Origin of the sequence: Pseudomonas sp. NFACC04-2, from assembly GCF_900119265.1 — a bacterium.
Classification (GTDB): domain Bacteria; phylum Pseudomonadota; class Gammaproteobacteria; order Pseudomonadales; family Pseudomonadaceae; genus Aquipseudomonas; species Aquipseudomonas fluorescens_AA.
Genome location: NZ_FPJC01000026.1, coordinates 1 through 56089 on the forward strand (window position 1 = coordinate 1; position 56089 = coordinate 56089).

54 protein-coding genes (1 of these 54 cut by a window edge) are annotated in these 56089 nt (G+C 62.2%); 23 read left to right on the forward strand and 31 right to left on the reverse strand.

The window, feature by feature from the left end:
- Window positions 1-523: carbon starvation CstA family protein (locus BT125_RS24935; RefSeq protein ID WP_305882492.1), on the reverse strand; the 523-nt coding region annotated here is incomplete at its 3' end.
- 158 nt (window positions 524-681) lie between these two features.
- On the opposite strand from BT125_RS24935, the gene BT125_RS24940 reads away from it, so the two are divergent.
- On the forward strand, window positions 682-1038 hold the full coding sequence (locus BT125_RS24940) for a PilZ domain-containing protein (protein WP_025215579.1): 357 nt from the start codon (window positions 682-684) through the stop codon (window positions 1036-1038).
- A gap of 9 nt (window positions 1039-1047) precedes the next feature.
- On the opposite strand, the gene radA is transcribed toward BT125_RS24940, so the two are convergent.
- The 3 genes from radA to katB are packed head-to-tail and all read right to left on the reverse strand — an operon-like array spanning window position 1048 to window position 4609.
- Window positions 1048-2415 (reverse strand): DNA repair protein RadA, encoded by a 1368-nt coding sequence (gene radA / locus BT125_RS24945; protein ID WP_072411353.1) that lies wholly within the window; start codon window positions 2413-2415, stop codon window positions 1048-1050.
- Window positions 2416-2458: 43 nt separating this feature from the next.
- On the reverse strand, window positions 2459-3007 hold the full coding sequence (locus tag BT125_RS24950) for an ankyrin repeat domain-containing protein (RefSeq protein ID WP_072411506.1): 549 nt from the start codon (window positions 3005-3007) through the stop codon (window positions 2459-2461).
- Window positions 3008-3067: 60 nt separating this feature from the next.
- A complete protein-coding gene (katB, locus tag BT125_RS24955; protein ID WP_072411355.1) occupies window positions 3068-4609 on the reverse strand; it encodes a catalase KatB in 1542 nt (513 codons plus the stop codon).
- A 282-nt stretch (window positions 4610-4891) separates the two neighbouring features.
- On the opposite strand from katB, the gene mscL reads away from it, so the two are divergent.
- The gene (gene mscL, locus BT125_RS24960) at window positions 4892-5305 is read left to right on the forward strand and encodes a large-conductance mechanosensitive channel protein MscL (RefSeq protein ID WP_072411386.1); all 414 of its coding nucleotides are present in this window, start codon (window positions 4892-4894) and stop codon (window positions 5303-5305) included.
- Between the two features lie 39 nt (window positions 5306-5344).
- Here the strand turns inward: mscL and BT125_RS24965 are convergent, their stop codons facing one another.
- The gene (locus tag BT125_RS24965) at window positions 5345-6121 is read right to left on the reverse strand and encodes a ferredoxin--NADP reductase (protein WP_072411388.1); all 777 of its coding nucleotides are present in this window, start codon (window positions 6119-6121) and stop codon (window positions 5345-5347) included.
- Window positions 6122-6408: 287 nt separating this feature from the next.
- On the opposite strand from BT125_RS24965, the gene BT125_RS24970 reads away from it, so the two are divergent.
- Window positions 6409-7122, forward strand: a complete 714-nt coding sequence (locus BT125_RS24970; protein ID WP_072411390.1) for an autoinducer binding domain-containing protein — start codon at window positions 6409-6411, stop codon at window positions 7120-7122.
- A 181-nt stretch (window positions 7123-7303) separates the two neighbouring features.
- A complete protein-coding gene (locus tag BT125_RS24975) occupies window positions 7304-8428 on the forward strand; it encodes a methyltransferase (RefSeq protein ID WP_072411392.1) in 1125 nt (374 codons plus the stop codon).
- Window positions 8429-8499: 71 nt separating this feature from the next.
- Here the strand turns inward: BT125_RS24975 and BT125_RS24980 are convergent, their stop codons facing one another.
- Genes BT125_RS24980 through BT125_RS24990 form a run of 3 tightly spaced genes read right to left on the reverse strand, consistent with a single transcriptional unit; the run spans window position 8500 to window position 11136 of the window.
- Entirely contained in the window at window positions 8500-8664 is a 165-nt protein-coding gene (locus tag BT125_RS24980) for a DUF2474 domain-containing protein (protein WP_072411394.1), read from the reverse strand.
- A gap of 21 nt (window positions 8665-8685) precedes the next feature.
- Window positions 8686-9693 carry a cytochrome d ubiquinol oxidase subunit II gene (cydB, locus tag BT125_RS24985; protein WP_053125566.1) on the reverse strand — a complete coding sequence of 336 codons (1008 nt, stop codon included), beginning with the start codon at window positions 9691-9693 and terminating at the stop codon, window positions 8686-8688.
- 3 nt (window positions 9694-9696) lie between these two features.
- The gene (locus BT125_RS24990; protein ID WP_072411397.1) at window positions 9697-11136 is read right to left on the reverse strand and encodes a cytochrome ubiquinol oxidase subunit I; all 1440 of its coding nucleotides are present in this window, start codon (window positions 11134-11136) and stop codon (window positions 9697-9699) included.
- 520 nt (window positions 11137-11656) lie between these two features.
- Between BT125_RS24990 and BT125_RS25000 the strand changes: the two genes are divergently transcribed.
- Window positions 11657-12895: an MFS transporter gene (locus BT125_RS25000; RefSeq protein ID WP_072411401.1), complete on the forward strand. Its 1239-nt coding sequence runs from the start codon at window positions 11657-11659 to the stop codon at window positions 12893-12895.
- Window positions 12896-12932: 37 nt separating this feature from the next.
- Here BT125_RS25000 and BT125_RS25005 read toward each other — a convergent pair whose 3' ends face one another.
- The 5 genes from BT125_RS25005 to BT125_RS25025 form a co-directional block, all read right to left on the reverse strand.
- On the reverse strand, window positions 12933-15134 hold the full coding sequence (locus tag BT125_RS25005) for a xanthine dehydrogenase family protein molybdopterin-binding subunit (RefSeq protein WP_072411404.1): 2202 nt from the start codon (window positions 15132-15134) through the stop codon (window positions 12933-12935).
- Entirely contained in the window at window positions 15134-16135 is a 1002-nt protein-coding gene (locus tag BT125_RS25010) for an FAD binding domain-containing protein (protein WP_072411406.1), read from the reverse strand. Before BT125_RS25010 ends, BT125_RS25005 begins: the two co-directional genes overlap by 1 nt.
- On the reverse strand, window positions 16132-16653 hold the full coding sequence (locus BT125_RS25015) for a (2Fe-2S)-binding protein (RefSeq protein ID WP_060740527.1): 522 nt from the start codon (window positions 16651-16653) through the stop codon (window positions 16132-16134). Before BT125_RS25015 ends, BT125_RS25010 begins: the two co-directional genes overlap by 4 nt.
- 178 nt (window positions 16654-16831) lie before the next feature.
- The gene (locus tag BT125_RS25020; RefSeq protein WP_072411408.1) at window positions 16832-17398 is read right to left on the reverse strand and encodes a DJ-1 family glyoxalase III; all 567 of its coding nucleotides are present in this window, start codon (window positions 17396-17398) and stop codon (window positions 16832-16834) included.
- Window positions 17399-17535: 137 nt separating this feature from the next.
- On the reverse strand, window positions 17536-17934 hold the full coding sequence (locus tag BT125_RS25025) for a DUF4879 domain-containing protein (RefSeq protein WP_371857829.1): 399 nt from the start codon (window positions 17932-17934) through the stop codon (window positions 17536-17538).
- A 261-nt stretch (window positions 17935-18195) separates the two neighbouring features.
- On the opposite strand from BT125_RS25025, the gene BT125_RS25030 reads away from it, so the two are divergent.
- The 4 genes from BT125_RS25030 (at window position 18196) to BT125_RS25045 (ending at window position 22064) form a co-directional block, all read left to right on the forward strand.
- Window positions 18196-19491 (forward strand): NCS2 family permease, encoded by a 1296-nt coding sequence (locus BT125_RS25030; RefSeq protein ID WP_072411412.1) that lies wholly within the window; start codon window positions 18196-18198, stop codon window positions 19489-19491.
- Window positions 19488-20567: a tRNA (uridine(54)-C5)-methyltransferase TrmA gene (gene trmA / locus BT125_RS25035; protein WP_072411414.1), complete on the forward strand. Its 1080-nt coding sequence runs from the start codon at window positions 19488-19490 to the stop codon at window positions 20565-20567. The genes BT125_RS25030 and trmA overlap by 4 nt, the downstream gene beginning before the upstream one ends.
- 199 nt (window positions 20568-20766) lie before the next feature.
- A complete protein-coding gene (aroQ, locus tag BT125_RS25040; RefSeq protein WP_072411417.1) occupies window positions 20767-21207 on the forward strand; it encodes a type II 3-dehydroquinate dehydratase in 441 nt (146 codons plus the stop codon).
- Window positions 21208-21212: 5 nt separating this feature from the next.
- Window positions 21213-22064, forward strand: a complete 852-nt coding sequence (locus BT125_RS25045; protein ID WP_371857828.1) for a shikimate dehydrogenase — start codon at window positions 21213-21215, stop codon at window positions 22062-22064.
- Window positions 22065-22212: 148 nt separating this feature from the next.
- Here the strand turns inward: BT125_RS25045 and BT125_RS25050 are convergent, their stop codons facing one another.
- The 3 genes from BT125_RS25050 to BT125_RS29505 all read right to left on the reverse strand — a co-directional run bounded on the left by BT125_RS25050 (window position 22213) and on the right by BT125_RS29505 (window position 25162).
- Window positions 22213-22890, reverse strand: coding sequence for a TetR/AcrR family transcriptional regulator (locus tag BT125_RS25050; RefSeq protein WP_072411421.1), 678 nt, complete (start codon window positions 22888-22890; stop codon window positions 22213-22215).
- A 103-nt stretch (window positions 22891-22993) separates the two neighbouring features.
- On the reverse strand, window positions 22994-24895 hold the full coding sequence (gene quiC / locus BT125_RS25055; RefSeq protein WP_072411423.1) for a 3-dehydroshikimate dehydratase QuiC: 1902 nt from the start codon (window positions 24893-24895) through the stop codon (window positions 22994-22996).
- A gap of 111 nt (window positions 24896-25006) precedes the next feature.
- Entirely contained in the window at window positions 25007-25162 is a 156-nt protein-coding gene (locus BT125_RS29505; protein ID WP_170866870.1) for a hypothetical protein, read from the reverse strand.
- A gap of 3 nt (window positions 25163-25165) precedes the next feature.
- Between BT125_RS29505 and BT125_RS25060 the strand changes: the two genes are divergently transcribed.
- Window positions 25166-26503, forward strand: a complete 1338-nt coding sequence (locus tag BT125_RS25060; protein ID WP_072411425.1) for an MFS transporter — start codon at window positions 25166-25168, stop codon at window positions 26501-26503.
- 87 nt (window positions 26504-26590) lie between these two features.
- On the opposite strand, the gene BT125_RS25065 is transcribed toward BT125_RS25060, so the two are convergent.
- Window positions 26591-27469 (reverse strand): DMT family transporter, encoded by an 879-nt coding sequence (locus tag BT125_RS25065; protein ID WP_072411427.1) that lies wholly within the window; start codon window positions 27467-27469, stop codon window positions 26591-26593.
- A 252-nt stretch (window positions 27470-27721) separates the two neighbouring features.
- On the opposite strand from BT125_RS25065, the gene BT125_RS25070 reads away from it, so the two are divergent.
- Both BT125_RS25070 and BT125_RS25075 read left to right on the forward strand, forming a co-directional pair.
- The gene (locus BT125_RS25070; RefSeq protein ID WP_072411429.1) at window positions 27722-28606 is read left to right on the forward strand and encodes a KPN_02809 family neutral zinc metallopeptidase; all 885 of its coding nucleotides are present in this window, start codon (window positions 27722-27724) and stop codon (window positions 28604-28606) included.
- Complete coding sequence (locus BT125_RS25075; RefSeq protein WP_072411430.1) at window positions 28607-29554, forward strand: alpha/beta hydrolase; 948 nt, start codon at window positions 28607-28609, stop codon at window positions 29552-29554. It abuts the gene before it with no gap.
- A gap of 141 nt (window positions 29555-29695) precedes the next feature.
- Here BT125_RS25075 and BT125_RS25080 read toward each other — a convergent pair whose 3' ends face one another.
- The 3 genes from BT125_RS25080 to BT125_RS25090 form a co-directional block, all read right to left on the reverse strand.
- Complete coding sequence (locus BT125_RS25080) at window positions 29696-30289, reverse strand: HAD family hydrolase (protein WP_072411432.1); 594 nt, start codon at window positions 30287-30289, stop codon at window positions 29696-29698.
- Window positions 30286-31155, reverse strand: a complete 870-nt coding sequence (gene tesB / locus BT125_RS25085) for an acyl-CoA thioesterase II (protein ID WP_072411434.1) — start codon at window positions 31153-31155, stop codon at window positions 30286-30288. Before tesB ends, BT125_RS25080 begins: the two co-directional genes overlap by 4 nt.
- Window positions 31156-31260: 105 nt before the next feature.
- Complete coding sequence (locus tag BT125_RS25090; protein WP_072411436.1) at window positions 31261-31830, reverse strand: GNAT family N-acetyltransferase; 570 nt, start codon at window positions 31828-31830, stop codon at window positions 31261-31263.
- 73 nt (window positions 31831-31903) lie between these two features.
- On the opposite strand from BT125_RS25090, the gene BT125_RS25095 reads away from it, so the two are divergent.
- Window positions 31904-32824, forward strand: a complete 921-nt coding sequence (locus BT125_RS25095; protein WP_072411438.1) for a histone deacetylase family protein — start codon at window positions 31904-31906, stop codon at window positions 32822-32824.
- Between the two features lie 279 nt (window positions 32825-33103).
- Window positions 33104-34345 carry a TIGR03862 family flavoprotein gene (locus BT125_RS25100; protein ID WP_072411440.1) on the forward strand — a complete coding sequence of 414 codons (1242 nt, stop codon included), beginning with the start codon at window positions 33104-33106 and terminating at the stop codon, window positions 34343-34345.
- A gap of 124 nt (window positions 34346-34469) precedes the next feature.
- On the opposite strand, the gene BT125_RS25105 is transcribed toward BT125_RS25100, so the two are convergent.
- A complete protein-coding gene (locus BT125_RS25105) occupies window positions 34470-35807 on the reverse strand; it encodes an RNA helicase RhlE1 (protein ID WP_072411442.1) in 1338 nt (445 codons plus the stop codon).
- A gap of 58 nt (window positions 35808-35865) precedes the next feature.
- Complete coding sequence (gene yedA / locus BT125_RS25110; protein ID WP_072411446.1) at window positions 35866-36768, reverse strand: drug/metabolite exporter YedA; 903 nt, start codon at window positions 36766-36768, stop codon at window positions 35866-35868.
- Window positions 36769-36929: 161 nt separating this feature from the next.
- Here yedA and BT125_RS25115 point away from each other — a divergent pair, with 161 nt between their 5' ends.
- Window positions 36930-37382 (forward strand): Lrp/AsnC family transcriptional regulator, encoded by a 453-nt coding sequence (locus BT125_RS25115; protein ID WP_014340343.1) that lies wholly within the window; start codon window positions 36930-36932, stop codon window positions 37380-37382.
- A 127-nt stretch (window positions 37383-37509) separates the two neighbouring features.
- Here the strand turns inward: BT125_RS25115 and BT125_RS25120 are convergent, their stop codons facing one another.
- From BT125_RS25120 to BT125_RS25130, 3 genes are all read right to left on the reverse strand, one after another.
- The gene (locus BT125_RS25120; RefSeq protein WP_072411448.1) at window positions 37510-38121 is read right to left on the reverse strand and encodes a 3'-5' exonuclease; all 612 of its coding nucleotides are present in this window, start codon (window positions 38119-38121) and stop codon (window positions 37510-37512) included.
- Between the two features lie 21 nt (window positions 38122-38142).
- On the reverse strand, window positions 38143-38622 hold the full coding sequence (locus BT125_RS25125; protein ID WP_053182045.1) for a LabA-like NYN domain-containing protein: 480 nt from the start codon (window positions 38620-38622) through the stop codon (window positions 38143-38145).
- Between the two features lie 128 nt (window positions 38623-38750).
- Window positions 38751-39500: a DUF2076 domain-containing protein gene (locus BT125_RS25130; RefSeq protein WP_072411455.1), complete on the reverse strand. Its 750-nt coding sequence runs from the start codon at window positions 39498-39500 to the stop codon at window positions 38751-38753.
- Window positions 39501-39675: 175 nt separating this feature from the next.
- On the opposite strand from BT125_RS25130, the gene BT125_RS25135 reads away from it, so the two are divergent.
- Together BT125_RS25135 and BT125_RS25140 are read left to right on the forward strand one after the other, a co-directional pair.
- Entirely contained in the window at window positions 39676-40338 is a 663-nt protein-coding gene (locus BT125_RS25135; RefSeq protein WP_072411456.1) for a YciC family protein, read from the forward strand.
- A gap of 90 nt (window positions 40339-40428) precedes the next feature.
- The gene (locus tag BT125_RS25140) at window positions 40429-41508 is read left to right on the forward strand and encodes an endonuclease/exonuclease/phosphatase family protein (RefSeq protein WP_072411457.1); all 1080 of its coding nucleotides are present in this window, start codon (window positions 40429-40431) and stop codon (window positions 41506-41508) included.
- A gap of 135 nt (window positions 41509-41643) precedes the next feature.
- Here the strand turns inward: BT125_RS25140 and hrpB are convergent, their stop codons facing one another.
- On the reverse strand, window positions 41644-44160 hold the full coding sequence (gene hrpB, locus BT125_RS25145; protein WP_072411458.1) for an ATP-dependent helicase HrpB: 2517 nt from the start codon (window positions 44158-44160) through the stop codon (window positions 41644-41646).
- A gap of 98 nt (window positions 44161-44258) precedes the next feature.
- Between hrpB and BT125_RS25150 the strand changes: the two genes are divergently transcribed.
- Both BT125_RS25150 and BT125_RS25155 read left to right on the forward strand, forming a co-directional pair.
- A complete protein-coding gene (locus BT125_RS25150; protein WP_072411459.1) occupies window positions 44259-44678 on the forward strand; it encodes a polyribonucleotide nucleotidyltransferase in 420 nt (139 codons plus the stop codon).
- A 28-nt stretch (window positions 44679-44706) separates the two neighbouring features.
- Window positions 44707-45600 (forward strand): cation diffusion facilitator family transporter, encoded by an 894-nt coding sequence (locus BT125_RS25155; protein WP_072411460.1) that lies wholly within the window; start codon window positions 44707-44709, stop codon window positions 45598-45600.
- Window positions 45601-45726: 126 nt separating this feature from the next.
- Here the strand turns inward: BT125_RS25155 and BT125_RS25160 are convergent, their stop codons facing one another.
- Window positions 45727-46734 (reverse strand): DUF6515 family protein, encoded by a 1008-nt coding sequence (locus BT125_RS25160; protein ID WP_072411461.1) that lies wholly within the window; start codon window positions 46732-46734, stop codon window positions 45727-45729.
- 414 nt (window positions 46735-47148) lie between these two features.
- Here BT125_RS25160 and BT125_RS25170 point away from each other — a divergent pair, with 414 nt between their 5' ends.
- Both BT125_RS25170 and BT125_RS25175 read left to right on the forward strand, forming a co-directional pair.
- The gene (locus tag BT125_RS25170; RefSeq protein WP_003185723.1) at window positions 47149-47628 is read left to right on the forward strand and encodes an Lrp/AsnC family transcriptional regulator; all 480 of its coding nucleotides are present in this window, start codon (window positions 47149-47151) and stop codon (window positions 47626-47628) included.
- A gap of 214 nt (window positions 47629-47842) precedes the next feature.
- Window positions 47843-48052: a DUF2788 domain-containing protein gene (locus BT125_RS25175; RefSeq protein ID WP_003228500.1), complete on the forward strand. Its 210-nt coding sequence runs from the start codon at window positions 47843-47845 to the stop codon at window positions 48050-48052.
- On the opposite strand, the gene BT125_RS25180 is transcribed toward BT125_RS25175, so the two are convergent.
- The 4 genes from BT125_RS25180 to BT125_RS25195 form a co-directional block, all read right to left on the reverse strand.
- Complete coding sequence (locus tag BT125_RS25180) at window positions 48047-48613, reverse strand: pseudouridine synthase (protein ID WP_170866871.1); 567 nt, start codon at window positions 48611-48613, stop codon at window positions 48047-48049. The two genes, BT125_RS25175 and BT125_RS25180, sit on opposite strands and share 6 nt — an antisense overlap.
- 139 nt (window positions 48614-48752) lie before the next feature.
- Window positions 48753-50252: an AMP nucleosidase gene (gene amn, locus BT125_RS25185; protein WP_162491255.1), complete on the reverse strand. Its 1500-nt coding sequence runs from the start codon at window positions 50250-50252 to the stop codon at window positions 48753-48755.
- A 177-nt stretch (window positions 50253-50429) separates the two neighbouring features.
- Window positions 50430-52079 carry an acyl-CoA dehydrogenase family protein gene (locus BT125_RS25190; RefSeq protein WP_072411474.1) on the reverse strand — a complete coding sequence of 550 codons (1650 nt, stop codon included), beginning with the start codon at window positions 52077-52079 and terminating at the stop codon, window positions 50430-50432.
- Window positions 52080-52150: 71 nt separating this feature from the next.
- Window positions 52151-54535, reverse strand: coding sequence for a 7TM diverse intracellular signaling domain-containing protein (locus tag BT125_RS25195; protein ID WP_072411476.1), 2385 nt, complete (start codon window positions 54533-54535; stop codon window positions 52151-52153).
- A 415-nt stretch (window positions 54536-54950) separates the two neighbouring features.
- Here BT125_RS25195 and BT125_RS25200 point away from each other — a divergent pair, with 415 nt between their 5' ends.
- Window positions 54951-55748, forward strand: a complete 798-nt coding sequence (locus tag BT125_RS25200; protein WP_072411478.1) for a hydroxymethylpyrimidine/phosphomethylpyrimidine kinase — start codon at window positions 54951-54953, stop codon at window positions 55746-55748.
- 17 nt (window positions 55749-55765) lie between these two features.
- Window positions 55766-56089: the 5' portion of a thiamine phosphate synthase gene (thiE, locus tag BT125_RS25205; RefSeq protein WP_072411480.1), read on the forward strand. The gene runs 303 nt beyond the window's last position; only the first 324 of its 627 coding nucleotides appear in the window; the start codon lies at window positions 55766-55768; its stop codon lies off the right edge, out of view.

Consider the following 56089-nt stretch of genomic DNA (forward strand, 5'->3'; position numbering starts at 1 on the left):
TCATGATCAGGAAGCAGCCGAACAGCGCGATGGTGCCGGGGATACGGCCCATTTCCTCGCGCACCATGTCGCCCAGGGAGCGACCGTTGCGGCGGGTGGACAGGAACAGGACCATGAAGTCCTGCACCGCACCGGCCAGTACCACGCCGGCGATCAGCCAGAGCGTGCCGGGCAGGTAGCCCATCTGCGCCGCCAGCACCGGCCCGACCAGCGGCCCGGCGCCGGCAATGGCCGCGAAGTGGTGGCCAAAGAGAATATGTTTGTTGGTCGGGACGTAGTCCAGGCCATCGTTGTTGAGCACGGCGGGAGTGGCCCGGCGCGCATCGAGTTGCATCACGTTGTTGGCGATGAAGAGGCTGTAGTAGCGGTAGGCGACCAGGTAGATGGCCACGGCGGCGACGACGATCCACAAAGCGTTGATCGCCTCGCCTCGGCGCAATGCCACGACGCCCAGGGCGCATGCTCCTACAACGGCCAGCAGTAGCCAGGGTAAATGGCGCAGCAGGCTATTATTGTTTTTCATTTTTATATTCCAGCCAGGGGGGACAAGAAAGAGTGCCATCAGAGTTTAGCGCTAACCCAGGTAAAGGCCATACCTGACATTCGTCTGTCACCGGCCGAACGGTGACGATGACCGGCCAGTAGGGTCTATAGTCATTACATCTTCAGAGGGAAAGCGTAATGAGCGAACGCCGCCGCTTCGTACGAATAGAGTTCCATGCCAAGACCGAGCTGACCCAGGGCCCATTCACCTGGCCGGTGAAACTGCTGGACCTGTCCCTCAAGGGCCTGCTGATCGAAAAACCCCAGCCCTGGCTGGGCAACGCCGAAAAAACCTTCATGGCCGACATCCACCTGAGCAATGAGGTCGAGGTGAAGATGGAAGTCAGGCTCACCCACGACGATCACGGCCACCTGGGCTTTGTCTGCGAGCACATCGACCTGGACTCCATCGCGCACTTGCGCCGACTGGTGGAGCTGAACCTGGCCGATCATGACGAGCTGGAGCGGGAATTCGCGGCGTTGATCCAGGTTTGAATCAGCGGGTTACTCGAACAACGCATCCAAGGCCTGCTCCAGGCGTGTCACCGCAATGATCTGCAACCCCGGCGGCGCTTCCTTCGGTGCATTGCCCTTGGGCACGATGGCGCGCTTGAAGCCATGCTTGGCCGCTTCCTTGAGCCGCTCCTGGCCACTGGGCACCGGCCGGACTTCCCCCGACAGCCCTACTTCGCCGAACACCAGCAGATCATGGGGCAGCGGTCGATTGCGCAGGCTGGACATGACCGCCGCCATCAGCGCCAGGTCGGAGGCGGTTTCCAGCACCTTGACCCCACCGACCACGTTGAGAAAAACGTCCTGGTCGTGAGTCGGAATCCCACCATGTCGATGCAGGACCGCCAACAGCATGGCCAGCCGATTCTGGTCCAGGCCCAAGGTGACCCGCCGCGGGTTCGCCAGATGACTGTCATCCACCAGTGCTTGGACTTCCACCAGCATTGGCCGGGTGCCTTCCCAGGTCGCCATGACCACGCTGCCCGGCACTTCTTCCTGGGCACGCGTCAGGAAGATCGCCGAAGGGTTGGAGACTTCTTTCAGGCCTTTGTCGGTCATGCCGAACACACCCAGTTCGTTGACGGCGCCAAAGCGGTTCTTCACGGCCCGTAATAAACGCAGGCGCCCATCCGACTCGCCTTCGAAATACAACACGGTGTCGACCATGTGCTCCAGCACGCGCGGCCCCGCCAACGCACCTTCCTTGGTGACGTGGCCCACCAGGAAAATCGCGGTGCCGCTCTGCTTGGCGTAACGCACCAGCAAGGCCGCGCTTTCGCGCACCTGGGAGACGCCGCCCGGGGCCGATTGCAGCTGTTCGGTGAAAATGGTCTGGATCGAGTCGATCACCATCACCTTGGGCTTTTCCACGCGCGCCGTGGCGATGATGGTTTCGATGCAGGTCTCGGTCATGACCCGCAACTGGTCCTGGGGCAAGCCCAGGCGCCGGGCGCGCATGGCGACCTGCTGCTGGGACTCTTCGCCAGTGACGTACAGCGCCGGCATGCGGGTGGCGAGGTTGCACAAGGTTTGCAGGAGGATGGTGGATTTGCCGATACCCGGGTCCCCGCCGATCAGCACCACCGAACCATCCACCAGGCCCCCGCCCAGCACGCGGTCGAGTTCACCGGAGGCGGTGGAAAAACGTGGGATTTCCTCAACGCTGACTTCGGCCAGGGTCTTGATCTGCGCCTGCTGTCCGGCCCAACCGGTGCGGCCGGTGGGCGCTGCCGCGCCGCCGCTTTCCACCATGGTTTCGGTCAGGGTGTTCCAGGCTCCGCATTCGCTGCATTGGCCGGCCCATTTGGGAAAGGTCGAGCCGCACTCGGTGCAGCCGTACATGCGCTTTGCCTTGGCCATCTGAACTCCCGGATAAAAACCGCGATGATAGCCCAGGCAACCACTAGCGCGGGGCCGGCATTCTGATTTCACCTTTGGCCAGATCCATTGCGGTGTTACCCAATGGGTCCTGGGCCTGCAGATCCGCCCCCTTGGCCTTCAAGGCATCGAGCAACTCGGCACGCTTGAACAACCCAGCGTACATCGCGGCGGTCTGCCCGGCCCCGTTGCGCTGGTCCGGGCTGCAATCGGTGGACAGCAAGCGACGCGCAATCTGCACTTCGCCCTTGAAAATGGCGCCCATCAGCGCCGTGTTGCCGCGTTTGTCCTGGGCGCAGGCATCGGCGCCGGCGGCCAGCAGCCGCTCCACCGCCAGGCCATGGCCGTGATAAGCCGCGAGGATCAGGGCGGTGTAGCCCTTCTCATCTCGGGTATCCAGCGAATAACCGGCCTCGATAAACGTATCGAGCATCGGCACATCGCCTCGGCGAGCGGCGTCGAAATAATAGTTTTGCAGCTGTTCCTGGACCGCAGCCGGTTCGGTGGGCATTGGCTGATCGGCCAGTACGCTCAGTGACCAGGTCGCAAGCATCGACAAAAAGAATTTACCCATCATGACGTCTCCCCATGACTCAAGACTGTGGGAGCGAGCTTGCTCGCTCCCACAGGTGGATCAGTCAGTCAGTTTTTCCGCCAGCGCCTTGACCCGAGCCAAGTCACCTTTGGCGACACGGGCCACGCCTGTGCCGTATTCAGGATCGGCCTTGTAGAGGAACGACAGGATGATGTGCTTGCTCTCGTCATCAGTGGTCGCCAAAGAGCCACCAAAGCTTTCGATCAGGTCATCACGTTCTTTCTTGCTGAACGAACGATACAAATCACCGGCCTGCTTGAAGTTCTGCTCGCGCTGGATTTTCGCCTGCTGGGTGCTGCCGCTCAACGCGGCCTGGCTGTAGCGCGCCGATGGCTGTTCCTCGCGCGGCGTCAGGCGGCTCGGCTCATAATTAACGCCGGTGCTGGTGCTCCCCGGGTTCATCGCACCGTCCTGGTTACCGTTGTTCACCGCCACCTTGGGGGCGTTGATCGGCAACTGCAGGGCATTGGCGCCTATCCGGTACATTTGCGTATCGGCGTAGGAGAACACCCGCCCCTGCAACAGACGGTCCTCGGAAGGTTCGATTCCCGGCACCAGATTGGCCGGCGCCATCGCCACCTGTTCGGTTTCCTGGAAGACATTCGCCGGATTGCGGTTCAAGACCATTTGTCCGACTTTACGCTCAGGCACACCCGGCCAGATTTTGGTCGCGTCCAGTGGATCGAAGTCAAACTTGGACATGTCCTGAGGGTTCAGCACCTGAACATACAAGTCCCACTTCGGGAAGTCGCCTTTATTAATATGACTGACCAAATCATTGGTCATATGGCTGTAATCTTGCCCCTGAACTTTCGCCACTTCTTTCGGATCGAGATTTTTCAGGCCCTGCAAACTTTTCCAATGAAACTTCACATAGTGAACTTCACCCTTGGCGTTAACCAACTTGTAGGCATGCACACCGTTACCGTCCATTTCACGATAACTGGCCGGCGTGCCGGAGTTGGAATACAACTCGGTCAGCGTGCGAGTAGATTCTGGAACATGGGAGAAGAAATCGAAACGACGCGAGTCATCGTCCAGATTAGTCCGTGGGTCGGGTTTGAACGCATGGACCATGTCGGGAAACTTGATGGCATCGCGGATGAAGAAAGTCGGGAAGTTGTTGCCCACCAGGTCCCAGTTACCGTCGGCCGTGTAGAACTTTGTGGCAAAGCCACGGGGATCGCGCAGGGTTTCCGGGGAATGATTGCCGTGCACCACAGCAGAAAAGCGCACGAACACCGGCGTGACCTGGCCTGCGGCGAAGACCTTGGCCTTGGTCAGGTCGCTCAAGTCATCGGACACCGTGAAGGTTCCATGGGCGCCGGTACCACGGGCATGCACCACCCGCTCGGGGATGCGTTCGCGGTCGAAGCGCTGCAGCTTCTGGATCAACTGTACGTCTTGCAACAGGGTCGGGCCGTTGGGGCCGGCCGTTTGCGAATTCTGGTTGTCGCCGACGGCTGCGCCGTTGTCACGAGTCAGGGTGGCCGCGTTGACGGACAAGGACAGCAGGCTGGCGGTCAACACGAAGAGCGCGCGGCGGTGGGGAAAAGTCCCACAGCCAAGGGAAGTGTTCATAGGCATGTTCCTCTGATGTTATAGAGCGCATCCGTGTGCGCCATCCAGAGGCTAGTGCCCGAAAAAGGAAAACCTAAATAGAAATGCCGTACCGCTGCGATAGAAAAAACGTTGTGGGGAATCGGCCGGAAACCGCGTATCACGCGCGATTGATGGCACTTTGTAAACTTTTCACTTGAGGCTGGGTCGATAATTGAAGCTTTGTAAGCAAGCGTTTCAAGCGAGACGCGTTGGGCTGATTTACACTGCCACTACCCACTTCATTTGTACAAGGAACAACTCATGGGCGTGCTAAGCGAGTTCAAGGCCTTCGCGGTCAAAGGCAATGTCGTCGACATGGCCGTCGGGATCATCATCGGTGCCGCGTTCGGCAAAATCGTTTCGTCATTCGTGGGTGACGTGGTCATGCCACCGATAGGCCTGCTGATCGGTGGGGTGGACTTCAGTGACCTGGCCATTACCCTCAAGGCCGCCCAAGGTGATGCGCCTGCCGTGGTACTGGCCTACGGGAAATTCATCCAGAGCACCATAGATTTCATTATCGTGGCGTTCGCCATTTTCATGGGCGTCAAGGCCATCAACCGCCTCAAGCGTGAAGAAGCAGTAGCCCCGAGCGCGCCTCCGGTTCCAACCAAGGAAGAACTGTTGTTGACCGAAATTCGCGACCTGCTCAAGGCCCAGAACGAACGCCCCTGACCCTTCATTAAAAGTGGCGTCCCCCGGGACGCCATTTTTCTACCAGTAGTTCTCCACCGCCACTTGGCCTGGCCGACGAGTAAGGCTCAGCTGCAAGCCCCTGGCCTTGAGCAACTTGCGCGTGTCATCGATCATTTGTGGGTTGCCGCAGAGCATCACTCGTGAATGCTCCGGTGTCAGCCCTATCTCGGCCGCCCGCTCCAGCTCGCCGTTTTCGAGCAACGTGGTAATCCGCCCACTGAGCGCCCCAGGATGCTGCTCACGCGTGACGGTCGCAATGAAACGAAACTTATGGGCGTACTCGGCCAGGTAGTCGCGCTGGATCAGCTCTTTGATCAGGTCCTGATACGCCAGCTCCCGCGCCTCGCGCACGCTATACACCAGGATGATGCGTTCAAATTTTTCCCAGACTTCAAAGTCTTGGAGAATTGAAAGAAACGGTGCAACGCCCGTCCCGGTGGACAACAACCATAGATCCCGCCCATCCACGAAACGATCCAGCGTCAGGTAACCAAAGGCTTGGCGTTCCACCAGCAGTTCGTCACCTGGCTTCAGGCGGCTCAGCTCGCTGGTGAATTCGCCATCCGGGACCACGATGGAAAAGAACTCGAGGAATTCGTCGAAGGGTGAAGACACCATGGAGTACGCGCGCCAGACAGTGCTCCCGTCCGCCTTGGTCACGCCCAGTCGGGCGAACTGACCCGCACGGAAGCGAAAGCCGCGATCCCGGGTCGTACGCAAGGTAAACAAATGTGACGTCAATGGCTGAACATCGAGCAGGGTTTGGCGGGTGAACTTTTCTGCGCTGTCGGTCATGAGTCACTCCAATGGGACAAGGCTCACAGTGTCCCGCAAAGTGAGCACCACCACCACCACTCTGATGCTGTGTAATGGCTATTTAATTGCAGCCGTTATTTATCTACACAGATCCTCTACCAAGCTTGTACAAGTTGAGGACGTTGTAAAAAAACAATTGAAATTTTATCTCCCCAAACACATTTTCAATCTAACTAAAAAAACTCACTACATATTAGGAAAAGTCCTACACTAAAGTTTCGCATGATGGATTGGATCCACAGGGACGAATCAACCAGGAGAAGGCGATGGACAAGTGGAAGGACTTGCAGCTGAGAAAATTATCCTGTGAAAAAGACCTGCAGACGGCTTATCGTCTGGTCCTGAATTTCTTTAACAATCAAGGATTTGAATATTGCGCATTTGCAGCCTACCTCGGAAGCCCTGATAAGCACACCAGCAAGGTGAACCTCAATAACTACCCTTATGGATGGGACAGGCTTTATGAACAGAACGGTTATGCTTCGAATGACCCGGTAGTAGCACATTGCAATCAATCGCCACTACCCATTTTGTGGAGTGAACATGTGTTTGCCCAAGCCCCCAAGTTATGGCGGGAACTTAATCGACAGGGACTCAAGTACGGCTGGACCCAGGCCGTTCATGATGAACAGGGAGCACATTGCAGTCTGTTCAGCCTCGCCCGGACTCATTGCCCCATCGACATCGAGGAACATTATGGCAACCTCGGCTACGCCATCTTCGCCAGCCAAAGGCTGCATACACTCGCCAGCAAAAAACTATCTGACAGTGTCGCAGTCAGGCAAAAATGTCACTTGTCGCCGAGAGAGATCGAAGTGTTGAGATGGTCTGCCGAAGGCAAGACGGCGTCGGAAGTAGGCAGGATTCTTTGTCTTTCCGAACGGACCGTGAATTTCCATGTATGCAGTTGCATGCGCAAACTCAATGTCAGCAATAAAATTTCAGCGGTGGCCAAAGCGGCCCAAATCCATGTGATCTGAACGACGGAGCGGCATTGCCAGGCTGAAAAACCCGCGAGTAATGTGCCACGAAAAAACGTACCATTTACGGCTCCACTTGAATGATGCCGCTTCTTGCACGCGACGCAGTTCATTCAGGCGGTCCCGCTGAGACACCTGCCCGGGGGCAGCGGGACATTCGTTGATCTCCAGAGTCCCAGCCATGCCCTTGTTCCACAGTCCCTTCGCCCAACTCGACCTGATCCGCCAACCCGAACAGCAGAACGAGCCGCTGCAAGCCTTCGATGCGGCCGATGAATACCTGCTCGCGCATCTGGCCGAACAACAACCGGCCGCGGATACCCGGGTGCTGGTGCTCAATGACGGCTTCGGCGCCCTGGCGGCGAGCCTGGCCGGCAAAGTCGAGGTGATCAGCAGCGGCGACTCATTCCTGGCCCTGCAAGCGCTGGAGAAAAACCTGGTGCGCAATGGGCAGGTCTTTGACGCGGTGCCGACCGTGCCGGCCAGCGAGCCCTTGACTGGCCCCTTCGACCGCGTGCTGCTCAAGGTGCCGAAAACCCTGGCCCTGCTGGAAGAACAACTGATTCGCCTGCAAAGCCAACTGGCCCCCGGTGCCCAGGTGATTGCCGCTGCAATGGTCAAGCATCTGCCCCGGGCCGCAGGCGACTTGCTGGAGCGTTACATCGGCCCGGTACAGGCCTCCCTGGCGGTGAAAAAAGCGCGCCTGTTGATCGCCACGCCTGCCGCCCAGGCACCGGCCGTATCGCCCTACCCCAGCCGTTACTGGCTGGACGAGCCGAAGATCGAACTGCTCAACCACGCCAATGTGTTCTGCCGCGAGGGCCTCGACATCGGCACCCGCGCCTTCCTGCCGCATCTGCCGAAAAACCTGGGCACCGCCCAGGTCGCGGACTTGGGATGTGGCAACGGCGTGCTGGCCATCGCCAGCGCCCTGCAAAATCCCAAGGCCCGCTACACCCTGGTGGACGAGTCCTACATGGCGGTGCAATCGGCAGCCGAAAACTGGCGCGCCGCCCTGGGCGAACGTGAGGTGACGATACGGGCCGATGACGGCTTGGCCGCACAGCAGGCGCAATCCCTGGACGTGGTGCTGTGCAACCCGCCTTTCCACCAACAGCAAGTAGTGGGTGATTTCCTGGCCTGGCGGATGTTTCAACAAGCGCGCGAAGCGTTGGTGGTCGGCGGCGCGCTGTACATCGTCGGCAACCGGCACTTGGGCTACCACAGCAAACTGGCGCGACTGTTCCGAGGGGTCGAGCAAGTGGCCGCCACGCCGAAATTCGTCATCCTCAAAGCGCGCAAATAATTTATCCACAGCCAAAAAAAACCCTCCGTCAGGAGGGTGGAAACCGTGCCACAAGGCAACGGGACGGGAAATCAGTGGGTGGTCAGGCCCGCAGCGTTCATGAACATCCGCATCAAGCTGGCGACGATAAACAGCGCCAGCACACTGCCGGTCCAGATCACCGCCAGCCAGCCGAGCCGCTGCCAGAGCGGCTTCCTTTCGGCGGCTTCGATGTCTTTCAAATCAGGTCTGGCCATGTTCAACACCTCGCAGGTCGATCAATGGTAACCGTCGTCGTGGGTCACCTTGCCGCGGAATACGTAGTAGCTCCAGAAGGTGTACACCAGGATCAACGGAATGATGAACAGCGTGCCCACCAACATAAAGCCCTGGCTCTGGGGCGGTGACGAGGCGTCCCAGATCGAGATGGACGGCGGCACGATGTTCGGCCACAGGCTGATGCCCAAGCCGCTGTAGCCGAGGAAGATCAGCACCAGGGTCAGGATGAAGGGCGTGTAGTTGGCATTGCGGGCCACCGCGCGGAACAAACCGTACATGGTCACCAGCACCAGGATCGGCACCGGCAGGAACCAGAACAGGTTCGGCAAGGTGAACCAGCGGGCCGCGATGTCCGCGTGGGCCAGCGGCGTCCAGATGCTGACGATACCGATCACGGCCAGCACCACGAACGCCAGCGGCCGGGCCAGGTCATGCATCTGCTCTTGCAACTTGCCTTCGGTCTTCATGATCAGCCAGGTGCAGCCGAGCAACGCGTAGGCCGCGATCAACGCCAGGCCACAGAACACCGTGAATGGCGTGAACCAGTCCAAGGAACCACCGGCGAACTGGCGATTGACCACTTCAAAACCATCGATGAACGCCCCCAGCGCCACGCCTTGGAAGAAGGTGGCCGTCAGCGAACCGCCAATGAACGCCTTGTCCCAGAGGTGGCGCTTCTCAGCCTTGGCCTTGAAGCGGAACTCGAAGGCCACGCCGCGGAAGATCAGGCCGATGAGCATCAGGATCAACGGCAGGTACAGCGCCGAAAGCACCACCGAGTAGGCCAGCGGAAACGCCCCGAACAGCCCGGCACCGCCCAGCACCAGCCAGGTTTCGTTACCGTCCCAGACCGGTGCCACGGTATTCATCATGACATCACGGTCGCGCTCGCCCTTGACGAAGGGGAAGAGGATGCCAATCCCCAGGTCGAAGCCGTCCATGATCACGTACATCATGATGCCGAAGATGATGACCACGGCCCAGATCAGCGGAAGATCAATACCCATGACTCAATTCCCCTTGTTCGAGCGGTCGTTGTGGTCCACATCGTCGTCGCCGTCGTCGGCGGCCGACAATGGCCGGGCCGGCGTACGTTTCTGGCCCGGGCCACCGTCGCTCGGCTCGGCTTCGTGGGCCTCCGGCCCCTTGCGCACCAGGCGCATCATGTAGCTCAAACCTGCACCGAACAGCGCGAAATACACCACGACGAACAGCACCAGGGTGATGCTCATCTGCGCGAAACTATGGCCGGACGAAGCATCGGCCGTGCGCATCAAGCCATAGACCACCCAGGGCTGGCGGCCGATCTCCGTGGTGAACCAGCCGGCCAGGATCGCAACCAGCCCGGACGGCCCCATCCACAGCACCATGTAGAGGAACGGTCGGGATTGATAGATCCGATCCTTGCGGCGCAGCCACAGGCTGCACAGCCCAGTGAAAATCATCAGCAGCCCCAGGCCGACCATGACCCGGAACGACCAGAACACAATGGTCGAGTTCGGTCGGTCCTCAGGCGGGAACTCCTTGAGGGCCGGCACCTGCTTGTCCAGGCTGTGGGTCAGGATCAGGCTGCCCAGGTAAGGAATTTCCACGGCGTACTTGGTTTTTTCCGCTTGCATGTCGGGCCAGCCGAACAGGATCAGCGGGGTCGGTTCATTGCCGACGTTTTCCCAGTGGCCCTCAATGGCGGCGATTTTCGCCGGTTGGTGCTTGAGGGTGTTCAGGCCATGGAAGTCGCCGATGACCGCTTGGATCGGCGCTACCAGCAAGGCCATCCACATCGCCATCGACAGCATCCGGCGGATGGCCGGGTTATCGCGGCCACGCAGCAAATGCCAGGCCGCCGACGAGCCGACGAAGAACGCCGTGGCGACGAACGCCGCGGTGGACATGTGCAGCAATCGATAAGGAAACGAGGGGTTGAACACCACCGCTAGCCAGTCCACCGGGATCACCCGGCCGTCGATGATTTCGTAGCCCTGGGGGGTCTGCATCCAACTGTTGGAGGACAGGATCCAGAAGGTCGAGATCAGGGTGCCAATCGCCACCATGACCGTGGAAAAGAAATGCAGGCCACGGCCGACGCGGTTCCAGCCAAACAACATCACGCCCAGGAAACCCGCTTCGAGGAAGAACGCCGTGAGCACCTCGTAGGTCAGCAAGGGGCCGGTCACCGCACCGGCGAAGTCCGAAAAGCGGCTCCAGTTGGTCCCGAACTGATAGGCCATGACCAACCCGGAGACCACCCCCATGCCGAAGTTGACGGCAAAGATTTTCGACCAGAAGTGGTACAGGTCGCGGTAGGTGTCATCGCGGGTCTTGAGCCACAGCCCCTCGAGCACCGCCAGGTAACTCGCCAGGCCGATGGTGATGGCCGGGAACAGGATGTGGAACGAGATCGTGAACGCGAACTGGATTCGGGCGAGATCGAGCGCCTCCAAACCGAACATAAGTCTTCCTCTGTCAGGTAAAACCGGCTGCGGGCGGGGCTGGCACCACCCCCCAGGGATATGGAGTGCGATGCGTTTCAAATCGTTCTTTTTATAACCGTCACACCGCAGGACTCTGGCCGGACGGCCGCCAGCCCAACGCCCCGAAGGGTATTGATCTGGATCAAGCAATGCTCAAAGAGTAGTCGCAATATTGCCGATGGACGGCGTGGTCTTTTGTCGCGTGACAGGTTGTCTCAGTGCGTGGGGGGGCAGCATCGACCCCGTTGTTTTGAAAGCACACAGTAACCCGTGGCGAAGGAGCTTGCTCCCGCTCGACTGCGCAGCAGTCGCCTTTCTTGGGGCCGCTTCGCGGCCCAGCGGGAGCAAGCTCCCTCGCCACAGTTGTCCGCCATGCCTCCGGGCTATAGGGTTCCAAGGATTGAAGTAGATGTTTGGCTAACTATTTTTTCCAGCAGACGTAATTTCCAGTTACAGCTCGGCGATAATCTCGTGGCCTTCCTCACCGGACCCGCCCTAGATGCCCAGCCAAGCGCCGCTGCTGCTCCGTCACCATCGTCCCTTCATCGCCTTCTGGCTGGCCCGGATATTCACCGCCAGCGGCTTCCAGATGCTCACCGTGGCCATCGGCTGGAACCTCTATCAACTGACCGGCAACGTTCTGGACTTGGGTTTGGTGGGGTTGGTGGAGTTTGCCCCGCGCGTGCTGTTCATGCTCCACACCGGGCACGTGGCGGACCGCTATGACCGGCGCAAGGTCGCAGCCATTTGCCAGTCATTGCAGGCCATGATTGCCCTGGCGCTGGCAATTGGTAGCGCTACCGACAACGTCACGCGGGAGATGATCTTCATTCTCGCCTTCCTGCTGGGCGCCGCTCGCTCCTTCGAAATGCCGACCACTCAGGCGTTGCTGCCGAGCATCGTGCCGGCGGGCCTGTTTCCCCGCGCCGTGGCCGCCGCGCAATCGGCCCAGCAATCGGCCACCATCGTCGCTCCGGCACTCGGAGGCTTGCTCTACGCCTTCGGCAGCGTCTGGGTCTATGGGCCGACGGTGCTGCTCTACATCATCGCCTGCTGCCTGATGCTCAACCTGCCCGCCCGGCAGACGCCGCTGAACAAAGGCAAGGCGACTTTGGATTCTTTGCTGGCCGGGATTCGCTTCATTCGCAGCCGCCCGGACATTCTCGGGGCGATCTCTCTGGACCTGTTCGCGGTGTTACTCGGCGGCGCGACGGCGCTGCTGCCAGTGTTCGCCAAGGACATCCTGCTCACCGGCCCCTGGGGCTTGGGCCTGTTGCGTTCGGCACCGGCGGTCGGGGCCTTGCTGATGTCGTTGTGGCTGGCGCGGTTTGCCGTGGAGCGCAAGGTCGGCCGGGTGATGTTCACCGCGGTGGGCGTGTTCGGCGTCGCCACCATTGCCTTCGGCCTCTCCACCTCGTTCTGGTTTTCCCTGGCGGTGCTGGTGGTGCTGGGCGCGGCAGACATGATCAGCATGGTGATCCGGGCCTCGTTCGTGCAACTGGAAACCCCGGATGAAATGCGCGGCCGGGTCAGCGCGGTGAACGGGCTGTTCATCGGCGCCTCGAACCAGCTGGGCGAGTTCGAATCCGGCCTCACCGCCCACTGGTTCGGCACAGTGCCGGCGGTGGTCATGGGCGGTGTCGGCACGCTGTTGGTGACCGGGACCTGGATCAAGCTGTTCCCGACCTTGGCCAACCGCGACCGGATGCACGAACCGGCGGACGAAGCGAAAGCCTAGTGGCCTGTGGGGCTAACTCGTGCAGGCCACTAGAGCACTAGAGCAACTTGTCGAGGGTGATGGGGAAGTCCCGCACCCGCTTGCCGGTGGCGTGATAAATTGCATTGGCCACCGCCGCTGCCACCCCGACGACGCCGATTTCGCCGACGCCCTTGGACCCGAGCGCATTGACGATGTCGTCCTGTTCCTCGACGAAAATCACCTCGATGTCACCGATGTCGGCACTGACCGGCACGTGATACTCCGCCAGGTTATGGTTCATGTGACGCCCCAGGGTGTGATCGGTCAGGGTTTCTTCGTGCAGGGCCATGCCGACGCCCCACACCACGCCGCCGAGAATCTGGCTGCGGGCGGTTTTCGGATTGACGACCCGGCCGGCGGCGATGGCGCTGACCACTCGGTTGATCCTCACCGTCCCCAGGTCCTCATCCACCCAAACTTCGACAAACACCGCCGAGTGAGTAGCCGTGGCGTAGGCCTGGCGTTTTGCATCCGGCTCAGCGGTGACCTGGGCCTGCAACGGCGTCTCGCCACTTTTTTGCGCCAGCTCCGCTAATGCCACGCTCGCTTCACCCAGCCGCAGTTGGCCATCGACAAACGTCACTTGCTCAAGGGTCGCGCCACCGAAGGCCGGACAGGCCTGGCGGGCCACGGCCAGGAGTTTTTCCTTCAGCGCTTCACAGGCCTGTTGCACAGCGCTGCCCACCGACGAGACGGTGAACGAACCGCCCTGCAGCGGCGCAGTGGGCAACGACGAATCCCCCAGGACAAACGTGACGTCTTCAAGGGAAACGCCTGACGCCTCGGCAGCGATCTGGGTCATGACCGTGTAGGTCCCGGTACCGATGTCCGTGGTGGCGCTGCTGACGGTCAGCTTGCCATGCGCATCCAGAGAAGCTTGGGCACTGGCCTTCTGCTGCATGGCTTCCCATACGCCACCGGCCATGCCCCAGCCGACCAGTTGCCGGCCTTCACGCATGCTGCGTGGTTCCGGATTGCGCTTGTCCCAGCCGAAACGACGGGCACCTTGGGCATAACACTCACGCAGTTCCTTGCTGGAATACGGCTTGCCTTCGTTCTCGTTGCGTTCGGCGTAGTTGGTCAACCGCAGTTGGATCGGATCGATCGCCAGGGCACAGGCCAGTTCATCCATGGCGCACTCCAGGCCAATCAGCCCTAGGGCGGCACCGGGCGCGCGCATGTCCAGGGGCGTGTAGACGTCCAGCGGTACCAACTTGTAGGTCAACGCCACGTTGTCGCAGTGATAAAGCATGCCGCTCCACTCCACCACATGTTCGGTGAAGTCCTCGAAGCGCGAGGTCTGGCCGATAGCGGTGTGCGCCACAGCCAGCAAGCGACCGTTGGCCGCCGCCCCCAGTTGCACGCGCTGGAGGGTTCGCGGCCGATAGCCAAAGGTGAACATCTGCTGGCGCGTCAGGCTGACCCGCACCGAGCGCTTGAGAGCCAGTGCAGCCATCACGGCCAACGGCAATTGATACTGCGGGCGCAGCCCGGAACCGAAGGCACCGCCGACAAACGCGGCAAACACCCGCACCTGTTCTTTCTCGAGGCCGAAGACCTTTTGCACATAGGCTTGGCAGTTTTGCGTGCCTTGGGTCTTGTCGTGGATGTGCAGGGTGCCATCAGGCTGATACAACACGGTGGAGGCGTGTGGCTCCATCGGGTTGTGGTGTTCGACCGGCGTGCTGTAGGACACATCCACGCTGAGCGCAGAGCTGGCGTACTCGCCTTGAAAATTCCCACGGGGCTTGGGCAGTTCAGCCGGTGCCGGATGGGCGTCGTTTTGCAAGGTGACCAGATCTGTCTGATGCTCCTCGGCGTCGTATTCGATTTCAACCAGCGAACCGGCATACCGCGCCAGCTCAAGGTTTTCCGCCACCACCAGGGCCAGCGGCTGGCCGCTGTAGAGTACCTGGTCGTTGTACAACGGCCGGAACGGCGAGCCGTCCGCCGCATCGGCATCTTGGTAGGGCTCGTCGTAGCTGGCAATCCTCGGCCGGTTGGTATGGTCGATGACCGCGACCACGCCGGGCAGTGCCAGGGCTCGGGACGCATCGATGCGTACTACGCGGCCACGAGCGACGGTACCGGAGACGACGCTGCCGTGCAGCAAGCCGTCCTCAGGGTATTCAGCGGCGTAACGGGCCTGGCCCGTCACCTTGAGCAGACCGTCGACCCGGTCGAGGGGCTGCCCTATGGATTTGCTCGGAGCGTTCATCAGGCGTGTCCTCCCTGGGGTGCGCAACCCAATGCGGCGTCACTCAAGGCACGGACAATCGCCCGGCGCGCCAGTCTGACTTTGAAGCCGTTGTGCTCCAGCGGCTCGGCGTTTTGCAGCAGCGCATCGGCAGCGGCGGTGAAGGTTTCGCGGCTGACGGTCTGCCCGGTCAGCCAGCTCTCCACGGCGCGGTCGCGCCAGGGTTTGTGCGCCACCCCTCCCAGGGCCAGGCGCGCCTGGCGGATCACCGGCCCGTCCAGCTCCAGCGCCGCCGCCACCGACACCAGCGCAAAGGCGTAGGAGGCACGATCACGGATCTTCAGGTAGTGGCTATGGTCGGCAAAACCGGCGGCGGGCAATTCGATAGCGGTGATCAACTCATCGTCGGCCAGTTGGTTATCCCGCTCCGGGGCATCGCCGGGCAGGCGATGGAAGTCGGCGAACTCGATGGTCCGCGCCCCACCCCGTCCCAGGACATGGACCACCGCTTCCAGGGCGGCCAGAGCCACGCACATGTCGGAGGGATGGGTGGCCACGCATTGATCGCTGGCACCGAAAATCGCGTGGATCCGGTTCAAACCGTTCCGGGCCGGGCAACCACTACCGGGCCGGCGTTTGTTGCACGGCACGCTCGCATCATAGAAGTAATAGCAGCGGGTGCGTTGCAGCAGGTTGCCGCCGGTGCTGGCCATGTTGCGTAGCTGTGGCGAGGCACCGGCCAGGATCGCTTGGGACAGCAGTGGATAACGGCGCTCGATCCACGGGTGCCAGGCCAGATCGGCATTGCTCACCAAGGCCCCGATCATCACCCCGCCGGAAGGGGTTTCACTGAGGTCCGCCAGGGGCAAACCAGTGATGTCGATCAGGTGCTCGGGACGGGTGATGTTTTCCTTCATCAGGTCCAGCAGGTTGGTGCCGCCGGCGATGAAGCGGGAAACCGGGCTCGACAAATCGACGGCGGCCTGCACGGTGTCGGGTTTGCTGTATTGGAAGGGATTCATTGATCACCTCCCTGCTGGCAAAGTGGCAGAGCTTCTTCGATGGCATCGCGAATGTTGGTGTAGGCGCCGCAGCGGCACAGGTTGCCGCTCATCAACTCGCTGATCTGCCCACGGGTCTTCGCCCTGCCCTCGTTGGCCAAGCCCACCGCCGAACAGATCTGCCCTGGCGTGCAATAACCGCACTGGAACGCGTCGTGCTTGATGAAAGCCTGCTGCATGGGATGCAACTGGTCGTCGCTGGCCAGGCCTTCGACGGTGATCAATTCGGCGCCGTCACACATGACGGCCAGCGTAAGACAGGCATTGATCCGTTTGCCGTCGCGCAGCACCGTGCAGGCACCGCATTGGCCGTGGTCGCAGCCTTTCTTGCTGCCCACCAGGTCCAGTTGCTCACGTAGCAGGTCCAGTAACGTGGTCCAGGCCAGCACTTGCAACTCTCGCACCTGGCCATTGAGGGTCAGACGGATCGGATGACGGACGAAGGACGCCTGCGTCGCTTCGGACAGGGTCGCGCTCATGGAACACCTCACGGTTAGTCGTACTCGCGGCGTTTTGGAAAACCGCCGTCATAAGGGGTACGACTTCAGGGTAGGGGTGAGCGTTCAAGGCAAATGCGCGATGAAAGAATGCCAGCGTCTGCTTCGCAGCCGAGCGGGAGCAAGCTCCCTCGCCACAGGCCGATGTGGATCAAGCGTGTCAGGCCAGCAGCTCTGCCGCCACCACGCTCCTCACGCCCTTGCCACAGAGTTGCTCCACCAGCGTCAAGGCAAACGCCAGGGCGGCGGCCGAGCCTTGGGCGGTGATGCAGTTGCCGTCCACCACCACAGGCTGATCGACGAAGCTGCAACCGGACAACTGCTGGCTTACTGCGGGCAGGCAGGTCATGCGGCGCTGGCGCAGGACGCCGGACGCCTGTAGCGCCAGGGCCGGGGCCTCGGCGATGGCGGCGAAGAAACGCCCGACGGCGGCCTGGTCCTTGAGCCGTTGTTGCAGCGGCTGATGAGCCGCCAGGTGCTGGGCGCCGATGATGCCGCCTGGCAGGACGACCAGGTCGAAATCCTGCGCGAGCACGTCCACCAGCATGCCATCGGCCGTCAGGCGCGTGCCGCGGGCGCAGGTGAGCATGCGCCGCCCTTCGATGCTCGCCACCACGGTTTCGATCTGCGCTCGACGCAGCACGTCGATCAAGGTGACCGTCTGCAAGTCGTCGACACCCTCGGCGACGGCTATCAGGGCTCGGGGGATCTTGGTTCCAGGAATCATGGGCGCTCTCCGCTGGGTGATGCTTGTAGTGTAGGAGCTGCCGAAGGCTGCGATCTTTTGATATGCGCTTGAGATTCAAGCGTCGGGGGAAAGATCGCAGCCTCGCTTCGCTCGACAGCGCCTACAGAGACCCGCGATTACTTGATGTACAGCTGGGTCGACATCCGGTTGCCCGGGGCGTTGATCGACTGGTTGCTGAAGCTGAAGGTGCCCTCTTGCTTGCCCTTCAGGTCGAAGATGTACAAATAGCCGACGATTTTGGTCTTGGCCGAACAATCGTTGAGATTGCCATTGCTGTACGCACACACCGGCGAGCGAGTGCCATCGACCTCGAAACCGTCCAGCGTGACATTGGGCTGACGACCGTAGCCGACCTCCAGCACGTAGACCTTGATATTCGGCCCATTGTGATCGCAACGGGTCTGTTCCTGCCCTGGCGCGATATCCTCGAAACCACAGGCCGGCGATTCGACCTTGAGCACCTTGACCTCACTCAAGGGCGCTGCCGACGCGGCATGGACGGCCTGGCCGGGCATCCACAGGCCCAGCGCGCAGCCCACGGCCGCTAGCAGCTTTTTATTCATATGAAGCATAGAGACCTCCCGGAACCACGCGCAGTATGGCCCACTTGGGGCGTTGGCAAAACATCGACGACGATCGCAGCCACAACGCTACGCTGCTGGTATGATGCGCGGCTTTTTCCGACCCGCAGAAAATTCCCGGGCGCCGCTGGCGACCTGTGCTTTGCTGTTGAGGTCGATACATTCACGGCGCCGGGCGCGCCACGGGGAGCAGACATGCTGGAAAGGCTGTTTCAACTCAAGGCACACAACACCAACGTGCGGACCGAGATCCTGGCGGGCGTCACGACCTTCCTGGCCATGGCCTACATCCTGTTCGTCAACCCGAGCATCCTTGGCGAAACCGGCATGGACAAAGGCGCGGTGTTCGTCGCCACCTGCCTGGCGGCGGCCATTGGCTCCACGGTCATGGGCCTGATCGCCAACTACCCGATCGCCCTCGCACCGGGCATGGGCCTGAATGCCTTCTTCACCTACACCGTAGTCCTGCACATGGGCCATACCTGGCAAGTGGCGCTGGGCGCGGTGTTCATCTCCGCGGTGCTGTTCTTCCTGCTGTCGATCTTTCGCATCCGCGAGTGGATCATCAACAGCATCCCGCTGCCCCTGCGTTCGGCCATCGCCGCCGGTATCGGCCTGTTCCTGGCGCTGATTGCCCTGAATAACGCCGGCATCGTGGTGAAAAACCCGGCGACCATGGTCGGCCTCGGCGATTTGAAGCAACCGGCGCCAATCCTCGCCACCCTCGGTTTTGTCCTGATCGTCGCCCTCGAAGCGCTGAAAGTGCGCGGCGCAGTGCTGATCGGCATCCTGGCAGTCACCCTTGTTTCGATCCTGATGGGCTTCACGCCGTTCGGCGGCGTGATGTCCATGCCGCCCTCCCTGGCCCCGACCTTCCTGCAACTGGACATCAAGGGCGCCCTGGACATCGGCCTGGTGAGCGTGATCTTCGCCTTCCTGTTCGTCGACCTGTTCGACAACTCCGGTACCCTGATCGGCGTCGCCAAGCGCGCCGGGCTGATGGGCAAGGACGGCCATATGCCAAAGATGGGCCGTGCACTGATCGCCGACAGTACCGCCGCCATGGCCGGTTCGCTGCTGGGCACCTCCACCACCACCAGTTACATCGAATCGGCAGCGGGCGTCAGCGCCGGCGGACGCACCGGCCTGACCGCCATCGTGGTGGCGATCCTGTTCCTGCTGGCGCTGTTCTTCTCGCCACTGGCCGCCAGCGTCCCGGCCTTCGCCACCGCGCCGGCCTTGTTGTTCGTCGCCGTGCTGATGACCTCGGGCCTGGCGGAAATCGACTGGGATGACATCACCGTCGCCGCCCCGGTGGTGATCACTGCCTTGGCGATGCCATTCACCTATTCCATCGCCAACGGCATCGCCTTCGGTTTCATTGCCTGGACCGCCATCAAACTGGTGTCTGGCCGTGGCCGTGAGCTGAACCCGGCGCTGGTCATTCTGTCGATCCTGTTCGTGATCAAGTTGGGTTGGTTCAACGCATGACTTTTGATTCCCAGGCCTACGCCGCTCAGTTGCAGGACAAGGTCACCCGCTTGCGTGACCTGCTGGCCCCATTCGAGGCACCGGAACCCGCGGTGTTCGATTCGCCCCTGAAAAACTTTCGCCTGCGGGCCGAGTTCCGCCTGTGGCGCGAGGCCGGTGAACGGCATTACGCGATGTTCTCCCAGGACGACAAGCGCACGCCGATCCTCATCGAGGAATTTCCCATCGCCAGCCTGCGCATCAACCAGTTGATGCCGCAACTCAAGGCCGCCTGGCAAGCCAGCGCGCCCCTGAGCCATAAGTTGTTCCAGGTGGAGTTCCTGACCACCCTGGCGGGGGACGCGATGATCACCCTGTGTTATCACCGCCCGCTGGACGAGCACTGGCACGCTGCCGCCTCGAAGCTGGCAACCGACCTGGGCGTGAGCATCATTGGCCGCTCCAAGGGCAAGCGGGAAGTGATCGGCCATGATTATGTGGTGGAGAAACTCGAAGTGGGCGGCCGCACCTTCAGCTATCGCCAGCCCGAAGGCGCCTTCACCCAGCCCAACGGCACGGTGAACCAGAAGATGCTCAACTGGGCCTACGAGGCATTGGGGGAGCGCAACGACGATCTGCTGGAGTTGTACTGCGGCAACGGCAACTTCACCCTGCCCCTGGCCACCCGTGTGCGCAAAGTCCTGGCCACCGAAATCAGCAAGACCTCGGTGAACGCCGCGCTGAGCAATCTCAGCGAAAACGCCGTGGATAACGTCACGCTGGTGCGTCTGTCAGCCGAAGAGCTGACCGAAGCCCTGAACGAAGTCCGCCCGTTCCGCCGCCTGCAGGGCGTTGACCTGAAAAGCTACGAGTTCGGCAGCGTCTTCGTCGACCCGCCTCGCGCCGGCATGGACCCGGATACCTGCGAGCTGACCCGGCGCTTCGACAACATCCTGTACATCTCCTGCAACCCAGACACCCTCGCCGCGAACATCGCGCAACTGAACGACACCCACCGCATCACACGCTGCGCGTTGTTCGATCAATTTCCCTGGACCCACCACATGGAATCCGGGGTGTTGTTGACTCGACGGTAAGTCACCGGGGAGAGGGAGCTTGCTCCCTCTCCATAATTGCTGCCTCCAAATTCCCGAACCCTGAGAAGCTTGTTCGATCATCGAACACTTAATAGCCATGGGCGTCGGCTTTATTTGACCAAATTAACTATCTAGTACAATTTATCTCCACCGGCTGAAACCCCGCCGACACCAACAATAAAAATGTGGAGAAATTGCGATGCCTCCGATCGTTCTGGTGCTCAACGGCCCGAACCTGAACCTGCTCGGCACCCGCGAGCCGGCAACCTACGGCTATGAAACCCTGGCCGACATCTCGGCACTGTGTGGCCGCGCCGCTGAAGAGTTCGGCTTGGCGGTGGAGTTTCGCCAGACCAATCAGGAAAGCGAGTTGCTGGACTGGATTCACGGCGCCCGGGGCCGGTGCGCCGGTATCATCATCAACCCGGCGGCCTGGACCCACACCTCAGTGGCGATCCGCGACGCACTGGTGGCCAGCGAGGTACCGGTGATCGAAGTTCACCTGTCCAACGTCCACGCTCGCGAAACATTCCGCCATCACTCCTTCGTCTCATCCGTCGCCATTGGCGTGATGTGCGGGTTTGGCAGCCATGGTTATCGCCTGGCCCTGGAACATTTCAGTCAGCGGTTGAAGGGTTGATGAGCATGTCGAATATCACTGTGCTGGCCGGCCTGATCGGTGCGGGCATCCAGGCGTCACGCACGCCGGCGCTGCATGAGCAGGAAGGCGATGCCCAAGGCATGCGTTATCTCTATCGGCTGATCGACCTCGACGCGCTGAAACTCGACAGCGGCGCCCTGGCTGACTTGCTGGTGGCCGCCGAACGCATGAACTTCACCGGTCTGAACATCACCTTCCCCTGCAAGCAGGCGATCATCCCGCTGCTGGATGAATTGTCGCCCGAGGCCCACGGCATCGGCGCGGTCAATACCGTGGTGCTCAAGGACGGCAAGCGCATCGGCCACAACACCGACTGCCTGGGGTTCGCCGAAGGTTTTCGCCGTGGCCTGGGGGATGTGGCGCGCCAGCGCGTGGTCCAGATGGGCGCCGGTGGCGCCGGTGCGGCGGTGGCCCATGCGCTGCTGCTGGAGGGCGTGGAAACCCTGAGCATTTTTGACGTCGAGGTCAGCCGTGCCGAGGCGCTGGCCAACAACTTGAACCAACACTTCGGCACAGGCCGCGCTCGCGCCGGGCATGACCTGCCCACCGCCATGGCCGAGGCCGACGGCCTGGTGAACACCACGCCCATGGGCATGGCGAAACTACCGGGCATGCCGGTGCCGGTCGAGCTGTTGCGGGGCGCCCTGTGGGTCGCGGAAATCGTCTACTTCCCGCTGGAAACCGAACTGCTGCGCAACGCCCGCGCCATCGGATGCCGCACCCTGGATGGCGGCAATATGGCGGTGTTCCAGGCGGTGAAGGCGTTCGAACTGTTCAGCGGCGTGGCGCCGGATGCGCAGCGGATGCTGGAGCATTTCCAGAGCATGAACCACTAAAGCCTGGTGATAAATCCCTTGTGGGAATGACTTGTGGGAGCGAGCTTGCTCGCGATGACGGTGTGTCAGTCGCAATCGGTGTTGACTGATCGACCGCTATGGCGAGCAAGCTCGCTCCCACACAAACCGCTCCCACAAAAGGCCGGTGTCAGGGCTGCAGATAACGCAACACCGACTCACAAACCATCTGCCGATGCCGCTGCTTGACCGTTTCATCCGACAGGTCGATCTGAAAGATCTCACCGAACGTCTGGCGGTTGGACACCCGGTAGAAACAGAACGAGCTGATCAGCAAGTGCACATCCAGCGGTTGCAGATCGGGACGGAACACACCCTCTTCGGCGCCGCGACGCAGGATCACACCCAGGGAATCGAGGATGGTGTTGGTCATCGCCTTGATCGTGCCTGACTGCTTCACGTACTCGGCGTTGTGGATGTTCTCGATGCAGACGATGCGCACGAAATCCACGTTGCGGTCGTGGTGGTCGAAGGTGAACTCCACCAGGCGCCGAATCGCGTCGACCGGGGCCAGTTCCGCCAGGTGCAAGCGGCTCTCGGTGGTGCGGATATCCCCGTAGAGTTTTTCCAGCACCTCGACGTACAACTGCTCCTTGCTGCCGAAGTAGTAGTAGATCATGCGCTTGGACGTGTGGATGCGTTCGGCGATGGCATCGACCCGGGCGCCGGACAGGCCCTGCTGGACGAACTCGACGATGGCTTCCTGAAGAATGTTCTCCCGGGTTTTCTCCGGGTTGTTCTTGCGACTCTTGCGCGGCGCGGCGACAGGTTCGTCGAGGGCTGCGGAAAGCTCTGGATTCATAGTCATTGCGGGGCTCACGGCCATCACTGCACAGGTGGGCGATTATGGGCCGCACCGTGCAGTGAAGGAAGCCACGGCGTTGCCCTTTACCGCGGCGTTTACGATTTCCCTACAACTTGGCGTGCCGCAAGCCACCGCTACGGGACTTGGCCATGGCCGCCAGGCGCACCGCGACGTTGGCAGCCCCATAACCGGCATAACCGTTCTTGCGCTGGATGATCTCAAAGAAAAACCGCCCCTCGAACGGCTCGGTGTAAACGTGGAACAGCTCACCACCCTGGGCGTCGCGGTCGTACAGCACGTTGAAATAGGCCAGTTCGCTAAGGAACTCGTCGTCGAAATCGAAACGCGCCGCCAGGTCGTCGTAGTAATTGAGCGGGATGTCCAGCAACGGCACGCCCGCCTCTTTGGCACGACTGACCTGGGCGAAGATGTCGTCGCAATCGAAGGCGATGTGATGCACGCCGGAGCCGCGATAACTCGACAGCGCGTGTGAGATCGCGGTGTTGCGGTTCTCGGAAATGTTCAGCGGCAAGCGGATCGAACTGCAGCGGCTGCGCAGCGCACGGCTTTTCACCAGGCCATAGGGGTCGGGCAAGACGACTTCGTCGTCGGCCTCGAAATCCAGCAGGCTCTTGTAGAACAGCACCCAACTGTCGAGGCTGTCGGCCGGCAGCGCCATTGCCATGTGGTCGATGCGCTTGAGCCCGGCCCCGATGACAGCCCCCGGCTGCAGGTTGAAATCGGTGCCGTAGACGTCGGTTTCCTGGTCCACCAGGTAGATCAGGCTGCCGTCCGGTGCGCGCACCGCCGCCAGCTCCAGCTCATTGGGCCCCACCAGCCCGCGATAGGGCTGGCCCTTGTAGGCAACGGCCCGCGCCAAGGCGCTGGCACTGTTTTTCACGCGCACGGCGGTGGCGCACAACGAAGGCCCGTGGGCTTCGAAAAAACTGTGGGCAAAGGAGTACGGTTCGCTGTTGAGGATCAGGTTGATATCACCCTGGCGCAGCAGGCTGACATTCTTCGAACGGTGCTGGCCGGCCTTGACGAACCCCAGCCGCTCCAGCCAATGGGAGAGCTTGGCACCGAGGCTATCGTCCACGGCGAACTCGAGGAATTCGATGCCGTCATATTCGCTGGCCGGAGGGGTGGCGAACAGGATGTCGGCATTGCCAACGGCGCTCGCTTCTTCGGCCAGTCGCTGGCGGGTCTTTTCTTCCAGGTACAGCAGCGAGCGCAGGCCGTCGGCGGCATTGGCCCGTGGCGGCGCGGCGCGGAAGCCGTCGTTGAAGATCTCCAGCGACAGCGGCCCGGTATAACCACTCTGGATGATCGGCGCCAGGAACCCCGGCAAGTCGAATTCGCCCTGCCCCGGGAAACAACGGAAATGCCGGCTCCACTCCAGGACGTCCATGGCCAGGATCGGCGCGTCGGCCATTTGCACGAAGAAAATCTTCTCGCCAGGGATCTCGGCGATCGCACTCGGATCGCCCTTGAGGGACAAGGTATGGAAGCTGTCGAGCAACACGCCAAGGCTGGGGTGATCGGCCTGGCGCACGATGTTCCAGACCTGTTGATACGTATTGACGTGGCGGCCCCAGGCCAGCGCTTCGTAACCGATACGCAAGCCTCGCGCGCCGGCCCGTTCGGCCAGCAGGCGCAGGTCATCGATCAGGATCTGTTCATCGCCGACGCTGTCGGCCGAGGCGTTGCTGCACACCAGCACCAGGTCGGTGCCCAGTTCCTGCATCAAGTCGAACTTGCGCTCGGCCCGCTCCAGATTGCGCGCCAGGCGATCACGACGGCAACCTTCGAAGTCACGAAACGGTTGGAACAAGGTGATGGCGATGCCCAGGTCGGCGCACATCTGCCTGATTTCCCGCGGGCTGCCATCGTAATAGAGAAGATCGTTCTCGAAGATTTCCACCCCGTCGAAACCGGCGGCGGCAATGGCTTCGAGTTTTTCCGGCAAGGTACCGCTCAAGGATACGGTGGCAATGGAACGCTGCATGACTTCGGCTCCCGGGACAGGCATCGGCTACAAAAGGTGCGCCGCTTTTGAAAGAGTCAGCCGATTATTGAGCTGCCGGTTTCTTTCAGCAATTTAATATGTACCATCCGGTTAGTTTTTTGGGCGATTATCGAACAAAATGCCGATTGCCGAATTGACGATTTTTTGCTCACTGCGCACCATCGCTCCCACATTGACGCCGGCCCCAGCCGCCGGAACCAATGGAAAGACCCAGACCAACCATAAGAATTTCAAAAACGGGTACACGCTATGATTCCTTCCCAAAGTTCCCGCCTGGCCCCTGGCCTGAGTGCCTCCACCGGCGGCGTCGGAGACAAGATCCGCGGCGCCATGGCCGTGGGCAAGACCCGTTGGGGCATGCTCGCCCTGGTATTTTTCGCCACCACCCTGAACTACATCGACCGCGCCGCCTTGGGCGTGATGCAGCCGATCCTGGCCAAGGAAATGAGCTGGACGGCGATGGACTACGCCAACATCAACTTTTGGTTCCAGGTCGGTTATGCCGTCGGCTTCGTGTTGCAGGGGCGATTGATCGACCGGATCGGCGTCAAGCGCGTGTTCTTCTGCGCCGTGCTGCTCTGGAGCCTGGCGACCGGCGCCCATGGCCTGGCGACCTCGGCGGTGGGCTTCATGGTCTGCCGCTTCATCCTCGGCCTCACCGAAGCCGCCAACTACCCGGCCTGCGTGAAAACCACGCGGCTGTGGTTCCCGGCGGGTGAACGGGCCGTGGCCACGGGCATTTTCAACGCCGGGACCAACGTCGGCGCGATGTTCACCCCGATGCTGCTGCCACTGGTCCTGCACGTGTGGGGCTGGCAGGCTGCGTTCCTGTGCATGGCCGCCCTGGGCGGGATCTGGCTGCTGTTCTGGGGGCTGAAATACTTCAACCCCGAAGACCACCCCTCCGTCAAACAGTCAGAACTGGACTACATTCAGGCCCAGGACGAACCGGACCAGACCCGCGTACCGTTCTCCCGCATCCTGCGCATGCGCGGCACCTGGGCGTTCGCGTTGGCCTACTCGATCACCGCACCGGTGTTCTGGTTTTACCTCTACTGGCTACCGCCGTTCCTGAACCAGCAATACAACCTGGGCATCAACGTGACCCAGATGGGCATCCCGCTGATCATCATCTACCTCACCGCCGACTTCGGCAGCGTGGGCGGCGGGATCCTGTCTTCGTTCCTGATCGGTCGCGGCCTCAATCCGATCAAGGCGCGGCTGGTGTCCATGCTGCTGTTCGCCTGCTGCATCATCGGCGTGATCATGGCCGCCGGCGCAAGCAACCTGTGGATGGCGGTGTTCGCCATTTCCCTGGCCATCGGCGCGCACCAGGCCTGGACCGCCAACATCTGGAGCCTGGTGATGGACTACACGCCCAAGCACATGATGAGTACGGTGTTCGGCTTCGGCGGCATGTGCGCGGCCATCGGCGGGATGTTCATGACCCAGTTGGTGGGCCACATCCTCACGATCACCAACAACAACTACACCGTGCTGTTCACCCTGATTCCGGCGATGTACTTCATTGCCCTGACCTGGCTGTACTTCATGGCGCCGCGCAAGGTGCCGACGCTGGAAAGCTGATTAGTCATTGAGGCAGAAATCCAACTTGTGGCGACGGGATTTATCCCCTCGCCACAGAGCGATCATTCCCGGTCCAGACAGATCCGGTCACTTGCGCCGCTGCTGCCACGCCGCCGCCAACCCACTCAAGCAGATCAGGGCGATGCCCACCACGGTGGTCAGCGTCGGCGTATGGCTGAAGAACAACCAGCCCAGCAGGCCGGCAAACACGATCTGGCAATACCCGAACGGCGCGAGCAGCGCCGGGGCGGCAAAGCGGAAGGCTTGGGTCAGCATCAGGTGCGCGGTCATCCCACAGGCACCCAGCGCCAGCATCATCACCCCGTGCATCAGGCTCGGCACTTGCCAGAAAAACGGCACCAGCGCGCTCATCACCAACGTGTTGCACAGGCCGGCGAAGAAATTGCTGGTGGTCGGGCTGTCGATCTCGCTGAGCTTGCGCGTGAGCAGTTGGTAGAAACAGAAAAACAACGCCGAACAGAAGGGCAACAACACCGCCGGGGTGAACAGATCGCCACCGGGATGGACGATGATCAACACCCCGATAAAACCGAAGATCACCGCGATCCATTGACCCCGCGTCACGTGTTCGCCCAGCAACGGCACCGACAACGCGGTCACCAGCACGGGCGCGAGGAAGTTGACCGCCGTCGCCTCGGCCAGTGGGATGAACATCAACGCAGTGGTGAAAAACAGACTGGTGCCCAGCAGGCACAACGCCCGGGCCAACTGCCACAACGGGCGCTTGGTACGTAGGACCCGCAGCCCCGAACGCGGCAGGAAGATACCCGCCATCAACAAGGTGTGCACCACGTAACGTGCCCAGACCACCATGATGATCGGATAAAAACCCGACAGATATTTGGACAACGCGTCATGACTGGAGAACAGAAACGTTGCGACCAGAATAAGCACAATGCCCTTGAAAGCCTGATTGACGCCTGAGAGCGGTGTGCTGACGGTCATGAGGAAAACCTGCGTTGCTTGATGTAGGGGCCGTGACGCACGTTGCAGTTGTTGGGCCAGCGAGCATACCGATAAGTTCTGAATCCGAAGTGTAATGAAAATTCCAGAGCCCGGCAGGATTGGCTCACCGCTGAACCAAAACCCGTGTCCGTTGCCTGACAGCTCAAGCGCGGCGCGCACCTTGGGCGCCTAAAAGCTAGACTCACCGCCACAGCAGTTATTTTTAGCAGGGTCATTCAGAGGACTTCCCACATGTTATGGAAAAAAGGTCGCCGCAGTGACAACGTGGTGGACGCCCGTGGTGAAGGTGGGGGCGGTGGCGGAATGCGTTTCGGTGGCGGCAAGGGATTGAGCCTGACCGCCATTCTCCTGATCGTCGGCATTGGCTGGATCACTGGCCAGGACCCGATGCAGATCCTCGGGCAACTGGCCGGGCAGATGGACCAGTCCGCGCCTGCCACTTCACAAACCCGCCAAGCGCCACCGGCCAACGATGAACAGGCCGAGTTCGTGCGTTCGATCCTCGGCGATACCGAAGACACCTGGGGCCAGGTTTTCCAACAGGCAGGACGCCAGTACCAGCAACCCAAACTGGTGTTGTTCAGCGGTCGAGTCAACTCGGCCTGCGGCCTGGCCTCCTCGGCGACCGGTCCGTTCTATTGCCCGGCGGACCGACAGGTCTACCTGGACATGAGCTTCTTCAAGGAAATGTCCCAACGCTTCGCCGCCGCAGGCGATTTCGCCCAGGCCTACGTCATTGCCCACGAAATCGGCCATCACGTGCAGACGCTGCTTGGCGTATCGGCAAAGATCCAGGAAGCCCGCCAGCAAGGCCGGCAGATGGAAGGCGACGGCGGCTTGTTGGTGCGCCAGGAATTGCAGGCCGATTGCCTGGCCGGCGTCTGGGCCAACCATGCGCAAAAACGCCTGAACTGGCTGGAGCCGGGGGACATCGAGGAGGCCTTGACCGCCGCCAACGCCATCGGCGATGACCGCTTGCAGCAACAAGGCCAGGGCCGCGTAGTGCCGGACTCTTTCACCCACGGCACCTCGGCGCAGCGGGTGCGCTGGTTCAAGACCGGCTTCGCTCAAGGCCAGGTCAGCCAGTGCGACACCTTCGCAGCGAAAAACCTGTAGATGAAGTGGCGTGCGTTGATCGGGCTGGTGCTGTGCTGCGCCGTTGCCCAGGCAGATGAACACGGCGTCAACGTGGTCGCCCAAGGGCGCCTGCAACTCAAGGGCGGCGCCATGGCCGTCGCCGTCAGCCCGCCCCCGGCGTCCGTCCAGCGCGTGCTGATCATTCTTCATGGTCGGCTGCGCAATGCCGAGACCTACCTGCACAGCGCCGAAAAGGCTGCCGAACAGGCCGGGCAGCAGGGCACGACCCTGATTATCGCCCCGCAATTCCTCAACGAGCAGGACGTGGCTCGCCACACATTGCCCGATGAGCTACTGCGCTGGCAGGGCAACGACTGGATGGCCGGTGGCTTATCCACAGGGCCCAATCCCGTCAGTTCCTTCCAGGTCCTCGACGACATCGTCGCGCGGGTCAGTGACCGGCAGCAGTTCCCCGAAGTGAAGGAGATCGTCATCGCCGGTCATTCCGGCGGCGCCCAGGTTGTGCAGCGCTATGCCCTGCTCGCCCAAGGCCGATACCGGATCAACCCGCGGTTTGTCATCGCCAATCCGTCGTCCTATGCCTACTTCGATGGGCAACGGCCCATGGCGTTCGACCCCGCCAGTTGCCCTGGTTTCAATCGCTGGAAATACGGCCTGCAGGACCTGCCCACCTATGCCGCCGGACAGACGCCCGCCCGCCTGGAGGAGAACTACGTCAAACGCGACATCGTTTATCTGCTCGGGCAGCAGGACGTCGACCCGGAGCATCCGGCGCTGGACAAGGGCTGTGAAGCGCAGACCCAAGGGCCCTACCGGCTATTGCGCGGGCATTTCTTTTTCGACTACCTGACCCGGCGTCATCCCGTGGGGCTGAACCAGCGGCTGATCGAAGTACCGGGGGTCGGGCACGATGGGAGTGGGATGTTCAATTCGCCGGAGGGGCTGAAGACGTTGTTCGGGCAGTAAGCTTTGTGTCGACTAGGAAGGCCCTTTCGCGAGCAAGCCCGCTCCCACAATAGATTTGTGTCGAACACAGATTCTGTAATCGACAACCCTCCTGTGGGAGCGGGCTTGCTCGCGAAGGCGGCGGGTCAGTCACCACCCATCTCAAGCCAAAAGCATCCGCCGCAACTCAACACAATCGCGCGCATGCCAATCCGTCAGCTCCGGCCATGGGTTGTCCGGCAAGTTCACCAACACCGTCCGCGCCCCTGCCGCCCGGCCACAGTCCAGGTCGAAGCGGTAGTCCCCCACCATCACCATCGTGTCCGGTGCCACGTTCCAGGCCTCGGCCAGTTTCAACAGGCCACCAGGATGTGGCTTGGGCGGTGCCTCGTCACGGCCCAGCACATCCTCCACGGAGAAACAGTCCGCCAGGCCAATGGCCTCCAGCGTCACGTGGGCCAGTTCGCGGGCGTTGCGGGTCAGGATCCCCAGGCGATAGCCGCGCCCAGCCAGCTCTCGCACCAACTCGACCGCGCCAGGTGCAGGTTTGGAGCCCAGCGCCAGGTCCCGTTCGTGTTTCAGCAACCAGGCATGCTTGGCCGCCGCTTCCTCAGCGGGCAAGCCGGCCAGATGAGTGAGGATGTCGTCTTCGGCCGGAATCGCCAGGGCCACGCGGATTGCCGCGAAGTCATGCACGGCGATAGTCAGCGTGCCATCCATGTCGAACACCCAGTGACGAACCTCGGACAGGCTCATGCCCAGTCCTTGCGGTGACGAATCAGGCCTTCCTGGGTGACCGAGGCCACCAGCTGTCCGGCGCGGTTGAACACGCTGCCCCGGGAGAATCCACGGGAATTGCCGGCCCACGGGCTGTCCATGGCGTAGAGCAACCAGTCATCGGCGCGCAGGTCGGCATGGAACCACAAGGCGTGATCGAGGCTGGCGACCTGCATATCCTTGTGCCACACCGATTTGCCATGGGGCAGCAGCGAAGTGGTCAGCAGGCCGAAGTCCGAGGCGTAGGCCAGCAGGTATTTGTGCAAGGCCGGCGAGTCCGCCAGGGCGCCATCGGCACGAAACCACACGTATTTCACCGGGTCGGCCGGTTGCGGGTTGTAAGGGTCTTTTTCGGTGACCGGGCGCACCTCGATCGGCTTGGGGCACAGCAGTTTTTCGCGCATGTGCTCGGGCAGCAGGTGCGCGCGCTGCTGTGTCAGTTCCAGCTCGGACGGCAGGTTTTCCGGCCCGACAACCTGCGGCATGGTGCTCTGGTGCTCAAAGCCCTGTTCGTCGTACTGGAACGACGCACTGCAGGTGAAAATCGGGTTGCCCTTCTGGATCGCCGTCACCCGGCGGGTGCTGAAGCTGCCACCGTCACGCACCCGGTCCACCTGGTAGACCACCGGCAGCGCGGCATCCCCCGGACGCAGGAAATAACCATGCATCGAATGCACATGGCGCGCCTCTTCCACGGTCTGGCTGGCCGCCGACAACGACTGGCCCAGCACCTGGCCGCCGAACAACTGGCGAAACCCCAGATCCTGGCTGCGACCGCGAAACAGGTTCTCTTCGATCGGTTCCAGGGTCAGCAGGTCGACCAGATCTTCCAACACGTGGCTCATTCAGACTTTCCTCACACAGCGCAATGACCGCGCAGTCTACGCTGCGGCGGCGGATCGATTGTTGGCCCGGGCCATTTGGCCGGGCATTGTAAACGTCCGTGTCGACTAACCGTGCAGGGTTTGCAACCACTGCTCACGATTGATGCGATAAAGCACATGGTGACGCAATGGATGACCGACGGCGAGTGTCGGGTGCTCGAAGTCGTCCGCAGGGTCGTGCTGCATGCCAATGGCCTGCATGACCTTTTGCGAGGGCAGGTTATCGACGGCGGTGAACGCCACCACTTCGTCCAGCGTCAACTGGTCGAAGGCACAACGCAGGGCGGTCCACGCCGCTTCGCTGGCATACCCCAGGCCCCAGTGCTCCCGGGCCAGGCGCCAGCCGATTTCGATGGCCGGCGTGAACGGCGCGTCGAACCCGACCACACCGAGCCCGGTAAAGCCGATGAAGTCCCCGGTGTCCTTGCGTTCCAGCGCCCACAAACCAAAACCATGCTCGGCGAAATGCCCCCGCACGCGGCCAATCAGGGCGGCGCTTTCCAGGCGACTCAGGCGCTCCGGGAAATAACGCATCACCTGCGGGTCGGCGCACATGGCGGCAAATTCCGGCAAGTCATCATCGCGCCACTGCCGCAAGAGCAACCGTGCGCTTTCCAGTTCCAGTATCGGCTCCATCTTCACTCCCTTTCCATGCCCCAGAGTCTACATCGCTGGTAGGATCCGTCACTCAATCACTACTGAAAACACCATGCCACTGCCGCTGATCTATCACGAAGACTACAGCCCCGAATTCCCGGCGGAACACCGGTTCCCCATGGACAAGTTTCGCCTGCTGCGCGATCACCTGGTGGATAGCGGCCTGGCCCGCGACGCGGAGCTGTTGCGCCCGTCGCTGTGTCCGCCGGACATCCTCGCCCTGGCCCACGACCGTGCCTATATCGAACGCTACATGGGCGGCGAGTTGTCCCGCGAAGACCAACGGCGACTTGGCCTGCCCTGGAGCGAGGCCCTGGCCCGCCGAACGGTGCGCGCCGTGGGCGGTTCGCTGCTGGCCGCCGAACAAGCCCTTGAACACGGACTGGCCTGTCACTTGGCCGGCGGCACCCATCACGCCCACTACGACCACCCGGCCGGGTTCTGCATTTTCAATGACCTAGCGGTGATCAGCCGCTATTTCCTGGCCAGCGGTCGGGTCTCGCGGGTGCTGATTTTCGATTGCGATGTGCATCAGGGCGACGGCACCGCCCGAATACTCCATGACACCCCGGACGCCGTGACAGTTTCCTTGCACTGCGAAAAGAATTTTCCCGCACGCAAAGCGCACAGCGATTGGGACATTCCCCTACCGATGGGCATGGAGGACGCCGCCTACCTGAAGGTGGTGGACGACGCCCTCAACTACCTGCTGCCGCTCTACCAACCGGACCTGGTCCTGTATGACGCCGGCGTCGACGTACACAAGGACGACGCCCTCGGTTACCTGAAACTGACCGACGAAGGCCTCGCCGCCCGGGACGAGAGCGTCATGCGCCATTGCCTGGGCCGCGACATCCCGGTGGTCGGCGTGATTGGCGGTGGCTACAGCAAGGACCGCCAGGCCCTGGCTCGCCGCCACGGGATCCTGCACCACAGCGCACAAAGGGTCTGGACGTCATCAGGTTGTCACTGAAACCTGGGCTTTACCCACAATGCCTGTGGAGCGGCCTGTGGATAACCTGAGCGAAACGGCCTACAGGCTATGTTGCCTATAGCTTGCAGGGGCTTGGCTGTTTTTTGATCACACCTCTCGAGAACACCGCATACAAGTGTGGGAGCGGGCTTGCTCGCGAAAGCGGTGTATCAGCTACATGGATATCCGACTGTCACACCGCCTTCGCGAGCAAGCCCGCTCCCACAGGGATCTGTGCTGATAGAATGCGCGGCTTATTCCCCAGCCTCACCAATTGCCATGACCCAAGCCACCCAATCCTACACACCAAACATCGCCATCATCGGCGGCGGCCCCGCCGGCCTGATGGCGGCCGAGGTGTTGAGCCAGGCCGGCCTGCGAGTCGACCTGTACGACGGCATGCCATCGGTGGGCAGGAAATTCCTGCTGGCCGGCGTGGGCGGCATGAACATCACCCACTCCGAAGCCTTTCCGGCTTTTCTGTCCCGCTACGCCGAACGCGCGCCAAATCTCGCGCCGCTGTTGCGGGCATTCGGGGCGGATGAGTTATGCACATGGATCCACGGGCTGGGCATCGACACCTTTGTCGGCAGCTCCGGGCGGGTATTTCCTACCGACATGAAGGCCGCACCGCTGTTGCGCGCCTGGCTCAAGCGCCTGCGCGATGCTGGCGTGGTGATCCACACGCGTCATCGCTGGCTCGGCTGGAACCCGGATGGCAGCTTGCGCATCGCCTCCCCTGAAGGCGACAAAACCCTGTACCCCAAGGCCACCTTGCTGGCGTTGGGCGGCGGCAGTTGGTCGCGCCTGGGCTCCGACGGCGCCTGGATGCTACCGCTGGAACAGCGTGGCGTAGCCCTGGCGCCACTGCAACCCAGCAACTGTGGGTTCGAGGTAGAAGCCTGGAGCGACCTGATGATCAGCAAATTCGCCGGGGCCCCGCTCAAGAACATCGCCATGGGCCTGAACGACGATGTACCGCGCCTCGGCGAATGCGTGCTCACCGCCACTGGCCTCGAAGGCAGCCTGGTCTACGCCCTGTCGGCAACGATTCGCGAAGCGATCAACCAATGCGGCAGCGCGACCATTCATCTGGATCTATTGCCGGGCCGGCCTGTGGATAAAATCCTTCAGGCCCTGAACAAACCACGAGGCTCACGCTCAATGGCCAAGCACTTGCACAGCCAGTTGGGGATCGACGGCGTCAAGGCGGCGCTGTTGCGCGAGCTCACGCCGGCCGAATGTTTCACTGACCCGGCGCGGCTGGCCCAGGCCATCAAGGCCCTGCCGGTCACCCTGGTGAAGCCCCGCCCCTTGGACGAAGCCATCAGCAGCGCCGGTGGCGTGACGTTCCAAGCCCTGGATGAACGCCTGATGCTCAAGCAAGTGCCCGGGGTTTTCTGCGCCGGGGAAATGCTCGACTGGGAAGCGCCGACCGGCGGCTACCTGCTCACGGCGTGCTTTGCCAGTGGCCGGACAGCGGGCTTGGGAATGGTGGAGTGGCTACAGCGCCAGGGTTGAAGACCGAGGCGCACCTATCGCGAGCAAGCTCGCTCCCACATTTATCGCAATCCTTATGACAGAACCCGGTCAACTGTGGGAGCGAGCTTGCTCGCGATAGCGATTTATCAGACCTGGCAGGTCATCAAGGCTTACGCTTACGCGGCCCGGTATTGAACACCGGCACTTTGCGCACCGGCTTGACCGAAGGCTCCACCGGCGCCGCGTCGCCACTGTCCACCCACTTACCCAGGTTGCGCTTGCCGCCGCCACCGGAGGCTTTCGGTTTCTTCGGCTTTTTCGGTTTCTTGATCACTTGGCCGCTGGCATCGGTGTCCGGCACGCGGTGCTCAGGCTCGAAGTCTTGTTCCATCTGGCGAGGCAACGTCTGACGGGTCAACATCTCGATGGCTGACAGCAGATTCACTTCATCGGCGCAGACCAGGGAAATCGCCTGTCCTGTAGCGCCCGCCCGGCCGGTACGGCCGATACGGTGGATGTAGTCCTCGGCCACGATTGGCAGGTCGAAGTTCACCACCAACGGCAAATCCTCGATGTCCAAGCCACGGGCGGCAACGTCGGTGGCGACCAGGATCTGCACTTCGCTGGCCTTGAAGCGGTCCAGCGCACGTTGGCGGGTGGCCTGAGGCTTGTCACCGTGGATACCGTCGGCGTTGACCCCCAGGCCCTGGAGTTTTTCCACCAGTGCATCGACGCCGTTGCGGGTTTTGGCGAATACCAGCACCTGCTTCCACTTATGCTTGCGCATCAGGTGCACGAACAATTCCGGCTTGCGCTTCTTGTCCACCGTCACCACCCATTGCTTGACGGTGTTGGCTGCCACGTTGCGCGGGCTCACTTCAATGCTTAGCGGATCATTGAGCATCTGCCCGGCCAGCAAGCGGATCGCATCGGAAAAGGTCGCCGAGAACAACAGGGTCTGGCGTTTCTTTGGCAGGGCCTTGTAGATATTCGCCAGTTCCTCGGAGAAACCCAGGTCGAGCATGCGGTCGGCTTCGTCCAGCACCAACGTCTGCAGTTGATTGAACTTCAGCGCATTCTGGCGGAACAGATCGAGCAAGCGACCCGGCGTGGCGACCAGCAGGTCGACACCTTTGCGCAGCTTCATCATCTGCGGGTTGATGCTGACACCGCCGTACACCGCGTAGGTGCTCAAAGGCAGGTTTTGCGCGTACTGACGCACGCTTTCATGGACCTGCTCAGCCAATTCACGGGTCGGCACCAGGATCAGCGCTCGCACCGAGTTGGCCGCGACTTTCGGTCCTTCGGTGGTCAGCAACTGCAACAGCGGCACCGCAAAGCCGGCGGTCTTGCCGGTACCGGTCTGGGCTGCGGCCATCAGGTCGCGACCGGCGAGCACTGCCGGCATGGCTTGGGCCTGAACCGGAGTCGGGGTCTGGTAGCCGAGCGTCTCGAGGGCGCGCAGCAAGGGTTCGATCAGGCCAAGGGTGGCGAAAGTCATGGAAATACCGTAGGAAAAATCAGCGCAAGGTGTGCAATGCGCGGCAGTTTACCCTAAATCAGGAGGTGGCCGGCGCAGGCTTGGGTTTGCGCCACTGCGGCAAGCCGATCAACACCACCGCACTGATGATCACCAACATCGCCAGGGCCTCCTCGATTCCGATGGTTTCACCGGCGAATACGATGCCCAGCAGCACCGCCACGGCCGGGTTGACGTAGGCATAGCTGGTGGCCGCCGCCGGACGCACATGCTTGAGCAGGTACATGTAGGCGTTGAAGGCGATGATCGAACCAAAGAAGGTCAGGTACGCCAGCGCGAACCAGCCTTCCAGCGGCGGCATGCTGTCCAGGTGTTCACCGCTGGCCACGCTGCCGATCAACAGCACCACACCGCCCACCAGCATTTCCACGGCGCTGGCCATCGCCCCGGCCGGCAACGGCAGGTGTTTGCTGAGCACCGAGCCGAAGGCCCAGGAGGCCGCCGCGAACACCAGCAAGGTTGCCCCCAGCGGGCTGGATTGCAGATTGGAACCGAGGTTGAGCATGGCGATGCCGATCAACCCCAGCACAATCCCTGCCCATTCCAGACGGGTATTACGCGCGCCCCAGAAATATCCGCACAGCAAGGTAAACAAAGGCACCGTCGCCACCGCCAACGCCGCGACCCCGGACGCCACGCCGGTGTGCTCGGCCACACTGACCGCACCGTTACCGAAACTGAGCAACAGCACGCCAATGATGGCCCCGGCCTTCCATTGCGCCCAGGTCGGCGCCGGCGCCCCGCGCCAGCGCAGGAAGCCGTACATCAGCGAACCGGCCAACACAAAACGAATCCCGGCCAGCAACAGTGGCGGCCAATGCTCCACGCCGATACGAATCACCAGGTAGGTCGACCCCCAGATGACATACAAGGCAAAGAAGGCAGCGATCAATGGCAGGGGAAAACGGCGTGGGCCAGGCATGTTCAGCTCGAAGTCAGGACAATGAGAGACGCTATTCTAGAAAGGCGACAGACGGAAATTAAGCTACAAAACCTGTTTATCCAGGCCATACACTTTTCAAAACACGGTGATCAGCGCTATAAATCGCGCTTTCGAAAGTCACGCCGACAGGAAGCCAAACCGTGGATAAATACGACCGCATGTTGCTCAGTGCCCTGTTGGACAACGGTCGTGCGTCCTACGCCGAACTGGCCCGCAAAGTGAACCTGTCGGCCCCCGCCGTGGCCGAACGGGTCAGCAAACTGGAAGCCAGCGGTGTCATCACCGGTTATCAAGCCAAAGTCGACATGGCGAAGATCGGCCTGCCGGTGCAGTGCGTCATCGAACTGCGAATGAACCAGCACGGCAACCAGAAAACCTACGACGAGCTGTGCAAGATCCCACAACTGACCGAATGCCACCGGGTCACCGGGGATCCGTGCGTGATCATGCAAGCGGCGGTTGGCTCGATGCCCGAGCTGGAAGAGCTGATCAACCGCATTGCCAAGTTCGGTTTCAGCAAGACGTCCATCGTGCTGTCCAGCGCCATTGAAAAGCGCGTGCCGTTGGGGCAGTTGGAAGGCAATGGGAAATAAACGGTCAAACACTGATCAACCTGTGGGAGCGGGCTTGCTCGCGAATGCGGTGTGCCAGTTACCTGTCAGTTGACTGGCACACCGCATTCGCGAGCAAGCCCGCTCCCACACGGGATTTGCGGTGAGCCTAAAAGCCGCGATGGCGCTTGAGATGCTCGTTGATCTTCGCCGCCGGCACTTTCTGCAAACTGCACAGCAAATCATGGGACAACTCCCGCAACCCATGCTTTTGCCGCAGTTGCGAAGCCAGGTGCGCGGTGAGGTTGGCGGCCATTTCAGCATCGGCCATGGCCCGGTGAGCCTGACCGGTGTGGGGCAAGCCGGCGAACACGTTGAGCGTGCCGAGCTTGTGGTTCGGCGCCGCCGGCATCAGGCGCCGGGCCAGCAACAGTGAGCAGGCGAAATTCTGCAAGCGGGTGCGTTTGATACGTCCCAGTTCGAAATCCCAGAACTTCTGGTCGAACGCGGCGTTGTGGGCCAACAGTGGCGTGATGCCGACGAACTCGTTGACCTCGTTCATGACCTTCTCCGCCGAAGGTGCGCTGCGCAGCATGGCGTTGCTGATGCCGGTCAGTTGCTCGATAAACGCAGGGACGCGCACACCGGCATTCATCAGGCTCTGGTAGCGGTCGACGATCCGGCCTCGCTCAAGCATCACCACCGCGATCTCGGTGGCCCGGCAACTGCTGCTCGGGGTGATCCCGGTGGTTTCAAAGTCGATGACTGCGATGCGTTCCAAACCTTTTGAACTCCGTGAAAATCAATTCTTGAGCAACAACGCGCCCTCAATGGGCACATAGCGACTGGCGGCGCGGATCAGCGAGTTGGCGGTCAACCCTGGCACGCCATAGGCCACGGCTTGCACGCCGTGCTTCTGGATGATGCGTTCGAGCAACATGTCGAAATCGCCATCGCCGGAGGCCAGCACCACTTCATCGACGTGGTCGGCGGCGTCCATGATGTCCAGCGTAATGCCCACGTCCCAGTCGCCCTTGGCCGAGCCGTCGCTGCGCTGGATGTAGGGCTTGAGCTTCACGACGAAACCCAGGTTGCGCAGGATCTGCTGGAATTGCTGCTGCTTGCTGTCACCGCGATCGATCGCATAGGCATAGGCCTCGACGATCTGCCCCTGTTTGCTGACATCGGCCCACAGCGCGGCGTAGTTGAAATGGCAACCGTAAGCCTGGCGCACGGTGTAGTAGAGGTTCTGGACATCGGCGAACACTGCAATTTTTTTCACCGCGTTTCCTCTTGGATGCACACGTACGCAGCCCACCAGGGCCGAAAAGTCGCCCAGTATGCCAGCCCGAAGGATTGTTCCGCGAATAATCGGCCCGAGGCGCCAGGGCGCCCCGGACGAATGGCAGGTCAGACGAAGGAGTCGTCGTCGCCGAAGGAAGATGGATCGTCACTGTAGTCCGCGTCGCTGAACCCGCCCTGGTCGTTGCCGTAGGCGTCGTTGTCGGCCACGCGCGGGTCATCGCCCCAGCCGTTGCCTGGGGTGTCGTTGACCGGTTGCGCCGGCTCCTCCTTGATGACCTCGACGATCTCCTGCGGTTGCTGATTGCTGTGGAACAGGCTGCTGATGCCTTGGGCCAGCATCACGCCGCCCGCCACGCCCGCCGCGGTTTTCAGGGCGCCGCCGAGGAAGCTGCCCGCTGCCGGGGCCTGCTGCTGCGGTGCGCCATAATTGCCGGGCGGCGCGCTGAAGCCCTGTTGAGCCGGGGCATTGAAGGACGGTTGCGCCGGTTCGCGCCAACCACCACCGCTGGAGGCCGGCGCGCTCGCCGGACGTGAATCCCGCGGGCTGCCGCCGAAAATACTCGAGAGGAAACCACCGCCACCGCTGGGTGCCGGCGCTTGCTTGCGCGCTTGTTGCAGCTCAGCCTGCAATTGCTCGACCTGCTGGGCCAGTTGCCTGTTCTGCTCATCGAGGCGCTTGATCGCAGCCTCCTGCACCAGGATCGCCTGGGCCATGAAATAGCCCGCCGCTGGCTGGCTCGCCAGATGTTCCTTGATCCGCGCCTCGGCCTGGGCGTCGCGCGGGGCTGAATCCTTTTCGGCCTGTTGCAGCCGTGAAAACAGTCCATCGATCAGGGTTTGTTCTTCGTTGTTCATGGCGACCTCATTCGATTGCCGGGTAGAAACCATTCCGATCCCGAAGACCGGTGCCCATCAGTAATGGGGCTCGCCGGAAAGCTTTCAATGGTCTTTACCTGATGTTTACGTTTGCTTGTGCGGGCGCCTGATCGGTTAAAGTGTCGGACCGCTTTTTCAACTGCGATACCGACCCATGAATCCGTTTGACGTGCTGCGCGACTCTTTGTATTTCTTCAAGCGCCATTTGGGCCGGATCGCCCAGTTGTGCCTGCCACTGGTGATACTCGAGGCCCTGCTGCAGCAAGGCGTGGACAGCGCCCTCGGCCCCGACGGCTTTCCCGGCTACAGTGTGATCGTCGGGCTGCTGGTGTACCCCTTGTACACCGCCGCGCTGATCCTGTTTCTCGACGCCCGCAGCCGCGGTGAAGCACCACGCACGCGGGACCTGCTCGCAACGGCCCTCACCCTGTGGCCGCGCTTTGCCTTGCTGACGGCCCTCAACACGTTGTTGATCCTGGTGGGGCTGTCGTTGTACTTCCTGCCGGGCCTGTGGCTGATGGTGACCCTGGCCTTCGGCGAATACCTGTTGGTCCTCAGGGGCCTGGCCCCCCTGGCGGCGATGAAGGAAAGCCTCAACCTGTCCCGCGGCAACTTCTGGCGGATCCTGCTGTGCATTCTCGCGGTGATGGGCCCGCTGTGGCTGCTCAAGGGCGCCAGCGTCTCGGTGTATCCGTCACCCCAGAACCCGGCGGTGAGTTTGCTGATCGACAGCGTCCACAGCTTCCTGCAACTGTTCACCACCGTGGTGCTGTTCCGCCTGTTCATGCTGATCGAAGCCAAGCCCGAGCGCCGCTGATCCCATACGGCGACAGCCCTGGGCTTGGGCTTGAGAACCGCTCTCGGTTATGCTCGGGAGCACTTTTGCGTTTCGCCCATAAGCCGAGCCATGATCCGTCTACTGCGCTACACCTTGCTGGGCCTGCTGTTGATCCTCAGCCTGGCCGCCCTGTCGATCTACGGCCTGACCTGGCGGCCACAGCCCCGGGAAACCGTGCCGGTCAGTTGCACCGCCAATGCAGCAGCGCTGGCACCCGGCCAAGCGTTGAAGGTGATGACCTGGAACGTCCAGTTCCTCGCGGGCAAGCGCTACGTGTTCTGGCACGACTTGGCCCAGGGCGACGATGAAAGCCCGACCCTGGAAGACATGGCCTTCAGCCTCGACGAAGTGGCCCGGGTCATCCGCGACGAGCAACCGGACATCGTGTTGCTTCAGGAACTGGACAAAGGCGCCAAGGCCAGCGATTACCAGGACCAGCTCAAGCTGTTGCAGGAGCGACTCGCCGACCTCTACCCGTGCGGCACCAGCGCCTTCGACTGGAAAGCCGACTTCATCCCCGACCCGCACATCTTCGGCAGCGTCGGCCGGCAACTGGCGACCCTGAGTCGCTACCGCATCGACCATGCCGAACGGGTGCAACTGCCGGTGGCCGACACCAACGTCATCAGCCGTCAGTTCCAGCCGAAAAATGCCTTGTTGGTGAGCTATCTGTCACTGAGCGACGGCAGCCAGCTGGCGGTGCTCAACACGCACCTGGAACGGGCCACTGAACCGGACGAAACCCTGCCCAGACAAATCACCGCCGTGACCAAGGCACTGGATAAGTTCGAATCCGCAGGCACGCCCTGGCTGATCGGCGGCGACTTCAACCTGCTGCCCCTGGGCCAGTACCGACGCCTGCCGTCCGAGCAACGCACGCCCTACTCCGCCGACAGCCCGCTGCACCTGCTGTGGGACAAGTACCCGATGATTCCCACCAACAACGAAGCCAGCGGCATCGACCGCGAACACTGGCTGACCCATTATCCGAACGACCCCGGCCTCAACGGCCCGGACCGCACCGTCGACTACCTGTTCTACAGCCCCCGGATCAAACGGGTTGAAGCCCAGGTGCGACAGGACGATACCTTGCGTATCTCCGATCACTTGCCGGTAATTGCGCGGTTTTTGTTGCCGGCTGCGCCTTGATTTGAAGCCACCACCGGACAAATGTGGGAGCGAGCTTGCTCGCGATAGCGATCTTTCAACCAGCACAGATATCAGGATGTGCCGACGCCATCGCGAGCAAGCTCGCTCTCACAATGGATCTGTGTCGCAATCAACTCACTTACGCGGCTTGACCCGCGCGGTCGCCTCCGCCACCAGCGGATCATCCGGCCAGTAATGCTTGGGGTAGCGCCCCTTCAAGTCCTTCTTCACCTCGGCATAGGTACTGCGCCAGAAGTTCGCCAGGTCCTGGGTCACCTGTACCGGCCGGCGTGCCGGTGACAACAGGTGCAGCTTGACGACCTGGCGTCCGCCGGCGATGCGCGGGGTATCGGCCAGGCCGAAGAGTTCCTGCATGCGCACCGCCAGGATCGGTGGATGCTCGCTGTAGTCCAGGCGGATCGAGGAGCCCGAAGGCACACTCAAATGGTGGGGGGCCTGTTCGTCCAGGCGTTGCGGCAATGGCCAGGGCAACAGGTTGTGAACGATGCTCGACAGGTCCAGGTTGGCGAAATGACTGAGGCGCGAGACTCGGCCCAGATACGGCATCAACCAGTGTTCGAGCGTGTTCAGCAGGGCTGCGTCGCTGACGTCTGGCCATTCACTCTCGCCCTTGGCCTCCCATTCAAGTCGACGCAACAAGGCCACCCGCGCCTGCCATTGCCGTAGCTCCGGAGTCCAGGGCAGTAATTCCAGGCCCTTGCGCCGCACCAGGTTCACTAGGGCTTGGCTACGGGCTGACTCGTCCAGGCCGGTCAACGGTTCGCGGCTGAGCACCAGTTCGCCGACCTTGCGCTGGCGCTCGGCCCGCAGCACGCCTTCGCGCTCATCCCAATCCAATTGATCCACCGTGTGCACCTGCTCGGCCAATACCGAGTCGAACAGCCCCGGGTCGAAATCCGTCGCCAGGTAAATCCGCTCTTCCCGCTGGCCCTGGCGGCTGCCCAGGTCGGCGATCACCAGCCACGCTTGTTTCATCAGGCTGTCAGCCTCGGCAAACAGTGCAGCACGGCCGTTGGCCAGGCGATATTCCGCGCCGCCGGGTCGACGCTGTTGGGCGACGCGGTCGGGGTAGGCCAACGCCAGCAACGCGCCGAGCCAGCGCGGGTGATCGGGATCGGCCACGGCCTCTTCGGCCTTGCCCCGCAGATAGCCGCGATATTGCCGGGCCAGTTGCCGCGCCCGCTGCACCCCGCCCTGAGCGCCGCGCGCCGCCCGTTCTTCGCCGGACAGCAAGGCCAGGCGACTGTGCAGGTCGGCGCCGGCACCGCGCAGAATGTCCCGTTCGCCCAGCAGCGCAGCGACGTTGCAGGCCATGTCTGCCAGCCCCAGCGCCTGGCCGCGCAACAGCAGATGCGCGATACGCGGGTGGGCTGGCAGTTCGGCCATGGCCTGGCCGTGGCGGGTCAGTTGTTCGCCCTCCAGCGCGCCCAGGCGTTGCAGCAGGTCCTGGGCCTGGGCATACGCAGCGGCGGGCGGGACGTCGAGCCAGACCAATTGCTGCGGCGTCACGCCCCAGCGCCCCAGTTGCAGGGCCAACCCGGCCAGGTCCGCCGACAGAATCTCCGCGCTGCCGTAGGCGGCCAATTGTTCATGCTGGTCTTCGGACCACAACCGGTAGCACACCCCCGGCTCCAGGCGCCCGGCGCGACCGGCCCGCTGGGTAGCGCTGGCCCGGGAAATGCGCTGGGTGTCGAGCCGGGTCATGCCGCTGCCCGGGTCGAAACGCGGCACCCGCGCCAGTCCGGCGTCGATCACCACCCGTACGCCATTGATGGTCAGGCTGGTTTCGGCAATGTTGGTGGCCAGCACCACCTTGCGCTGACCGGGTGGCGCGGGGTCGATGGCGGCGCGTTGAGCGGCGAGGTCCAGTTCGCCATGCAGCGGGCAGAGCAACACGTTGCCACCCTCGCCCAAGGCCTCGGCCAGTTGCTGATGGACCCGGCGGATCTCTGCCTGCCCGGGCAAGAACACCAGGACGCTGCCGGTTTCATCGTGCAGCGCTTCGAGCACGGTCTGCACCAGCCGTGGCTCGATGAACTCGCCAGGCTGCAATGGCCGGCCCCAGCGTACCGTCACCGGGAACATGCGGCCTTCGCTGCGCAGGATCGGCGCGTTGTCCAACAGCCCGGCCAGGCGTTCGCCTTCCAGGGTCGCGGACATCAACAGGATCTTGAGCGGCTGCTCTTCGCGAAACAACTCCCGGCCGTTGAGGCTCAAGGCCAGGGCCAGGTCGGCATCGAGGCTGCGTTCGTGGAATTCGTCGAAAATCAGCAGCCCCACCCCTTCCAGCGCCGGATCGTCCTGCAAACGGCGGGTGAGGATGCCTTCGGTGACCACTTCAATGCGGGTCTTGGGCCCGACCTTGCTGTCGAGACGAATCCGGTAGCCGACGGTTTCACCGACCTTCTCCCCCAGTTCGCTGGCCAGCCGCTCGGCCGCCGCCCGTGCCGCCAGGCGCCGGGGTTCAAGCATCAGGATGGTCTGTCCGGCCAGCCAGGGCTCGTTCAGCAAGGCCAGGGGAACACGGGTGGTTTTACCGGCACCGGGCGGTGCTTCGAGCACGGCTTCGTGGCGCGATGCCAAGGCTTGGCGCAGGGCGGGTAAAACTTCATCAATCGGCAAAGAAATCATGCTGGCTCCAAAACAGAGGGCCGAGTATAACGGCGAACTGTTTAGCGTGGTCTGGACTCCAACCAGCAACGCCTCTACTACCTGTTCAGGAGATTGCTATGCGTATTCCCTTTCGCGTGATCGGTGGCGTGCTGGTCGCCACCCTGCTGACTCAAATCAGCGCCTGTGGCTCGATCTTCTACCCGGACCGTCGCGGCCAGATCGACGGCAAGATCGACCCGGCCATCGCCGCCCTCGATGCCGTCGGCCTGCTGTTCTACATCATCCCCGGCCTGATCGCGTTCGCCGTGGACTTTGCCACCGGTGCCATCTATTTCGAACCGGGCCGCAGCGTCCAGATCGAGCCAGAGAAACTCAAGCCAGCCATCAACCCCGACGGCACGGTCAATAACCAAAAACTGCAGGCAATCCTGGAACACGAACTGGGCCGCAGCTTCCCGCTGGACGATCCTCGACTGATCCAACACAAAGGCAGCGCGCAGCAACTGGCCACCCTTGGCCTCAAACCGGCCGCATGACCGACGCCACCCAAGGAACGACCGCGCCATGACCACCAGCACCGAACACGCTCGCCTGCTGCGCCTGGCCACTCGGGCGTCGGTGGCCGTGGCACTCACCCTGGTGATCGCCAAGGCCCTGGCCTGGTGGCTCAGCGGTTCGGTGAGCATGCTCGCCGGCCTGACTGACTCGGCGCTGGACGGCGTCACTTCGCTGCTCAATCTGCTGGCGGTGCATTACGCTCTGCGCCCCGCCGACGATGACCATCGCTACGGCCATGGCAAGGCAGAATCCCTGGCCGGCATGGCCCAGGCACTGTTCATCGGTGGCAGTGCGGTATTGATAGCCTTGCAGGCCTTCGAACGCCTGAAGAACCCGGTGCCAGTGGAGGCGCCCTGGCTCAGCGTCGGTGTGATTGTGTTTTCCCTGGGGCTGACCCTGGCGCTGCTGGCGTTGCAGCATCGGGTCATCCGCGCCACCGGCTCCAACGCCGTGCGCGCCGACTCGCTGCACTATCGCTCCGACCTGTTGCTCAACGGCAGCATCCTGGTCGCGCTGGTACTGGCCGGGTTCGGTTGGTATCAACTCGACGCCTGGTTCGGCCTGGGGATCGCCGCCTACATCCTGTGGAGCGCCATCCAGATCGCCCGGGAAAGCTTCGCGGTGCTGATGGATGAAGAACTGCCGCCCGACGTCAGCCAGCGCATGCTGGAGCTGGCCTGCGCGGTGCCCGGCGTGCTTGGCGCCCATGACCTACGTACGCGAGTCTCCGGCAACCACTGGTTCGTGCAACTGCACCTGGAGTTGCCGGGGGACCTGACCCTGTCAGTGGCCCACGGCATCAGTGACCAGGCCGCCGATGCCATCCACCGCGCTTATCCGAAGGCCGAAGTGCTGGTGCATGCCGATCCGTCGGACGTGGTGAAACGCACCAGCGCTTGATGCCGAACACAGAATGTGGCGAGGGAGCTTGCTCCCGCTCGGTTGCGCAGCGACCGCAAGATCCTGGGCCTGCTGCGCAGGCCAGCGGGAGCAAGCTCCCTCGCCACAGGGATTTGCGCTGGATATTCAGTACGTCACCTGATACCCACGGCTGCTCAAGCAACTGCCCTGGGCCTGGCGATAGGTCTGCACCACTTCCGGTGCCGGTGGGTAGGTGTAGTTGCGCGGATCGAACCCGCTCTGCTGCACCGCCCAGCGATAGCAGTCGTAGCCATCCTGATTGACCTGCTCGGGCGACTGGCCGTTGGCCGGATAGGCCATCACATCGAAACTGTTGCCCTGGGGTTGCGGCTGCGGGTTGGCGACCGGCGCATCGACCACGACATAATCCTGGGTGTTGGCTTCGTAGATGTAATAGGCGCCGGCAGCGAGGAAGAACAGCGAACTGCCGATCCACACTTCCCGGGCGTAATCGGGCAGGTAACGGGTGCGGATGCCCCGCGGTGGCGCGACCACGACGTAACGCGGTCCTTGCGGGCGGTACCAGTAGCCGCCCGAATAGAAATAGTCCTGGCCGCGATAAGGCACGCGGTAGTTACGATCCGGGAAACGGTCGATCACATAACCCGGACGGTATTGCGGCCCCGGACCCCAACCGTTGCCATGCCCATCCGGCCGACCGGGCCAATGCTGACCGGGACGACCGTCATGGTCTGGTCGCGGACCTGCGTTCGGATAGCCATCGTTGCGCCGAGGGATATCGCGGTAATACCCCGGTTGCGGTTCCCGGGTCTGGGTCACGCTGTCGGGCCGGCCCTGGATGGGCAAGTTGTTGCCGGGCGGCGGCTGCGGCGGGCGGCCGTGAGCGTTAGGGTCCTGCGGTGGACGCTCGTAGTGTTGTCCACCCGGGTTCTGCGGCCTGACCTCGAACTGACGACTGTTATCGCCCCGAATGATTTCGTTGCTCTGTGGCCGTGGCTGGCCCGAGTAACCCTGGCCGTTGCCGCCGCGTCCTTCCTGCCCGCGACCGCCGTCCGGGCCGCCACGGTTTTGCTGATCGTCGGCCATTCCCTGCGCACTGACACTCGCCCACAACAGACCAACACCTGCCAAACGCCAGATGCGCGACTTCATGAAATTCCTCACAACGATTCAGGGCCTGATGATAAGACTGGGAAAGCCCAGGCCGGTTCTGCGACAGATTATCAACCACTGGGTTTATTTCGCAGGCATTAAAAAAGGGAGGCCCGTCGGCCTCCCCTTGAGAATTTCGTCCGTGCTCGACGCTTATGACGTCGGCTCACCTCACGCCGTCTTCTGGACGGTGTGCAGCTCGGGGGTCTGCCAGTACCGGTGGGTACTGCGACCGCAGCCGGCCTGATTGGGCGGGCCGCACTGGACTGTTTGTCCGAGCAGTGATCTTGGTGATAAGCATAAGCCTGGGGTGCCGACAGATGATTGCGAAGATTGCGGAAATAAACATCACTTGCGCAATTTTTAACCCCGGATAGATAATCCACCGCAATTATCAAGATAAAGGCCCGACCGATGAGCAAACTCGACCGTTACGACCTGAGCATTCTGGCGGAATTGCAGCGCGATGCGCGCATCTCCAACCAGGAACTGGCCGAACGCATCGGCCTGTCGCCCTCCCCCTGCTCGCGGCGGGTCAAGCAGTTGGAGGATGACGGCTACATCACCCGCCAGGTCGCCCTGCTCGACCGCAAGCTACTGGGTCTGAGCCTGACGGCTTATGTGCTGATCGGCATGGACCGCCACACCCCCGAGCGCTTCGAAAACTTCGAAGCCGCCATCCGCAACCTGCCGCAAGTGCTGGAGTGCAGCCTGGTCACGGGCATGGATGCGGACTACCAGCTCAAGGTCGTGGTGCCGGACATGGACCATTACCAGAAACTGCTGTTGGGGCACCTGACCCGGATCGATGGCGTCACCAGCGTGCGCTCCAGCTTTGTGCTGAACCAGGTGCTCAACAGCACCGAGTTGCCGTTGACTCACCTGCGCAGCTAAGAACGCCATCGCGAGCAAGCTCGCTCCCACAGGGGCCGGGCGCTCACAGATATTGCGCTCGCCATACATCCAATGTGGGAGCGAGCTTGCTCGCGATAGCGTCAGCCCAGGCGATGAATAGCTGCGACACACCGCCGCAGGCCAATCCCCCGCCCGCCCCCCATGCCTTATACTCGCCGCGCCTTTTCAATCCCGCCCACGCCGGAGTGTCCTGATGGATCCTGCTGTTTTCGAAGAGTGGATGATGACCGGCCTGGTCAGCATCCTGATCATTTTCATGGGCTTCATCGTCTGGGACCTGGCGAAGAAGTCCAAGGCCGGGCGTTTTGGCTCGTTCATCCTGTTTTTCGTGCTGGGCCTCGGCGTGGCCGCGTTCATCATCAAGAGCGTAGTGATCGGCCTGATCGAATCAGGCGCGTTATAAGCGCGCCGGGACTTCTTTCCACTGGCCCTGATCGAGCCCTTCGATCGTCCAGTCGCCGATCCTGACCCGCACCAGGCGCAGTGTCGGCAGGCCCACCGCGGCGGTCATGCGTCGCACCTGACGGTTGCGCCCTTCGCGGATCACCAGTTCCAGCCAGCTCGTGGGCACGCTTTTACGAAAACGCACCGGCGGGTTGCGCGGCCATAATTGCGGTTCGTCCAATTGGCGTGCCTCGGCTGGCAACGTCATGCCGTCATTCAACTCCACCCCATCGCGCAAACACTGCAACTGTTCGGCACTCGGCTCACCTTCTACTTGCACCCAATAGGTCTTGGCCAGCTTGTGCTTGGGGTCGGCAATACGCGCCTGCAATTGACCATCGTTGGTCAGCAACAGCAAACCTTCACTGTCGCGATCCAGCCGCCCGGCCGGGTAGATGCCCGGTACGTCGATAAAATCCTTGAGCGTCGCCCGCCCCTCACCGTCGCTGAATTGCGTCAGCACGTCGAAGGGTTTGTTGAACAGGATCAGCTTTGGCTCGGCCGGCGGAGCCTTGGCCACACGGCGCGGCGCAGCGGCGGGAAGCTTCGCGCCAGGGCGACGGGAAGCGGGGCGTGGAGGACGGGGCATGGCGAATACAACATCTAACGGTCGGGGCCGACCATGCTAGTGGCCCGACCGTTAAATGACCACCATCCGATCAGCGGAACGGCGGCTCGTCGAAGCTGCGCAGCTTGCGCGAATGCAACGAGTTGAGTTCGGTGCGCAACAGGTCCAGCGCCTCGATGCCGATCTTCAGGTGCTGGTTGACCGCTCGCTCATAGAACGCGTTGGCCGAACCCGGCAGCTTGATTTCGCTATGCAGTGGCTTGTCCGAAACGCACAGCAACGTGCCATAGGGCACTCGCAGGCGATAACCCTGGGCAGCGATGGTGCCGCTCTCCATATCCACCGCCACGGCGCGAGACAGGTTGATCAGCGGACGTTCCTGGGCCCAGCGCAGTTCCCAGTTGCGATCGTCGTAAGTCAGCACGGTGCCGGTGCGCAGGCGCTTTTTCAGCTCATCGCCCTTCTCGCCGGTGATGTTCGCCGCCGCCTGCTGAAGCGCCATCTGCACTTCGGCCAGGGCTGGAATCGGAATGTTCGGCGGCACCACCCGGTCGAGAATGCCATCGCGACGCATGTAGGCGTGGGCCAGCACGTAGTCACCGATAGTCTGGGACTGCCGCAGTCCGCCGCAGTGGCCGATCATCAGCCAGCAATGCGGCCGCAGCACGGCCAGGTGGTCGGTGATGTTCTTGGCGTTGGACGGGCCAACGCCGATGTTCACCAGGGTCACGCCATGGCCGTCGTTGGTCTGCAGGTGATAAGCCGGCATCTGGTAACGGTGCCAGACCACACCGGCAGCGATGGCCGACGCTTCGCCATGGTCCATGTTCTTGTCGATGATCACGTTGCCCGGCAGAACCATGCGCACAAAGCGCGGGTCGCTGCGCAGCTGCTCCAGGCCATGGACGATGAACTGGTCGACATAGCGGTGATAGTTGGTCAGCAGGATCCACGGCTGCACGTGGCGCCAGTCGCTGCCGGTGTAATGCACCAGCCGGCGCAGGGAAAAGTCCACCCGCGCGGCATCGAACAGCGCCAGGGGCAGCGGGTCGGTGTTTTCCCAGTCATAGAGGCCGTCGGCGATGCCATCGGTGGCGGCCGACAGGTCAGTGCTGGGGAATACCCGCGCCAGCACGGCGGCGGTCACGCCGGAGCCGGCCAGTTCGTCGCCCTGCTCCACCACGTACGGGTACGGGATGTTCTGCTCGCTGACGCCCACTTCCACGGTGACGGTAAAGTCATGCATCAGCGGGACCAGCTGTTCCAGCAGGTATTTACGGAACGCGGCGGGATGGGTGACGGTAACGCTGTAGGTGCCGGGCAACTGGACCTTGGCATAGGCTCGCGTGGTTTGCGGGACTTCGCCGTGGCAATGATAGGTCAGGCGCAGAGCGGGATAGCGAAACAATGCACGCTGTTCGGCATCCGGCTCGATGCGGTCCTTGAGATAACGCATCAGCGCCTGGTTCAGCGCGGTGGTCGCACGCTCGTGCAGGGCCGCTAGACGATCCACGGCTTGTTCGGCGGTTTGAACGACAATAAACGCTTCGGTCACGATCAGCTTCCTGTGTTCTGACTTGCAGGCCTTCATCTTGCCTGCATCGCCGCCCGACGGGAACAGTGGCGTATTGAGTATTCTCGGCGTCATGAAAACCTGTGGGAGCGGGCTTGCCCGCGAAGGCGTCGGCACATCCAGCCTCTTCGGCGACTGACACACCGCTTTCGCGAGCAAGCCCGCTCCCACAGGACTTTGTGTTGGCCTTCTTGCCTAGAATCCGTGCGGGGTCGAGCGGGTAACGATGGCCTCGACATCCAAGCCCCGAGGCAGGGCACCGTACACCCGGCCGGCCGACCCCAGGCGACTGGCGATAAAAGCATCGCTGACTGCACTGTTCCCTGCTTCCAGCAACAGCTTGGCTTGCAGACCGACGGCGATGTCTTCGGTCAATTGCCGGGCGCGGTACTGGATGTCATCGGTGTCCTTGAAGGCTGTGTGCAATTGCTGGATGTGCCCGGCCAGGCGCTTGTCGCCATGGCCGTCGCCCAGTTCGCTGAACAAGACCTCCAGCACACCTGGCTCCTTGGACAGGGCGCGCAACACATCCAGGCACTGCACGTTGCCTGAGCCTTCCCACGTCGAGTTGACCGGTGCTTCACGGTACAGGCGCGGCAGGATGCTGTCTTCGACGTAGCCGGCACCGCCCATGCATTCGGCGGCTTCGTTGATCATCGCGGGGGCACGCTTGCAGATCCAGTACTTGCCCACCGCCGTCACCAGCCGGGCGAACTTGGCCTCATGCTCGTCATTCAAATGATCCAACGCCCGGCCCATGCGCAGGCTCAAGGCCAGGGCGGCCTCGCTTTCCAACGCCAGGTCAGCCAGGACGTTCTGCATCAGCGGCTGTTCGCTCAACAGCTTGCCACCGACCTTGCGGTGCGCGCAGTGATGACTGGCCTGGGTCAACGCCTGGCGCATCAGGGCGCTGGAGCCGACCATGCAATCGAAGCGGGTCATGGCCACCATCTCGATGATCGTCGGCACGCCGCGGCCTTCTTCGCCGACCATCCAGGCCAGTGCGCCACGGAATTCGACTTCGCTGGAGGCGTTGGAACAGTTACCCAGCTTGTTCTTCAAGCGCTGGATGTAGAACTGATTGCGCGTGTCGTCGGGACGATGGCGCGGCAGCAGGAAACAGGTCAGGCCCTTGTCGGTCTGGGCCAAGGTGAGGAAAGCGTCGCACATCGGTGCCGAACAGAACCATTTGTGCCCCACCAGTTCATAGGCCTGGCCCGGACCGCTGGCACCCACCGGATAGGCCTTGGTGGTGTTGGCCCGCACATCGGTGCCGCCCTGTTTTTCAGTCATCGCCATGCCCAGGGTCACCCCGGCCTTGTGGGCCATGCCGACGTTGCGCGGGTCGTACTCGGTGGCCAGCACCTTCGGCAGCCAGCGCTCGGCCAGATCCGGTTGCAGGCGCAGCGCCGGCACGCTGGCAAAGGTCATGGTCAACGGGCAACCCGTACCGGCTTCGGCCTGGCTGTGCAGATAGGTCATCGACGCCCGGGCGACATGGGCGCCGGGTTGTGGATGGGCCCAAGGCAAACTCGGCAGGCCATGCTCGACGGCGGTGCGCATCAACTGATGATAAGCGGGATGGAACTCCACTAGGTCGATGCGATGACCGTAGCGGTCATGACTGGAAAAAACCGGTTTGTTCTGGTTGGCCAGGAAGCCCGCTTCCATCAACGGCCCGCCGGCCAGCGCCCCATACGCATCGATCCGCGCCTGCGCCCAGCCAGCCCCAAAGCGCTGCGACCACTGCTGCAACGGCAGGTCGATACGGTACAGGTTGGCGCCATCCAAGGACGGCGGCTGATTGGTGACGTCGTGGGTTTCAGCGAACTGGTGCAGGTTCATGACAGGGCTCCTCGATCGGCCAGGGATTCAGTTAAGCACCGCCTCCAGGCCGAACAAAGTGTCATATACGCCTAAATATCGGCGCTTTCACCCTGTCTCGGACAAAGCACCCGGCGCTGGAGCGTTGCCTGCAATGCGTCGAATTTAACCGGTTTGCTCAGGTAGTCGATCAGCGCGCCCGAGGGGCAGTGCTCCTGCCCCAGGTTCGGGCTGACCACCAGTACCGGCAACTCTTCGCAGCCAGACAACGAACGGATCTGGCAGCAGACCGACACACCGTCCAGCGGCGGCGACTGGCAATCGAGCAGCACCGCGTCAAAGCGCTCGCCGTGCAGCAGATCCAGCGCCGCGCGGCCACTGTCGGCCGTGCGCACCCGATAACCCAACTTGAGCAACATGCCGCGCATGACCAACTGATCGATGTTGTTGTCATCCGCCAGCAGCACCGTGCAATCCTGGGGCTGGCGCGAGCCCTGGCGGCCACCGAAGGAAAACGGCGTCGGGACCGCCGCTGGCAGGGCCACATCAAACTCCACGTCCACCTGGAACCGACTGCCGCGACCGGGCTCGGAAGTGTGGGTCAGGCGCCCGCCCAGCAGTTCCACCAGTTGCCGACAGATAGCCAGGCCCACGCCGAGACCGCCATATTCGCGGGTCATCGAGCCGTCGAGCTGGAAGAAGCGCTGGTACAAGGTCGCTTCCCCCAAGTCGGTAAAGCCGATCCCGGTGTCGATGACGGCAAAGGACAATACCAGCCGATCGAGCTCTGTCGGCCGCCCGCTGACGCGCAGCGCCAGGCCGCCCACCCGGGTGAACTTGATCGCATTGTCCAGCAAGCATTCCAGGCATTGGGCCAGTTTGCCGCTGTCGCCGATCAACCGATCCGCCAGGCCCGGGGACACGTCGACCTTGAAATCCAGGCCCTTGGCCGCAGCATTGGCGCCGAACTGCACCTGCAGCGCATCGATCACCCCACGCAGGCTGAACGGCGCCGGATAGACCTTGAGTTTGCCGGCCTGCAACTCGGTGAGGGTGAGGATGCCATTGACCATGCGCATCATGTCCCGCGCCGATCCGGCGGCGGTCTGTTGATACTGGGTCAGTTCCTCGTCCATCTCGACGGTTTCCATCAACTCCAGGGAACCGATCACGCCATTCATCGGCGTGCGCAGTTCGTGGGTCAAGGTGGCGAGGAACTCATCCTTGAGCTTGTTGCCGTGGGCCAACTGCTGGTTGAGCACTTCGAGTTTCTGCCCGGCGTCCAACAAGGTCTGGGCCTGCTGTTCGCGCATGGCATTGATGCGGTCGGCCAAGGCCAGGGACAACAGCGCCACTTCGATGGCCGAGCCGATCTGGCTGGCGTACATGGTCAGGAAGACGTTCGGCAGGTAGCCCAGCACCATCAAGGTATTGATGATGCCCCCCAGCAGAAACGCCGACCAGGCAATGATGAAATAACGCGCCACCCGCAAGCCACGCCACCAGGCGAACAACCCCGCGGCAAAGATCGCCACCGTGAACACCAGCGCCAACGCCGTTGCCAGGCGCAGGGCCAGGGCATAGCTGGTCATCAGCGACAGGCCGATGACCACGGCACTGTAGCCGATCAGCGCCAGCAGCATGCGGTCCATCCAGCGGCCATGCTGGGCGGTCTGCAGGAAGCTGCGGGCGAACTGGCTGCCAAACAGGCCCGCGCAGCCGATGAAAAACGGCGTCGCGGCGTTGGCCCACCAGGGGTTGTCCGGCCAGAAGTACTCCACGGCGGCACCGTTGACCGACAACTGGTACAGGCCGAACGAGGCGATGTAGAAGATGTAATAGAGATAGCTGGTATCGCGCACGCTCAGGTAGATGAACAGGTTGTACACCAGCATTCCCAGGAGCACGCCATAGATGATGCCCAGCACGTACAGGCGCACCGGCTGTTGCTCGAGGTACGCGGTGCTCGACCACAGCGTCAACGGCGCCTGGATCGAACCCTGGCTTTGCAGGCGCAAATAGACGGTCTGTTGTTGCTCGGGTTTGAACGCCAGGCTGAACAGGTAGTTGTTCTGGCGGATCTCGCGGCTGGCGAACGGCAACGCATCACCGGTCTGACGAACCAGGCGATAGGCCCCCGCCGCGTCGGGCAGGTACAAGTCGAGGTGGTCCAGCGGCGGGTATGCCAGCTCCAGCAGCCAGGTGCGCTGGGCGTCCGGATTGTCGGGGCGATAGTGCAGATCGATTTTCAACCAGAAGGCCGATCGTGAGTAACCGGCGTTCAGCGTGGCTTTGTCGTGGGGCTTGAAAGCACCCGCTGCGGACTGGGCCAGGACCTCATCCAGGGTGGCCGTGCCGCCCGCGTCCTCGAACACTTGCAAGGCATGGCCCAAGGGCAGGCTTTGGGTGAATTCATCGAATTCCAGGGCACTTGCCAGAGGGGGCAAGCACAGCAGTAACATCAGCAAATAGCGCATTGAAGCCCCAGCGTGGCCTGTCCGGTTGAGTCAGGAAGCCCCCCATTCCCTGAGTAGACGTAAAACCGGCATTACCTGTTATGTGTTGGATCCATCTCTAGCATAGCCGTTGATGGCCAATTTGCACCATTGAAATCTTTCCTACTGAAGGCTCTAGAACGGGCGTTTCAGAGCAAAGCATTGAGATAGAGCTGTTGCTTTGGTCAGACAGGAATCTTGAACGATGACTCACCGTGGCGAGGGAGCTTGCTCCCGCTCGGGCGCGAAGCGGCCGCCTGTTATCGGGAGGCGCTTCGCACCTCAGCGGGAGCAAGCTCCCTCGCCACGATGAGCCGGGCCTTGCCATCACAGGCAGCGTACAAATCCTCTGACTCCCACCACCGATAAAACAGGTTTGGTGGTAAGCTCGCGCACCATGAATATCTACAGCTCTCGCCCCGTTGTCCTCTGCCTCTCCGGCCACGATCCCAGTGGTGGCGCCGGTTTACAGGCAGATATCGAAGCCCTGCTCGCCCAGGGCTGTCATGCCGCCCCGGCCGTTACCGCATTGACCGTGCAAGACACCGTCAACGTCAGCGATTTCCGCGTGCTCGATCGCGAGTGGGTGCTGGCGCAAGCCAATGCCGTGCTCAACGATTCGCCGGTCGCGGCGGTCAAGCTGGGGATGCTCGGCTCGTTGGAAATGGTCGACACAGTGGTCGAACTGCTCCAGGCCCACCCGCATCTGCCGATGGTCTGCGACCCGGTGCTGCGCGCCGGCGGTGGCGGACGCCTGGGCAAGGATGAGGTCGGCTACGCCATGCGCGAACGCCTGCTGCCCCTGGCAATCATCGCCACCCCCAACCTGCCTGAAGCCCGCATCCTCGCCGAACTGCCCGAGGGCAGCGCCGACGAGTGTGCGGAAAAACTGTTGCCCTTCGTCAAACACCTGTTGATCACCGGCGGTCACGGCGACGAACATGAAGTCCATAATCGCCTGTACAGCCGCGATGGCGGCCGTGAAACCTTTACCTGCCAGCGCTTGCCCGGCAGCTACCATGGTTCCGGCTGCACCCTGGCCAGCGCCCTGGCCGGCCGGCTGGCCCAGGGCGAACAACTCGCCAGCGCCGTCAAGACAGCACTGGATTACACCTGGCGCACCTTGCGCGATGCCGAACAACTGGGCAAAGGCCAGTTCGTGCCGCGTCGCCTGCCGCTGGATTTCTGTTCGTAGCACCGGAGGCCTGTGGAATGAAATTACGTGGCCTGTACGCCATCACCGATAGCCAATTGCTGGCCGGCAAGTTCCTCGCTTATGTAGAAGCAGCGCTGGAAGGTGGCGTGACCCTGCTGCAATACCGCGACAAAAGCAGCGACGAAGCCCGCCGCCTGCGAGAGGCCGAAGCCCTGCGCAACCTGTGCGAGCGCTACAAGACCCAGTTGATCATCAACGACGATGCCGAACTGGCCGCGCGCCTGGGCGTCGGTGTGCACCTGGGCCAGACCGATGGCCCGCTGGCGCCGGTGAGGGCGCTGCTCGGGCACAAGGCGATCGTCGGCTCCACCTGCCACGCC

What these genes read in the sequence shown, in the direction of transcription:
- BT125_RS25075 (WP_072411430.1), top strand. Translation starts at nt 28,607, where the DNA reads ATGAAGTGGCGTGCGTTGATCGGGCTGGTGCTGTGCTGCGCCGTTGCC.
- BT125_RS25100 (WP_072411440.1), top strand. Translation starts at nt 33,104, where the DNA reads ATGACCCAAGCCACCCAATCCTACACACCAAACATCGCCATCATCGGC.
- BT125_RS25200 (WP_072411478.1), top strand. Translation starts at nt 54,951, where the DNA reads ATGAATATCTACAGCTCTCGCCCCGTTGTCCTCTGCCTCTCCGGCCAC.
- BT125_RS25130 (WP_072411455.1), bottom strand. Translation starts at nt 39,500, where the DNA reads ATGAACAACGAAGAACAAACCCTGATCGATGGACTGTTTTCACGGCTG.
- tesB (WP_072411434.1), bottom strand. Translation starts at nt 31,155, where the DNA reads ATGAGCCACGTGTTGGAAGATCTGGTCGACCTGCTGACCCTGGAACCG.
- BT125_RS24950 (WP_072411506.1), bottom strand. Translation starts at nt 3,007, where the DNA reads ATGGGTAAATTCTTTTTGTCGATGCTTGCGACCTGGTCACTGAGCGTA.
- BT125_RS25025 (WP_371857829.1), bottom strand. Translation starts at nt 17,934, where the DNA reads ATGCCCGGCCAGGCCGTCCATGCCGCGTCGGCAGCGCCCTTGAGTGAG.
- BT125_RS25070 (WP_072411429.1), top strand. Translation starts at nt 27,722, where the DNA reads ATGTTATGGAAAAAAGGTCGCCGCAGTGACAACGTGGTGGACGCCCGT.
- BT125_RS25160 (WP_072411461.1), bottom strand. Translation starts at nt 46,734, where the DNA reads ATGAAGTCGCGCATCTGGCGTTTGGCAGGTGTTGGTCTGTTGTGGGCG.
- BT125_RS25135 (WP_072411456.1), top strand. Translation starts at nt 39,676, where the DNA reads ATGAATCCGTTTGACGTGCTGCGCGACTCTTTGTATTTCTTCAAGCGC.
- BT125_RS25195 (WP_072411476.1), bottom strand. Translation starts at nt 54,535, where the DNA reads ATGCGCTATTTGCTGATGTTACTGCTGTGCTTGCCCCCTCTGGCAAGT.
- BT125_RS25050 (WP_072411421.1), bottom strand. Translation starts at nt 22,890, where the DNA reads ATGACTATGAATCCAGAGCTTTCCGCAGCCCTCGACGAACCTGTCGCC.
- BT125_RS25170 (WP_003185723.1), top strand. Translation starts at nt 47,149, where the DNA reads ATGAGCAAACTCGACCGTTACGACCTGAGCATTCTGGCGGAATTGCAG.
- BT125_RS25095 (WP_072411438.1), top strand. Translation starts at nt 31,904, where the DNA reads ATGCCACTGCCGCTGATCTATCACGAAGACTACAGCCCCGAATTCCCG.
- hrpB (WP_072411458.1), bottom strand. Translation starts at nt 44,160, where the DNA reads ATGATTTCTTTGCCGATTGATGAAGTTTTACCCGCCCTGCGCCAAGCC.
- quiC (WP_072411423.1), bottom strand. Translation starts at nt 24,895, where the DNA reads ATGCAGCGTTCCATTGCCACCGTATCCTTGAGCGGTACCTTGCCGGAA.
- BT125_RS24990 (WP_072411397.1), bottom strand. Translation starts at nt 11,136, where the DNA reads ATGTTCGGTTTGGAGGCGCTCGATCTCGCCCGAATCCAGTTCGCGTTC.
- radA (WP_072411353.1), bottom strand. Translation starts at nt 2,415, where the DNA reads ATGGCCAAGGCAAAGCGCATGTACGGCTGCACCGAGTGCGGCTCGACC.
- BT125_RS25020 (WP_072411408.1), bottom strand. Translation starts at nt 17,398, where the DNA reads ATGATTCCTGGAACCAAGATCCCCCGAGCCCTGATAGCCGTCGCCGAG.
- BT125_RS25155 (WP_072411460.1), top strand. Translation starts at nt 44,707, where the DNA reads ATGACCACCAGCACCGAACACGCTCGCCTGCTGCGCCTGGCCACTCGG.
- BT125_RS25065 (WP_072411427.1), bottom strand. Translation starts at nt 27,469, where the DNA reads ATGACCGTCAGCACACCGCTCTCAGGCGTCAATCAGGCTTTCAAGGGC.
- BT125_RS24975 (WP_072411392.1), top strand. Translation starts at nt 7,304, where the DNA reads ATGCCCTTGTTCCACAGTCCCTTCGCCCAACTCGACCTGATCCGCCAA.
- BT125_RS25010 (WP_072411406.1), bottom strand. Translation starts at nt 16,135, where the DNA reads ATGAATCCCTTCCAATACAGCAAACCCGACACCGTGCAGGCCGCCGTC.
- BT125_RS25000 (WP_072411401.1), top strand. Translation starts at nt 11,657, where the DNA reads ATGCCCAGCCAAGCGCCGCTGCTGCTCCGTCACCATCGTCCCTTCATC.
- yedA (WP_072411446.1), bottom strand. Translation starts at nt 36,768, where the DNA reads ATGCCTGGCCCACGCCGTTTTCCCCTGCCATTGATCGCTGCCTTCTTT.
- BT125_RS24965 (WP_072411388.1), bottom strand. Translation starts at nt 6,121, where the DNA reads ATGACCGACAGCGCAGAAAAGTTCACCCGCCAAACCCTGCTCGATGTT.
- trmA (WP_072411414.1), top strand. Translation starts at nt 19,488, where the DNA reads ATGACTTTTGATTCCCAGGCCTACGCCGCTCAGTTGCAGGACAAGGTC.
- BT125_RS25105 (WP_072411442.1), bottom strand. Translation starts at nt 35,807, where the DNA reads ATGACTTTCGCCACCCTTGGCCTGATCGAACCCTTGCTGCGCGCCCTC.
- BT125_RS25150 (WP_072411459.1), top strand. Translation starts at nt 44,259, where the DNA reads ATGCGTATTCCCTTTCGCGTGATCGGTGGCGTGCTGGTCGCCACCCTG.
- BT125_RS25045 (WP_371857828.1), top strand. Translation starts at nt 21,213, where the DNA reads ATGTCGAATATCACTGTGCTGGCCGGCCTGATCGGTGCGGGCATCCAG.
- BT125_RS25005 (WP_072411404.1), bottom strand. Translation starts at nt 15,134, where the DNA reads ATGAACGCTCCGAGCAAATCCATAGGGCAGCCCCTCGACCGGGTCGAC.
- BT125_RS24980 (WP_072411394.1), bottom strand. Translation starts at nt 8,664, where the DNA reads ATGGCCAGACCTGATTTGAAAGACATCGAAGCCGCCGAAAGGAAGCCG.
- BT125_RS24940 (WP_025215579.1), top strand. Translation starts at nt 682, where the DNA reads ATGAGCGAACGCCGCCGCTTCGTACGAATAGAGTTCCATGCCAAGACC.
- BT125_RS25090 (WP_072411436.1), bottom strand. Translation starts at nt 31,830, where the DNA reads ATGGAGCCGATACTGGAACTGGAAAGCGCACGGTTGCTCTTGCGGCAG.
- BT125_RS25140 (WP_072411457.1), top strand. Translation starts at nt 40,429, where the DNA reads ATGATCCGTCTACTGCGCTACACCTTGCTGGGCCTGCTGTTGATCCTC.
- BT125_RS25190 (WP_072411474.1), bottom strand. Translation starts at nt 52,079, where the DNA reads ATGAACCTGCACCAGTTCGCTGAAACCCACGACGTCACCAATCAGCCG.
- BT125_RS24970 (WP_072411390.1), top strand. Translation starts at nt 6,409, where the DNA reads ATGGACAAGTGGAAGGACTTGCAGCTGAGAAAATTATCCTGTGAAAAA.
- mscL (WP_072411386.1), top strand. Translation starts at nt 4,892, where the DNA reads ATGGGCGTGCTAAGCGAGTTCAAGGCCTTCGCGGTCAAAGGCAATGTC.
- amn (WP_162491255.1), bottom strand. Translation starts at nt 50,252, where the DNA reads ATGAAGGCCTGCAAGTCAGAACACAGGAAGCTGATCGTGACCGAAGCG.
- aroQ (WP_072411417.1), top strand. Translation starts at nt 20,767, where the DNA reads ATGCCTCCGATCGTTCTGGTGCTCAACGGCCCGAACCTGAACCTGCTC.
- BT125_RS25015 (WP_060740527.1), bottom strand. Translation starts at nt 16,653, where the DNA reads ATGAGCGCGACCCTGTCCGAAGCGACGCAGGCGTCCTTCGTCCGTCAT.
- cydB (WP_053125566.1), bottom strand. Translation starts at nt 9,693, where the DNA reads ATGGGTATTGATCTTCCGCTGATCTGGGCCGTGGTCATCATCTTCGGC.
- BT125_RS25175 (WP_003228500.1), top strand. Translation starts at nt 47,843, where the DNA reads ATGGATCCTGCTGTTTTCGAAGAGTGGATGATGACCGGCCTGGTCAGC.
- BT125_RS25030 (WP_072411412.1), top strand. Translation starts at nt 18,196, where the DNA reads ATGCTGGAAAGGCTGTTTCAACTCAAGGCACACAACACCAACGTGCGG.
- BT125_RS25060 (WP_072411425.1), top strand. Translation starts at nt 25,166, where the DNA reads ATGATTCCTTCCCAAAGTTCCCGCCTGGCCCCTGGCCTGAGTGCCTCC.
- katB (WP_072411355.1), bottom strand. Translation starts at nt 4,609, where the DNA reads ATGAACACTTCCCTTGGCTGTGGGACTTTTCCCCACCGCCGCGCGCTC.
- BT125_RS25080 (WP_072411432.1), bottom strand. Translation starts at nt 30,289, where the DNA reads ATGAGCCTGTCCGAGGTTCGTCACTGGGTGTTCGACATGGATGGCACG.